We start from the raw sequence: 57,671 nt of genomic DNA, 5'->3' as shown, positions 1-57,671 counted from the left end.
ATAAAACTGCAATGATCCTTAAGGATCAGCAAATCAGTTACAGTCAGTTACTGAATAATGTAGCTTCATTTTCAAAACATCTTGAGGGTGAAGTTAATAAAGTTGCAATATTTTGTGAAAACAGGTTTGAATGGATTTATGCGTTCTATGCAAGTTGGTATAAAAATGCGATTGTTGTTCCTATTGATTTTATGTCCTCCGCTGATGATGTCTCTTTCATCTTAAACGATTGTAAACCCGAAGTAATAATTCATTCAAATCAAACTTCAGAGGTTTGCGGTAAAGCCTGTTCTGTTTTACAATACAATATCAAACAAATTAATGTTGATGAGATTCAAGCTGAAGAGCAAAATGTTAGTGTATCTTTTCCCATACCTGACAAAGACAAAGTTGCAGTAATAATTTACACTTCTGGTACAACTGGACTACCAAAAGGTGTAATGCTTTCATTTGATAATCTTCTTGTGAACATCGAAGCTGTTACAGAGGATGTGGTAGTATATGAACCAAACGATAGAGTTCTGGTTCTTCTTCCGTTACATCACATTTTTCCTTTGGTGGGAACAGTTGTTGCTCCACTTAAAATTGGTGCAACAATAGTGTTTTCTCCTTCTATGGCTGCTGAAGATTTAATGGAAACACTGCAAAAGAATAGAATTACGATGATAATCAGTGTTCCAAGATTTTATAGTATTATCAGAAAAGGAATCAAAGAAAAAATTGAAAAGAATAAAATTGCAAAATTTCTTTTTGGTTTAGCTGAAAAGAAAAATTCGCTTACTTTTTCACGAAAAGTATTTAAATCAGTTCATAAGAAATTTGGTGGCAGTATCAAGTATATGGTTTCCGGTGGAGCGGCGCTTGATAAAGAAGTTGCAAAAGATTTACGAACACTTGGATTTGAAGTACTCGAAGGATATGGAATGACTGAATGTGCGCCGATGATAACATTCACGAGGCCCGGTAATGTTGTTATTGGCAGTGCAGGGCAACCTCTAAAAACAAATGAAGTGAAAATTGTTGATGGTGAAATTGTTAATCGTGGAAGAAATGTTATGCTGGGCTACTATAACAGACCTGAAGAAACAGAAGCAGTGATAAAAGATGGCTGGCTTTATACCGGAGATCTTGGTTATCTCGATGAAGAAAAAAGATTGTTTATTACCGGAAGAAAAAAAGAAATCATTATTCTTTCAAACGGAAAAAATATTAATCCTGAAGAGATTGAGAACAAATTAGCATCAATGTCTGATGTAATTAATGAAGTTGGAGTATTTGAAAAAGCGGATATGCTACACGCGTTAATTTACTGCGATGATGTGAAAGTTAAACAAGCTGGTATTGATAATGTTGAAGACTATCTTAAATGGAATGTTATTGATAAGTACAATCAAGCAGTTACTCCATATAAAAAAGTTATGAAGTTTTCAGTTGTCAATGAACCATTACCAAGAACAAGATTAAGCAAACTGAAAAGGTTTTTACTTCCTCAGCTAGAGGCAAAAGACAAATCTCAGCAAGAAAAAATTCCCGAGCCGGTTTTTCAGGAGTACATTCTGATAAAAGAATTCATTCAGCAGCAAAAAGAAATAACAGTTCATCCTTATGATCATCTTGAAATAGATTTAGGACTTGATTCATTGGATAAAGTAAATCTTGAGGTTTTCCTTGAACAAACCTTCGGCGTAAAGATGAATGAGAAAGAAATTTTGAGTTATCCTAATGTTTTGAAGCTTGCTGAAAGTATTCAGGAGCATAAAACAAAACTTGCTGTTGAAGCAATTGATTGGGGAAAAATTTTGCGAGAGGAATTAAATGTCAAACTGCCTGAAAGCTGGTTTACACATAACCTTATGAAACATGCAGCTAAAATATTTTTGAAAATGTATTTTCGTTTGAAGAGCGAAGGATTAGAGAATCTTCCTGAAGGTCCATTTATTCTCGCACCAAATCATCAAAGCTTTCTTGATGGACTTTTTGTTGCCGTCTTTTTGAAAAACAAAATCCTTAAGAAAACATATTTTTATGCTAAGGAAAAACATGTGCGAAATAAAATATTAAAATTCATTGCTGATAAAAGTAATGTGATTGTGATGGATTTAAGTGATTTGAAATCATCATTAAGAAAGCTTGCTGAAGTTCTAAGGAATGGAAGAAATCTGATTATCTTTCCGGAAGGAACAAGATCATTTACGGGTGAGTTGGGAGATTTCAAAAAAACATTTGCAATATTAAGTCGTGAGCTGAATGTTCCTGTTGTGCCAGTAGCAATTGAGGGAGCGAATAAGGCACTACCGCGTGGTAAGATATTTCCAAGACCATTCAAAGAAGTAAAAGTAAAATTTCTTAAACCAATTTTGCCCTCAGAACATTCTTATGAGTCTCTGCGTGATGCTGTATTCGAAAAAGTTTCGAGTCATCTTAATTTAAGTAAACCCAATTCAAAAAAATCTTAATGAAGAAAATCGGAATAATATTACTGCTTATAATCGTTCTTCCGATCGGATTTCTTATCTTCAACGAAATAGGAAAACTGAATGAAACTGAAAAAGTTCTTGAGGAAACTTACAACAATCAGTTACAGACAATTTTATTTTCAGTAAATCAATATTCGGATGATATATTAAACAGTTGGGCAAATAAAGTGAATGAACTGAATGAAGATGATCAACTTCTGAAAAATTTTATAAATGAAAATCTTGCAATCAAATCAATATTTTTACTTAATGATGAACAGATTGAATCAGCTAAATTTATTTTTGATGAAAAATTAATTTCATCATCTGATTCAATTAAGTCTGTGGTTAAATCAATTCTTGTTTCAAATAAAAATCTTATTTCAAGACTTGCAGATTATCAAAAAGCCGGATATCGGAAGCTCGAACCTTTACCGGTAAATAATGTAAGTGATTTAGCAGTAGTCGTATTTTCTAACCAGAATGATAATAAAGTTTATACGATAACAGGATTTGTTATTAATCCTCAAGAGTTTGTAAGAAAAATTTTATTGCCTCGACTTCAGCAAATATCGCAGGAGAATTTTATCATTTTGGTGAGAGATAATGAGAACAGAGTTATTGTCAGTTCGAATAACACTAATTATTCCGGACAAGTTGAATTTGAAAAACAAATGTGGTTAATACCTCACTACAAAATTGGAATAGTTTTAACCGGTGAAACTATTCAGGATTTAATTCGTAATCGTGCAACTAATAATATGATTCTGATTGCTATTCTTTTACTTGTATTGATTGCTGCTGTAATATTTGTTTATCGTGCAGTGAAAAAGGAGCTTGAACTTGCTCAGCTTAAAGCTGATTTCGTTTCGAATGTTTCTCACGAGCTACGAACACCATTAGCTTTAATAAGTATGTTTGCCGAAACTCTTGAGCTTGACCGCGTAAAGAATGATGAGAAGAAAAAAGAGTACTATTCAATAATAAGTCAGGAAGCAAATCGTCTCGGAAGAATTGTAAATTCTATTCTGAACTTTGCTAAAATGGAAGCAGGAAAAAGAAAATTTAACTTTGAGTCAATAAATCTTAACGATGTTGTTGAAAATATTTATCAAACTTACAGTTATCATCTTCAGAACAAAGGTTTTAAATTTGAAAAACAATTGACAGGAGATCTCCCTGAAGTAAAAGCAGATGCAGAAGCAATTTCAGAAGCAATAATTAATCTGATTGATAATGCAGTTAAATACAGTGCTGATTTAAAGGAAGTAACTCTTAAAACTATCTCAACCGGAAACAGCATTATAGTTGAAGTCACTGATAAAGGAATTGGTATTTCACCGGAAGATCAGAAAAAAGTATTTGATAAATTTTTCAGAGTATCATCAGGTCTAATTCATAATGTTAAGGGAACCGGAATTGGTCTTTCACTTGTAAAGCAAATTGTTGATGCTCATAAAGGAACAATTGAGTTAGTAAGTGAACCCGGAAAGGGAAGTACATTCAGAATTATCTTACCGATAGACTTAAATAATTAACGGAGAACTACGATGACGAAAATTCTTATTGTTGAAGATGAGCCAAATATGCGACTTGGACTAAAAGATAATCTCGAGTTCGAAGGTTACGAAGTTGATATTGCCGAAAATGGTGAAGAAGGTCTTACAAAGATTTTAGATAATAATTATGATCTGGTGATTATGGATGTTATGATGCCCAGGATGTCAGGATTTGATGTTTGTAAAAATGTAAGAAAGTCGGGAGACACAACTCCAATTATACTTCTTACTGCTAAAGGCGAAGAGATTGATAAAGTACTTGGACTTGAGCTTGGTGCTGATGATTATGTAACAAAACCATTTTCACTTCGTGAGTTACTTGCAAGAGTAAAAGCTATTCTCAGAAGAAGTGATAGCTTTTCTTCACTTGAAAATAAATCTGTTAAAATCGGAAAACTTGAAGTTGATTTTAATGGATACAAAGCTTCAAGTGGGAAAAAAGATATTCAGATGTCACATAAGGAATTTGAAATACTACACTTTTTGTGGAAGAAGAGAAACACAACAGTTAGTCGTGATGATTTGCTTACTGAAATCTGGGGCTACGATGAAACTCCAACTACAAGAACTGTTGATAATTTTATTTTAAAGCTGCGTCAAAAAATTGAAACTGACCCAAACCATCCAAAGATAATTTTAACCGTTCATGGAGTTGGATATAAAATGGTTTTGTGATTAATGAAATTCTCTCTGCACATCATGACATTTCTTTACAAATCTTGACTTGCCTTTGACACCTCTTACAAATGTTTGAGTTAGGTTTACACCAGAACTTAAACAATAATTTATTTCAAGGAGGTTCGATATGAAAACAACATTGAAACAGAATTCGAAGAACTTATTCTTTGGATTGGTAGCAGCTCTTGTTCTTTTAACTGGCTTTAATAGTCTTGCACAGGTAAATCGTCTTAAAGACTTTACTCAACACAAATTTGCATATGAAAATCTCGTCAATGCAATTAAATCAAATAACGACGGCGTTAGAGAAGATGCAATTTATCTTGTTGGAAAATACAAGCTTGCAGATTTCGAAAATGAATTGCTTAATCAATTGGATAAGGAAAAAAATTCTGGCATTAAAGTTCTTATCGGACTTGCTCTTTACAGATTAGAAAGTGAAAAAGGAATGCAGAAGATGTTAGAGCTTTCAACAAGAGACGAAAATGACAGAGTAAGAAGAATGAGTCTTGCAATTTATAATGAATACATTACCGGAAATTCAAATCGTACGGTTGCAAGATGATAGGAATTCAATAGTGGCTGTCTTCAAATTTTTATGACAGCCACTTTTATTTTTATTTCGCAGCAACTTCTTCAACTTTCTTCCAGACACGAATTAAATTCTCACCAAAAATTTTTCTGATATCAATTTCAGAATATCCTCGTTTCAATAGTTCATAAATTAGATTCGGATATTTTGAAGCATCTTCTAATCCAACAGGCAGGTGATCACCAACTCCGTTAAAGTCAGAACCAATTCCGACATAATCAACACCAACCAGCTTTACTATGTGATCAATATGATTTGCAACATCTTCTACTGTTGCTTTACCAACAGGATTTTCTTTCCAATATTGAGACTCATATTGCCACGCAGAATCAGTACCGGGAGAAATGTTAAAGTTTTTCAAATGTTCTTTTATTTCTTCTTCACCCTGAAGATATTTTTTATTTATATCTTCTCTCAAAAAAAATCCGGCAAAAGCAATCTGAATAACTCCACCGGTTTTTGCAAGTTCAGTAATCATTTCATCGCTTATGTTTCTTTCAAATCCCGGAGTAAAAAATCTGCAGCACGAATGAGAGGCAATTACAGGCGCTTTACTTAATTTAATTATATCATAAAAAGTGCTGTCGCTTATATGTGATACATCAATCATAATTCCCAAACGATTCATTTCTTTTACCACTTCTTCTCCGAAAGGACTTAAACCATTCCATTTTCTTTCCGGATCATTCGCCGAATCACAGATATGATTTGATTTATAGTGTGCTAAAGTTATGTATCTGATTCCTTTATTATAGTATGCTCGAAGATTGTCTAAATTTCCTTCGATAGGCGAGCCATTTTCCATCCCCATTGCCAACAGAATTTTATTCTCGTTTCTATATGATTCAATCTCAGATACACTTCTCACAATTTTGAATTTATTCTGCCATTGTTTTTCAAGCTCTTCAACAATATTTATCAGCGAGTCTGCTTTTAGCTTCGATTTTCCCTGAGCTTCCAATGAAGGCGAAGTATAAATTGACATAAAAGCAACATTCAATCCGCCATCTGTAGCTCTTTCAAAATCAAACTCTCCATAATTTGATTTTACGGAAACATCGAACCGCTCATCGTAAAGCCAATCAGGCAAATCAATATGAGTATCAACTATTAAATTCTTTTTTGCCAAATCAACGGCTTTTAACATTAAAGAAGAATCTATTGTATTGAATTCGTTTTGCGAATGGATATAAACAGAGAATAAAAGTGATAGAGCAATGCAATAAAACCTCATATACATCTCATATTATTTTTCTGGTTGAAAATAAGTAATGCTGAATTATGCTCAAATATTTTGATGATAATTTTTTACAAATAGTTACTTCAGAATGACAATTTTCTGCTTTTCAATTTTTACTTTTGCAGTGTATGAAAAGAGCAAATAAAATATTATTCAAAATTTTGCTTTTAACAGTAACATTGTTTTTTCTTCTGCTAGGTTGTGTTGAGAATACAAATAACGCAGAAATTCCCAAAAGACTAAACGAGAAAATTTTGATTGAACTGAAAGGCAAATGGAAATTTTCTTTAGGCGATTCTCCGGAAAGAAGTCAAGTTGATTTTAATGATGATAACTGGGAATTGATTGATGTTCCTTCGTCGTGGGAAAATCAAGGTTTTCATGGTTACGATGGATTTGCCTGGTACAGAAAAGATTTTACAGTTACTGATGATTTAAGTAAAGAAAATCTATATCTCATTTTAGGTTTTGTAGATGATGTTGATCAAACTTATCTCAATGGAAAATTAATCGGACTTTCAGGCGGATTTCCTCCCAACTACAATACAGCTTATAATGCTTACCGACGATATAAAATTCCAACTGATCTTTTGAAGAAAGGGAAGAATGTAATTGCAGTCCGTATTTATGATCAGGAACTTGAAGGCGGAATAATGAGTGGTGTGCCGGGAATCTATTCTGTGTTAGATGAACTTAATCCTGATTTTACTCTTGAAGGAATCTGGAAATTCAAAATTGGCGATGATAAAATTCGTGCAGATATAAATTATGATGATAGTGATTGGGATAGTTTATTCGTTCCTGCTCATTGGGAAATGCAGGGCTACAGAGATTATGACGGATTTGCCTGGTACAGAAAAAAATTTTCTATCAGTAAAGAATTAAGCAAAGAAAGATTGATTTTACTTATGGGAAAGATTGATGATATTGATCAGACTTATATAAATGGAGTCCAGATTGGTTCTACCGGATTGTGGAATTTTAATAAAGTACCGACTGACTTTAATACAAGAAATGAATGGGAACAAAAAAGAATTTACTCAATTCCGGATGGATTATTGAATTTTAATGGCGAAAATATAATTGCAGTAAGAGTTTATGATGGATTTCGTGATGGTGGAATTTATCAAGGTCCGATTGGAATAATTACAGAGAAAAAATTCAGGCAGAGTTCTTCTCGATAAACTATTTTCTGTTTAATTGCTCTTCGTATAAAAAATGTTTTGATATAACATAACTTGAAATCATAAACATACTTCCAAACAAAACATCGGATGCAAAATGAGCTCCGATAACAATTCTGCTAAAACAAACTAATAAAGCATATCCGATAATTATTGTTTTGATAGCAGTTCTTCTGAAAATTGATTTGTCTGCAAGCAGAATAAACAAACTGATCAAAATCCAACTCATTGCTGCGTGACCAGAAGGGAATGAATCATTACCATTAATTCCATTTGGAAGATACCAGGTTGTGAAGTTTGAAAAATCACCATTAAAATCTCTGAATCTGATTCTTCCCCACAAAAATTTTAATGGAAGAGTTGTTAGTAAAAATCCAAATGTCAGCATTCGTAATACAATTCTAGAAAATAAAAACTGCTTGAAAGAAAATTTTAATTTATTCTTTATGTAGATGAGAGCGAATAAATTGACTAAGGAACTTCCCGCAATCAGGATTATAATTTCAAGCGATGAATTAAACCTTACACCGAATGCATTGGAAATCACTAAGAAATTGGTGTATATAACTCCAACAGTTGATAGCAGCATAAGTAAAAAGTAAACAAGAATTTTCTTTGCATTTGAGGATAGTTTATTCGAGGTAAAGTAAATGTAAATTCCAATTAAACTGATTACCAATCCGGGAATTTCACCATACATCTCCAGAAATTTCGACCAGTTGCTTTTGGGATTATAAAAATAATTTGAAAGTAATAAATCACTTGACTCAAATAGAAATGCAAGTACTAACCAAAGTACAAACAAAAAATATATTGTTGTCTTCGTTTGATATTTTTTCAATTCTTAATCTGCTTTTACTGAAAATATTTAATTTGTGTTATGAATTTAATCAAAAGCATTTTAATTAAGATGAATATATTTGAGTAGATAATTTTAATGAATGAGGATAAAATGAAAACCTTCAACATTACCGGAAGTCTTGAGAATGCATACCAAAATGCAATTCAAAAATTAGTTGATGAAAAGATAATTGAGAGAATCTGGAAAAAAGATTTTACAGTTTGGAATAATGATCCTACTGAAATCTCAAACAGACTTGGCTGGCTTGATTGTACTTCGGTAACAAGAAAATCTTTTGAAGAAATTCATTCATTTGTGAACGAACTCAAGGCAGAAGGTATCAAAAATATTTTGTTGCTTGGTATGGGAGGTTCATCATTAGCGCCGGAAGTTTTTAGTCTTGTGTTCGGCAATAGTGGTGATATAAAATTATCTATACTCGACAGCACACATCCGATAGCTATTTTGGAGAAAACAAAAAATTTTAATCCGGAAAAAACTTTATATATCGTTTCAACAAAATCGGGAGGCACAGTTGAAACAATATCTTTCATGAAATTTTTCTACAATTTTGTTTTGGATAAGCTTGGAAAAGAAAAAGTCAACAGACACTTTGCAGCAATTACGGATCCGGGAAGCGGACTTGAACAGATGGCAAAAGACTTAAACTTCAGAAAAATATTTTTGAATGATCCGAATATTGGAGGAAGATTCTCAGCATTATCATTATTCGGTATTGTTCCTGCAGCACTTGTTGGTGTTGATATTGAAAAATTATTTATCAGAGCTGATAGCGAAGTGGTGTTATCAAAAAAATCAGGAATTGAAATTGACAGAAACAATTCTGCCATGTTTGGAGCTTTGATTGGAGTACTGGCAGAGCAAGGAAAAGATAAACTTACTTTAGTTACTTCAGAAAAAATTAATTCATTTGGTGCCTGGATTGAACAGCTTGTTGCGGAATCAACAGGAAAAAATAATAAAGGAATTTTACCTGTTGATTTGGAAGAAATATTAATCCCGGAATTTTATGGTGAAGATAGAGTTTTTGTTCATATCAAATTAAGAGGAGATAATAAGCATCAGTATAAAATTGATAAATTTATTGAAACAGGTTTTCCGGTAATTGAATTTGAACTCGATGATATTTATGATCTTTCTAAACAATTTTTTCTCTGGGAGTTTGCAACTTCCATCGCAGGTTGGTATTTGGGCATTCAACCTTTTGATCAACCAAATGTTGAGCAGGCAAAAGTTATCGCAAGAAAAATTTTGAAAGACTATCAGGAAAGCGGAAAACTTAATCTTCCTGAACCATCATTTTCCTCAAATGATTTAATAATATATTCTGAAGAAAAGATTGATAAACCAGAAGGTGCTTTAGAATTATTTTTATCAGGTTGTGAAAGCGGTAAAAATTATGTTTCGATTCAAGCTTATGTTAATCCCTCTTTGGAAAATTTCAATCCTCTTCAGAAACTCAGAACTGATATTCTGAAAAAGTATAAAGTTGCAACCACACTTGGATTTGGTCCTCGATTTCTTCATTCAACAGGACAATTGCACAAAGGCGATTCAGGAAATGGTTTGTTCATTCAGATTATTGATAATCCTAAAGAAGATGTTGCAATCCCTGATAATGCCTCGGAAAATAAATTCTCAATTTCATTTGGAGTCTTAATTAAAGCACAGGCGTTTGGTGACAGACAAGCATTGCTTGATAATAAGAGAAAAGTAATTACAATAGAGGTAAAAGATTCCTTAGAGACATTGTTAAATAAATTTCAGGTCTGATTAACCATCCCAAATCAATTTTTACCATTCATCAAAGCCATTATTGCCGGATAATTATTTTATCGTATATTTACGATAAACAATAGAGAAAATTATGGCTATCACAAAAAAAGATGAATTTACATCCGAAGAAATCTGGCTTTCGGATATTGCAAAAGCTTTATCTCATCCGGCGAGAATTAAAATTCTTAAAATCCTGAATGAAACTGATTCCTGCATTGTCGGAACGATTGTAGATAAACTGCCATTGGCGCAGGCAACAGTTTCGCAACATCTTAAGGAACTGAAACGTGTCGGTTTAATCGAAGGTGAAATTGACGGACCAAAAGTGTGTTACTGTCTGAATAATAAAACTCTTTCTAAAGCAAAATCAGCTTTGGATAAATTGTTTTCAAAAATTGGCTGTTGTTAATTAATAATCATAAAAAGGAGAACAGATGGAAAACTCAAATTCATTGAAAGAAATTGTTAAAAACAAATACTCTGAGATTGCAACTTCATCAGATGGAAATGGTTGCTGCGGACCTGTTTCAGGTTGCTGTGGCGATTCAGTAAATGTTGAATTTACAATGATTGGAGATGATTACAGGAATATTGAAGGTTATGTTCCAGAAGCTGATTTAGGACTTGGTTGTGGAGTTCCTACAGAGTTTGCCGGAATTAAACAAGGTGATATTGTGGTTGATCTTGGAAGTGGTGCAGGTAATGATGTTTTCATAGCAAGAAGATTAGTTGGTGATGAAGGAAAAGTTTTTGGTATTGATATGACTGAAACTATGATTGAAAAAGCGAATCTGAATAAATCAAAACTTGGTTATTCAAATGTAGAATTTAAATTGGGCGACATTGAAAATATTCCGCTTGATGATAACACTGCCGATGTTGTAATAAGTAATTGTGTTTTAAACCTTGTTCCGGATAAAAGGAAAGCATTTAGTGAGATTTACAGAATATTGAAACAAGGAGCGCATTTCTGTGTATCAGATGTTGTTGTGCAAGGCGAACTTCCGCAAGAATTTAAAAAATCTGCTGAGCTTTATGCAGGTTGTGTTTCTGGTGCTTTAAATCAGGAAGATTATCTTAACATAATTAGTGAAACTGGTTTTAAAAATATCGAAATCAAAAAATCAAGAAGAATAGATTTGCCTGAAGAATTGCTCAAAAAATTTCTTGACGAAAAGGCAATACTTGATTATAAAAATTCTCTTAAAGGAATTTTTAGTATCACGGTAATAGCATTCAAACAATAATTTGACTCTACTCAGTGGAGTATAATTTCTACTTAGAACTCTCTTTAGTTTTTGGAACAGGAATGTACTCCACTGATGGTCTAACCTGTGTTGACTGGGGATATAAAGCCATCAACTGATAAACTTCCTCTGGCATATCAGTACTAACATTTAGCCCTAATTGCTTTGCTTCTTCAACTGTAATTGGATAGTCATGCGTCCATTTACCAGATGCCAAAGTATCTGCAAGAGTTTCGGCTTTCTGTAAATCCATTTTGTCCTTCAATAGATTTACAATAAGACTTTTGATTTGATTAATTGCTTTTTTAGCAAGGTCTGCAAGAATTAAAGTATCATCACTGATTTTATCTATTGGTTTCTGTTCCAGAATTTTTAATACAGATGCTGCAGGTTTTTGTCCGAGCTGAGGATCAAGCGGACCAAGAACAGCGTTCTCATCCATTACTATTTCATCTGCTGCAAGTGCAATCAAAGTTCCACCTGACATTGCATAATGCGGAACAAATACAGTTACCTTTGCCGGATGCTTCTTCAATGCATTTGCAATTTGTTCTGATGCCAGAACTAAACCACCTGGTGTATGAAGAACGATATCAATCGGAATATTTTTATCAGTTAACTTAATTGCTCTTAAAATTTCTTCTGAATCATTTATGTCTATGTATCTCATTAAAGGGAAACCGAGGAAACTCATTGTTTCTTGTCTGTGAATAAATGCAATTACACGGCTGCTTCTTTTCTGTTCGATTCTTTCTAAAAGTTTTATTCGTGCGGATTCAAGCATTTTCTTCCTCAGTAATGGTTGAAGGGAAGACAGCATTATGAATATCCAGAACAATGACAAGAAATCCATTTGAAACCTCCTATTTACCAGGGATAATATTCATCAATATATTTTTTTCTTTTATATTTTTTTATGAGTAATAAAGGAAGTAAAACTATTCCAGCTACAAAACCACCAATGTGTGCCCAATATGCAACTCCGCCAAACGCCTGAGCATCTGCAACAATAGAAAGTACGCCACTGAAAAATTGAGTAATGAACCAAACTCCTGTATATACAATTGCAGGCAACTCAATTATATAAGGGAAAAACAAAATCGGGAATACTGTAATAACTTTTGCAGTCGGATAAAGTAAAAGATAAGCAGCCATTACACCACTGATTGCACCACTGGCTCCAATAGTCGGTATAAGTGAATTCTGATTAAGATAAATGTGAGTTAATGATGCAGCTACTCCTGTAAGAAGATAAAACAAGAGATATCTGAATGAGCCGAGTCTGTCCTCAACATTATCACCAAAGATATATAGTGCAAGCATATTACTGAATATATGAGCCCAACCACCGTGAAGAAACATTGACGAAAAAATTGTTCCCAATTCAAATGAATCAAAATCATTTAAAAATCTGTATGGAATTACTCCGAATAACTGAACAAATTCCTGTGCATCTTTTCCTAATGAAAGTGTGAAAAAGAAAATGAAAATATTCAGAACAATTATCGTCCAGTTTATAATTGGAAATCTTCGATGAGGAATGTTATCGGCTAAAGGAATCATTTATTACTAATTATTATTATCTTTTTTGTTGAATTGAATTTTTCAAAAATTTATTTTGTTACACAGTCAAACTAAAAAATGGAGATGATATATGAAAATCAAAGCAGCAGAAAATGGTCCTTATTTAATTGAGGTTACTGAAGCAAAGATAATAAAAGATGGGAAAGAAGAAGTACTTACCCAAAAAACTATTGCTCTTTGCAGATGTGGACAGTCTTCAAAAAAACCATTTTGCGATGGAACTCATAGAAAATGTGAATTCAGTGGTGAGGTTGTTGAAATTGAAGTAAAATAATATTTGCTTTAAAGACAAAAAGGGTGTTGATTTAACCAACACCCTTTTTAATTTGATTAGATCTTAGAAATAGAATCTTGCAGTTAACTGAGTAGAAGTCTTGAAGAATGTATCAGTCTCTTCTTTAGGAATGTCGCGTGACAATTTGATATCAGCACCAATTCTGTGTTTTACACCAAAGCTAAAATTCTTATCAATAAAGTATTCAGCACCTAAAACAAGATTAGCAAAAACTTCATTTCTTGCATCAGGTTCCTGAGCATAGAAACCACCTTCTTTCATATTCTGGAAAAGAACTTCAGCTCCTACATAAGGAGAAACTTTTCCAATCTGAAAATGATAAAGACCATCCAGACCAATTCTGAAAGCAGTGCCTGTTACTTTTGTTTGTCCGGTTGGAGCATCTCCACCAGGAGAATAAACATCAAAGCCAAGGACAAATTCTGTAGCGAATTGATCTGATACAAAATATTTTGCTAAAAGATTTGGTGATTCAACACCATCGATACCTAAACCGAATTTGCCTTTCTCCTGGGCAAACAAAGATGTTGATGCCATTAAAAAAGCAACTGTGAATAAATATGTTAATCGTTTCATAACTAACTCCTGTTTTGTTTATGATTATTGTTACTACATTACTCACTTAATTGTGAGTTTCGACAGTTCAAAAATATTTTTGATAAAAAAGTTTTGCTGTAAATACAATCACAATCGGCAGGGAACTGTAGTGGAAATCACTGCGTCAAAAAAAATTTTTGGTGATGTAAATGATTAATCTATGATAACAACTGGGGTGATAGAGAGCATCTATAATGAATTTAATTAGAGATGGATTCAGAATTAATATTATAATAAAAAATTTTCAGGTCACTTCACACACAAAACCCTTTAGATACAAACCTTCGGGAAAGCTTGATAATACAGGATGATCTGAAGATTGAGTAAGCTGTTTAATTATCTTAACAGTTCTACCTGAGTCGACTGCAGCATCGCTTACAATTTTACTGAACAGCTCCTGTGTAATATGACCTGAACAGGAAAAGGTGAATAAAACACCCCCAATATTCAGTAATTTCATTGCAAGAAGATTTATATCCTTATAACCTCTTGCTGCTTTTGAAACCTGAGAAACAGATTCAGCAAACTTTGGAGGATCTAAAATTATCACATCGAATTTTCTATCTTCATCACGAAACTTCCGGAGAACTTTAAAAACATCACCTTCGATATTTTCAATATTGTCAGTAGAAAAATTGTTTAGTTGAAAATTTTTAGTCAGAATTTTTAATGCATCTGAAGATGAATCTATGTTAGTGATTTGTTTAGCTTCAGCGCTTTTAGCGTATAGAGAGAATCCTCCCGTGTAACAGAAACAATTTAATACAGATTTATCTGATACAAATTCTTTTACCAAGTTTCTGTTATCCCGCTGATCAATATAAAATCCGGTTTTGTGTCCTGATTTAATATCCACTAAAAACTTAATATTATTTTCAACAACTTCGATTAGTGCTTCAGGAGAATCACCAAATAAAACACCGCTACTTTTTTCAATTTTTTCTTTGTTCAGCGTCTCGCTATCAGATCTTTCATAGATTCCTTTGGGTTTTAATAAATCAGCTAATAAATCTGTGATTTCTTTTTTCCAGTAAACTGTACCGGCAGAAAGAAACTGACAAACAACAAAATCGCCGTATAAATCAACAATTAAACCTGGCAGCAAATCATTTTCTGAATTTATAAGACGATAGACATTTGTGGAATTGCGGTCAACAATTTTTTTTCTTAATTCAAGTGCTGATAAAATTCTTCTTTCAAAAAAATGTTTATCAATTTTATCATCACAGTTGAATGACCAGATTCTTACAGAAATCTGAGAGTGAAGTGAGATAGCTCCAATTGCTAATGGATCACCTGAAGTAGATTTTACTAATACAGTTTCACCATTTTCTTTTACATCATCAATTTTATCAATAGCACCCGAGAAAATCCACGGGTGCTTTGACTGAATAATTTTTTCTTTACCTTTCTTAAGAGTAACAGATCCCATAATTCTTTATTCTTGAGGAGACCAGCTGAAATAAAATATAACACCAGCGTGAACTGTGATTAAATCAGTTTTAGATCTGCTTACATCATAAGAAACCTGTCCGTTTTGAATTTTTACTGAACCTTGTTTTAAGTACTCTGCTTCCGAGCCAAAAAGATATCTGCCTTTTAAATCCAGATAAATTGTATTCTGATCAGTATTTGGATCGCCTGATAACAGAATTGCAAATCCACCACCAGCGCCGTAGCTCCAAGCCCAATCATCAAAATTTGTGCTCGACGCAAACTCTTCACCAGTTCCCTGACTCTTTACAGAAGTTGTTGTGTAAATGTATGAGCCACCGAAAAGTCCCTCTATATAAGGTCTTATTCTTCCTGTTGGAAGTCCGACAGTGAAAAGCAAATGGAAATTAAGTAAACTGTTCGTACGATCTATGTTTACAAAAACATCAGGAATAGTGGTGCTTAAAGGTTCTCTTCTTGATTCCGAACCGTAGACAATGTAACCTAAATTCAATCCAACACCGAAAGGGGATTTAGGTTTTGGCGAAATGAAATTAATATTACCACTTAATCCGAAACCTAGATTGTCAACCTTCTCTTTGAATTCTCCTGATGGAATTGCCAGAGTAAGATTTAGTCCTGCTGATTGAGCAAGCGAAAAATTTAACGGTATAATTGATAGCATAATTGCGGCGAATAAATATTTTTTCATAGTTGTCCTTATGATTATTATTTGATAAATACTTGCCAACTCCAGGCATCAAGCTTAGTCTTAAACGATTGTTCTAAATTAACCTTTTCTTTTGTAAAGAAATTTGTGAAGGTTCCCGAAAGTCGATTATCGTTTAGGAAAACTTCAGAAGGAGTTTCCGAAAGATTAAAAACTGCGAATAAAATTTTATCTTCCTTTACACGAGCGAGCGCTAGAATGTTTTTCTGGTTATTATTTGGGATGAATTCAATTTTTCCTCCCTTAATTCCACAATGTAAAAGTTCATTTGATTTTATCAGTTCAATCAAAGATTTGTACAATGCAAAAAATTTATGTTCTTTCCAATCAATAGGATCTTTTTCAAAGAAGGATAATCTTTTATTTAAGCCAGCTTCCTGACCACTGTAAATCAATGGCATATCAGGAATCAGAAAAGTAAGAACTGCAAAACATTCTGCTGCATCATTAAGTCTTTCAAACACAGTTCCGTTCCAGGAATTTTCATCATGGTTATCTGTGAACTGCATCCGGAAAGCATAAGATGGATAGTTTTCCCGATCTTTTTGAATATGATTAATTATTTCATCAGCACTTTTCTTTCCCTTAGCAACTTCGTTCATGGTTTTGTGCATATTCCAATCGTAAGTCATATCAAAAGCAAAATGCATTTCCGGAGTGTCCCATTCAGCAAGCATAAAAACTGGTTTTATTTTGTCGAGCTGTTCTCTTGCTTCAATCCAGAATTCGATTGGTACCATTCCTGCAACATCACAACGATAACCATCAATGTCACATTCGGTAACCCAGAATTTCAATGCGTTAATCATTTCACTCCAGAGTGCTTTATTGTCATAATTCAAATCAATAACATCACTCCAATCATCTCACAGGGGGAATAAAATTTCCTTTATCGTCTCTATTATAAAAATCCGGATGAGTTTTGGTCCATTGATGATCCCAGGCAGTATGATTGGCAACCCAATCAATAATAACATACATTCCAAGTGAATGAATTTCTTTAACAAGTTCTTTAAAGTCATCTATTGTTCCGAATTCAGGATTAACATCGAGATAATCCTTTACTGAGTAATAACTTCCTAAACTACCTTTTCTGTTTAATTCACCGATTGGATGAATTGGCATAAACCAAAGTATTCCAACTCCAAGTTCTTTCAATCGCGGAAGATGTTTCCTGAATCCATCAAAATTTCCTTCTTCAGAAAACTGACGAAGATTTACTTCATAAATTGTTTTATTAAAAGCCCATTCGGGAGTTTTAGTTTGCGGAAAAATAAAAGTGCACACTGATATAAATAGAATAAAAACTTTTCGGAAGGTTATCATTGCTACCTCAAAGAATGGAGTGAATAAAGAAAAAATTAAAGTTTATAAATTTTCTTGTTATCTGTTTCGCTGTGTTTATCTTCAGAAGACTGACCGTTAATTGATTTTTTAGCGAGCGATTCCTGCCTGTTCTTCAGAATGCTTTGCTCAATTTTAAGCTTCTCCCTGATTTTCTGGTAACGCTGAAGCACTTTCTGATTTTTAGCAATTTCTTCCTGAAGTTTTTTCTTCATTGAAGCAAGTTTCATAACATTTCCGCGATGTTCTTCGTGCTCAACTTTAATCATGCTGATTGAGGTTTGAAGTTCCACGAGTTCATCCATTGAATCAGAAATTTTTGAATTCATCTCTTCAAGTCTTGCTTCTGCTTCCTGTAATTCGCGTAGAATGTGTGTTCGTTTTTCTTTAGCTTCTGTTAAACGCTGATTCATTGAGCTAAGTATTTCCTGCAAACCTTGCTCAATTGAAATTTTCTTTTTTATCAGCAAATCATTTTCAAGCTTAAGATCATTATTCGTATTCTTTCTTTCAGCGGCTTCCTGATCAAGTTTCAATAACTCATTCTGAAGTAGGTCTTTTTTCTCCTCAATTGTTTTGAGAAGTTGTTCGAATGAATCAATTTCAGTCTGACGCATATTCAGAATTCGTTCACTCTCTTCAAGTGCAGCAACCTTCTCAAGGATTTGCTTATCCTTCTCTTCAATTTCTTTTTCTTTCTGAGAAACAATCTGTTCAAGCACAGTTCGCTTTGTTGTAATATCATTCAATTCAGCATTATACTTCTGAAACATTTTTGCAAAACGATTTTCAAGTTCGTAATTGCCTCTTTCAATTTCGTCTCTTCTTCGTTCAAGAAGTGGTATAAGTTCTTTTGCTCTTTCTTTTTCAAGTTGAATACGATCAAATTCTTCCTGCTCAAGTAATAACTTTTTATGAAATTCATTTTTCATTTCTTCATATCGTTTAGCATCTTCCTGCAAAGCATTAACTCTTGCTTCAAGTTCAGTTACTTCACTATTTAATTTTGCAAGGCGCTTTGATTTAATCGCAAGAGATTCCTCAATTGCAAAAAGTTCTTTCTGTTTCTGTTCAATCTTTTCAAAAATCTTTTGATGCTGAAGATTTGTTTCATTCATCTCTTTGGTTTTTTCAGCAATAATCTGCTCGATTGATTCAATCTCGCTCTTTCTTGAATTAAGCGACTGGTCAATGCTGTTAAGCTCATTGGTTTTTTCCGTAATCAGATTAACAAGTTCATCAACTTTTGCTCTGGTACTTTGCTCTGCTTGTCTTAGTTCTGAAAGTAAAGTTCTAAGCTGTTCTGCTTCGATATTTTTCTGTTCAATTTCATTTCTAAGTGCATTTATCGTCTGAGTTGAAGAATCTTCTTCCTGCTTCAATTTCATCACACGACTTGTAATAAGTTCTATTTCATCTTCTTTCTGTTTAACCTGATTAAGAATTTCCGTTAGTCGAACATTAGCAGATTCTTCTTCAGCTTTAAGTTGTTCGAGATGATTTGTGATGCCTGAAATTTCTTCTGCTTTTCTTGTAGCACGATTTGCAAGGTCGGTCAGTACATTGTTAATCTTTTCTTCTTCTTCACGAAGTTGCATCAGTCTTGTATTAGCAAGATTAACTTCTTCTTCTTTTGACTTAGCATTATTCAGAAGTTCAGATAAATCTGTATGAATTCTTTTTTCTTCTTCTTTCAGATAGTTTAATCTTTGCTCAAGAGTTAATGCTTCGTTTTCTTTGTTAGATAATTCGTGTTGAAGAACCGAAAGTTTTTCCTGAGTTTTATCTTCAAGTTCGTGGAGATATTGGATTCGTTGCTCAATAGTTTTAGCTTCGTTTTCTTTATCAAGCAGTTCCTCTTTAAGTGAGGAAATATTCTGCTGTGTTTTCTGCTCTTCTTCTTTTAATTCGAGCAATCTTCTGTTTATCTCGGTAACTTCAATTTCTTTCTGATGAATATCATTTATTATCTGAAGTTGTGCATCGCTGAGTTCAGCAATTTTTCTTTCAATCGATTTAACTTCCTGATTTGAGAGCTGAATATGTTTTTCTTCAAGTTCTTCAAGTTCCTGTTTTCTTTGAAATATTCTGGATTGAATTTCTGCTTCTTCATTCTCAAGTTCTTTAAGCTTGTTTGCTGTAATTTCAATTTTAAGTCTTACCTGGTCATACTCAAATTTAAGATTCTGAAGTTCGCTTGTATCAAGCACCAATGCCTTTTGCTCTTCAATAAGGTCTGTTAATTTCTGTTCAGCGGCTCTGATTTCATTTTTCAATCTTATATAATTATCCTGAAGATTTTTATAAGCATCTGAATCTGTCAGATATTGTTTTTCCAACTCTTTCAAATCCTCAATACGATTTTCAGCAGCTTTGATATTTTGTTTTAATTGTTCGTAATTGTTTAACTGATTTTCATAGTCAGCAATGATATCAAGTATCTGTCTTTCGCGCTGATGAAGCTCATTAAGTTTTTCTTCAGAATTTGAAATTTCTTCCTGAAGGTTTTCATACTTTCTAAGTTTGGTTTCATAATCCGAAATTGAATCCTGAAGCTCTTTTTCTTTCTCTGATAATTCAGAAATTCTTTGCTCGGCTTTTCTGATTTGACTTAATATGATTTCATAATCTTCGGTGCTTTGTTTTAACTTGTCTTCTTTATAACGCAATTCATCGAGTCGGCTTTGAGCTTCTTTAATTTCCTCTTTTAGCGAATCATATTCTTTTCTGATTGCAATAAGTTCATTGCGGTCAATGGTTAATTCTTCATTTAACGCTGAACGAAAGTCCGGATTATCCTGAGCATTACGGATATATTCATCAAGTTCCTGAATTTGCTTTGTGTAAGATAGCAGAGTTGATTGCTCCTCGAATTTCATTTCGCGAAGATGAGCAATTTCTTTATCGAGGTTTTCAAGCTCCGAAGTCTTTTTTCTTTTCTCATCACGAAGTTGTTCAAGCTCAGTAGAGATTGCGAGTTTCTTTTCATTTAATTCTGCAACTTCAAGTCGCATTTTTTTAAGAACTTCATTGAGATGGCGAATATTTTCTTCGCGTTCGTAAAGATTGTTTAGTTGTTCTTTTAATTTGTCGCGTTCAAGTTCGAGCTCTTTAATCCGCTTTGACTCAAATAAACCCATATTGGTTTACTCCGGAGTGATTAGTTTAAAAACTTCTTAAATATTTGCTCTGAAGTTAGCTAATGAGCGATAAATATTCAATTAGAGAAAATTTTACAATATGTAAATATTACTTAGAAAGATAATCAATAATTGCTTTACAGAAGTCAGGCAAATCACCCGGTCTGCGGCTCGAAATCATATTTCTGTCAACAACAACAGGTTCATCAATCCAAATAGCGCCAGCGTTTGTTAAATCGTCTTTAATTCCCGGTGTTGAAGTACATTTGAATCCTTTCATAATACCTGCAGAAATCGGAATCCAGCCGGCGTGACAAATATGAGCAACAAGTTTACCGGAGTTAAAAATGTTTCTTGTAAGTTTTAGAACATTTTCTTCTCTTCTTAATTTATCAGGAGCAAATCCGCCCGGAATAATCAAAGCATCAAAGTCTTTATCGTTTAATTCATCGAAAGAGGCATAAGCTCTGCAGGGATAAGTGTGTTTGCCTGAATAAACTTTACCTTTTTCTTTACCCGCAACAACAACATTGGCACCTTCCTCAATCATTCGAAGCTTTGGATACCAGAGTTCAAGATCTTCGTAAAGATCATCAACAAACATTAAAATATTTTTACCTGATAGTTTACCTTTCATAATTTCCCCTCACGGTATTGTTTACGAAACTGAATTTTCTGAAGCTGTCTTTCAATAATCATATCAGCAAGTTTTTCCGGTATGTTTTCTCTGTTTTTGCCACCAAATAATTCAGCAAGTTTTTGTTCGCTGATATCAATTCTGTAAAGAGTATTAACCAGTAAATTAAAGTTATTATCAATCATATCAGTTAGTTTTTCAATCAGATACTTTTTGAATTCCTCAAGCTTTTCAAAATCGTTGTTTGGGATTAGCGAAGTATCATCATCTTTAACAAAATCTTTCGAAATAAATTTTTGTAATGATTTAATATCGTTACTGTTTATTAAGTTTTTCATTGTCTTGTTCTAGTTTCATTTAAATACTCTCTGGAAAATAAATAAAATTTAAGTTGAATACATGAAATATTATTCTGCTATTTCATATCAATGGATCTCTTTCACCGGTCATAGTTCTCACCATTTTTGTCGTAAAATATTTTTGCACCTCTTTAATTTTTACTTGTAATCTTTACTTACATTTTGATGTTAATAATCACTGACTTCAAAAATTTTTTCTAATCGAAGAAAATCTGAAGGAATAAAATTTGAAATATTTAGAGTTAAGTGGAGCAGTCTATGCGATTAACTACCAATTTTGTCGTAATATTAAAGCACAGCATAAAATTCTGTTTTGTGTCTTTTAGCTTCAGTAGTCATCTGCAGCAAAATAACATTTTAGTCTCGAAAACAATTACCCCCCCCCCCATCAATTAACGATTGACAACTTAGCTTATTACATTTCAGTCCCTTTTTACACATCTGGTTTTGTTTAATTGAAAAGCTTAATTTAGAACCAAATAAATATCAGTCAGGATTGTAAGATGAAATCAAAAACCTATATGCCATTGTTAATACTGATTATACAACTACTATTGTTTGCAACTTCCTGCAAGCAAACCACAGAACCAAAGCTTGAGGCAGAGCTTAAACTTGAACTTGAAGATGTAAGCTGCACAGAAGCTTGGATAAAACTTACAACCACCAATTTACAACTTCCTGCAACAGTAAATCTGTTAAGAGATGGAACAAAAGCACAGACAATCAATCTGTTGGTTGCAGACACGGTATTATATGTTGACTCACTACTACCAAACCAAACATACAAATTCCAGGCATCCATTCAACCATTCAATCATTCAGGTTTACCTGCCGAAGGCAGGCATTCAAGCAATGAGCTTACGGTAACTACGATGGACACCACAAGCCACAACTTTACCTGGCAGAGCTGGGAGTTTGGGCAGCACAGCAGCAGCACACTTTACGATGTAGCGATAATAGATGAGAACAACATCTGGGCAGTGGGAGAGATATATATGCTTGACTCACTCGGCAGACCTGACCCAAACGCATATAATGCAGTCCATTGGGATGGAACTAAGTGGGAGTTGAAGAGGATATATACGTATAGCAATTGCAGTTCAATTGATTATGCTCCTTTGAGATCAATTTATGCTTTTGCATCAAATAAAATTGTTGTTACATCAGGTGGAGGAATGTGGTGGTTTGACGGAAATAGATGGATTGCTGAATGTAGCATAAATCCTTTGCTTACTGGTGCCATCAACAAACTCTGGGGCAGCAGTAGTGAGGATTTATATGCGGTAGGCAACAATGGCAACATAGCCCACTGGGATGGAGTGAGGTGGAGGAAGATAGAAAGTGGGACTACGCTAAATATAAATGATATATGGGGAGATTACAATAGTGCCGAATCAGATTATGAAATAATATTTATTGCTGCACAACAATTTGTTGGACCTGAAAGGAATATTTACCGAATCGTAGATAAATCAGTTGAAAAGCTTTCAACATTGAATATCAATCAAGGAAGCATTCATGGAATCTGGTTTAAGACCGGAAGAAAGTATTATGTTGTAGGAAACGGGATTTATACCACAAACAATGTTAATTACGGAAGTTTTTGGGACGCTTCATTAATTAATTTGACGCCTTATTATACTTATGCAATTAGAGGTTCAGCGTTAAATAATGTTTTAATTTGTGGGTCATTTGGTGAACTCTTGCATTACAATGGTTTTACTTGGCAAAGCTTTCAAAATATGCTGGGATTCTTCAATGCTGATTTTTTTAATATTGATGTAAAGGAAAATGTAACGGCTGTGGTTGGCCAAAAGTTTAATTCAGGAATTATTGTAATAGGAAAAACCGGTTTATAGTTTTTCTCAAGAAAATACAATAGTGGAGATTATTATGAATGGTAAATCAATTCTTATAATAATATTAGCAATCACTTGTGAAGTGTATTCACAAACTAATTTAGCTTATGATTCAAATAATACAATAACAGAAAGGTTGTTAAGCAGCTACTTTACAGTCGGTGTTGGGAGAACCAGTAAATATCTAAATTTTGGTGCGGGACTTTTCTTCCCTCTTGAGAAAAGCATTCTAATTGGACTAAGGGCAAATATAAACACCGAATTGGATGCATTCCCTGGTAAAGTACCTTTAGAAAATATCTGGGATATAAATCTTACAGTAGAGTATGTTCCATTAATATCTGAGAGAATTATACTTTTAGTCGGGGGAGGTGCGGGCTACAGCCGGGCAGCTAAAAGAGGAGACTTTATTGGATATAAGCTTGTTACAGCTGAATATGAAGAAATATACTCATCATCTATTTCATTCCTTGGGGAGATGGAATTTAGTTTATTAATTACAGAAAATTTGGGTATCAATATAATTGGTTACACACTTTATGCAGATAATCGAACATTTTTGAATTATCAACTCGGTATCTTCCTTTGTAAGATACTTGAATTGCAATAAATAATGGAGTATTAAAATGGTGAGGTTCAGGGATTCTCCCTATTAAAAAGTAGCGGCAGTGATTGCGCCACTGCCGCCTAATGCAAACAAAAATGGCTAGTCTTATTACCTGTGTAGGGTAAAGGACTTTTTTATTTGCAAGTCAATTATATCAATATTTTTATAACAATTAAAGTCAGAGGTGTATAATGAAAAAAATTATGTTGCTAATAGTAATTTTGTGCTGTTCCTCCCTATTAGCCCAAAGAACAGTTAGTATGAATTTCGACTTATATCAAAATGCTGCGAACAATATTATCGCAACTGAAGGAAATTTTCCGTTGATATATTCTGGTAATGTTGGAGGAAATTCATACTATTTTGAACTGGAGCAACCAACAGTAGAGTTTAATCAAAATTATATGAAAATGGTTGCGATACTTAAGATCAATACAACAGTTACGGGGTATTTTGAAATTGAAATACAACCGTCAATCTATGTTAACTATGAACTCTCAACTGATGATATTACTGCCTTTTTAGAAAATTTTCCCACTTATATTAACACTAACTTTCCTCAAATACCACAATGGGTTAGAGATAAAATAATAGAACATTATAATTCTCTTCAATTAACTATGTATCCTGCTAAGATTTTAGATTATGCAGAGTCTTATGTGCCTGATTTTATTGATGTTGAAGTGTCCAATATTATTTTTTCAGTCCAATCTCAACCTTCCAAACTTCATATAGCTATAAGTTTTGTTGTCACAGGAATTTCACCCGATTATAAAGCTTATACTTACAATAGGAGTTATGCTAAAATTACTTCGAATGTTCGAGTTGACATTAAAAGATTAATATTATTAAGTGTTTTGGGCGATATATATTATGAGTTTAATGGAACCATGCCAATACAGAAGGATGGTGAAGCGGTCTTTAACGTTTATAATTCTAATAACAACGTTAATTTCCAAAGTGGAAGGAGACTAATAGTTGTATTTCAATCTGATATTAGAGGTACTTTTTTAAGAGTTTATACCGCTGAATATATGCCGATTAACAATCAGTGGGAAGGCCCCAAAAATATGATGGTGTCATTTGATTAATTTATATTAAAGGAGATTAATAAAATGAAGAAGATATTATTAACAATCTTATTACTGACTTTTAGTCTTTATCTGAAAGCTCAGGATGTTCAATTGATTGTCCCGAAACTCTCAATTGAGAATACACTTAAAACCTTGCTTGATGCAAGAGCAGCTAGTTTTAGCAGTTATACTCCTGGTTATGGAGTTGATATGTATAATATAAAATTGATATACGGAGATTCACATCCCCTTGTTGTTACATTAATTCCACCAGATAGGTTTAAAATACAGTGCGGTATAATCGCAAGAGCGAATTTAAACGTTGATGTCTTAAGTTTTGAAATAAATGGAGAAGGAAATATTATAATTGAAGGTAAAATGAAGGTTGAGGGTTCGCAAGGGCAACTTACGCTAATCGGTTCAGCCGATGCAGTAATTGATGTTTCTGGTGTCCCTGGATTTGTTCTTAATATTATTAATGCCAATCAATTTACGGTTAAATTACCTCCATTTGAGCTGGCATCCTTTTTATTTACTTTACCAACAATTCCATTGAATTATTTTACCACTAACTATCCAACCATTAGCATTACTAACGATAATGTAATTTTAGGTTTACAAACTCCAAGTAACTTTTTAATTGTTGACCAAAAAGATCAAAATGGAAGTAGAATCTCAAATAGTTTAATTGGTCATTGGGAAAATAACAATTTTGTTAATTACACTGTCCCTGCTATCTTCTCAAATCTACCGGTTAATTCATGGCAAACATTCAAAGGAGACCAAAACTTTCAGTTATCGCCGTTTCAAAAATACAACAACTGGAATAATCTTGGGGAAGTAGAAAACCATAAAAAGTTCTATCTGGATGGTTCTTTGTCTAGGTTAAATAGTAATTTCAGGCAAACCCATTCAGGCATAAAAATTAAGAACTTTCTGGAAAGTTCTTCAGCCGATGGTGGTAATATTCACTTCAAAGACCCGTGGCTTATAGATTATCCTGATCCGCTATACGGAAATACCTTGCGTAACCGTGGAATGGATGCACCATTCAAACAAAGACCATCACCATTCTATCCCGATTACACAACAAGCTACGACGGCGATGTTTACAAAGGCGTCTTCTTAAATCAAGATTATCGTGTGCCAGGACAACCCTACTACTCCGTAAAAGCAGATGCGGTTCAGGATATACAATTTCAGCAAACGGGCAGGACACACCGGTTTTATTTTCAGAACTGGAGTGCAAGTCCACAGGGCAGTGCAGAGTTTAAATACGCCGATTCACTTCAAACACCGGTGGTATTCAAGCAGGATGGAGCAACAGTACAGGCAAACCTTAAAGGCACGCAGCTTAGCAACAACTCAAATGCTTACTTAAAGAGCAACCAGCGTAAGTTTATCAAAACGCCAGATGGGGTATTACACGCAGTTTATGAATCATTAAACAAAGTATGGTATGAGAGAAGTACGGATAATGGTTCAACTTGGATAATAGTCAATAATGGGCAACCTCTAAGCAACAATGATTCAAAAAATCCATCAATCACATTTTATGGAAATGAAATTTATATTGTCTGGCAAGAGAAATTTGGTAACAATTTTAAGATACAACTGGCAGTATTCGGTAACAATAATTACAACACACAATTATTAAGTACAATTGCAGAGGAAACAAATCTATCCTATTCTATCGATGCAACTCCTTTGATTGCGAAGGGTTACAATGGAAGGACATTAGTTGTATGGAAAGGTTTTGATTCTAATTGTTCTCCTTTTGGCGAGGTTGCTTTGAGGTATGCAAAAGGATATGCTTCACTAAATGGGATATCTTTTAGTCAATACTGTAAGATTGACAATTCTGATATAAATTCTAGCAATCCCTCCTTAGCTACTGATTATACATATCAAAATTTTCCAGTAAACTTTCACATAGCTTGGGAGCAACAAAACACAATCAAATATTGTAAACTTGTTGAAGACGGTAATGGAAACATCTCACAGACTAATTATTCAACTATATCAAACGGTAGCAGTTATATGTTTCACACTTCACCGTCTATAATAGCATTGGGTACGGGTGCAAGAGTTTGCTGGTTGGGGTACAACGATGAAGATCCGCCCGTTGGTTCAGTTGTTTTTAAAGACCCGGCAAACAGCCGCTTCTGGTCATTTGGAAATAATGTATCAAAACCGAATATCAATAAATCAAATGATAATACTTACTATGCATTTGCCTGGAGTCAGAACAACTCAACTGTAAAATTTGCTGATAACAGGCTGAACAGTGTCTATGAGATTATAAACATAGCTGGAAAGGATGTACAAATAAGCAACGGCAACGGAAAGACAAATATGTATGCCAATATATTCAAGGCAACAAGTCAGCCGTACTTTTTCACAATGTCTTATAATCTGAATCACTATTATTCAATTCAGAAATCAAATGGATTGGTTGTATCAAACGGAAGAACGGGAGTGTTGAGAAAAAACGGTGGAGAGATATATTTTGCATTGGGCGATATAACAATAGATGATCAGAAAGTAGGATTTATCGAATGTTCACCTGAGGTAGATATATCAAATGTAAACCTTCTTAATCAGTATCTTGAAACAGAGCCGTTTGAAGTAACCGATAACAGCGGCTTAGAGTACACTGTTCAATATGGTATAGTGGACAGCAGTACAATATCGGGAATGTTTTCTCAGGGAGAACAGGTAAGATTTAAGGTAGAGTTGGTTGATAATAATACAGGACAAGTACTCGGAGTATTTGACGATGTGGTTTATGATCAGAACAATCTTACCGACTTTGAGAATATATTGTATCAGGTCAACACACAGGGAATCGGTCAAAGGACAGTAAAGCTGAGACTAAGAATAGAAGAAACCATAACACCGGAAGTTTCGATGGTTGACAGGATTGATAATGGAAGTGCATTGGCAAAAGGAAAGAAAAAAGAATTGAATTATCAGGGAGAAACAATTCCGAAAGAATTCGCATTGAATCAGAATTATCCAAATCCGTTTAATCCTACGACAGTAATCAGTTGGCAGTCTCCGGTCGCCAGTCATCAAACACTAAAAGTGTACGACATACTTGGCAACGAAGTAGTTACTTTAGTAAATGAATACCGAGAAGCCGGAAGATATAAAGTTGAGTTTGATGCAAGCAGTCTTGCAAGTGGGGTTTATATTTACAAGTTAACTGCGGGCTCATTTAATTCAAGTAAAAAGATGATGGTGGTTAAATAAATGCCTCACCCTAAATCCCTTCTTCCGTTAGGAATGGCTATGCCATCCCAGGGAGAAGGGACTTTTAGATATTATTTGTAGGGAACGAACTCCTGTTCGTTCCTGATGTGTTGAATTTTTGCGGTTCGGACAGAGTCCGAACCCTACAATGAAGATTCTAATAGTCTCTTCTTATACCATATATCTTTATCATTCTTTAGAAGACACAAGTAATGATAAACCCACTATCACGAAAAGAGCATATATTTTTAATAAAAATGTTAAGACTGAAAAAACTCTGAATGGGTGAAATATTCAATTAATTGCTTTCTTAAAGAACTGTATAGCAAGTTTCAAAATTGAATAGCTTGCATAAGTAAAAATCAGAGCTGCAAAAACATCAATTGAATAATGAACATGTTGCAGTAAAACACTTATAGCAACACCAATTGTGCTAAGAAGAAAAATTCTTTTAAGGACTTTTTCATCAGTTGATAAAAACAATATGAACAAAGTTGCCGTATGACCTGAAAAGAATAAATCTTTTGTTAATGTTTTTCCTGTCCCAAAAAATTCAACAAACGGATCAACGAGTATTATCATTTTTTCGGGTGGATTTAATGGCAGAAGCCACATTGCAATCATTCTTACAACAACCATTAAAGTATAAAGCTGAATAGTAAAAAATAGTTTTTCAGGTTTGGGAATAAGATAAATCAAAGCTGCGATTAATGAACCATAAATTAATGTGAAAGTTAACCAGGTTAAGTCTATTGGTTCAAAAAGAGCTAGAATTGGATCATAAAATGAAACTCCATTTCGGGATTCAACATAGACAAGAAATTTTGTCAAAACGAAAAGAACAACTGCTAATGCAATCAATGTTATTAGCATTTCATTCTTGTTTCGTCTGACTGACAGAAACTCTTTCCAGGTCATTATTCCCCTTAAACAGCTTAATTAAAATTTAATGAAATCCAGAAAGTACGGCAGCATTTTTCTCCAGGTCGGCCAATCGTGTGGCATATCGTAACCCCATAAATCAAGCCAGTGACGAACGCCTTTTGCATTAAGAATATCAGACAATCTTTTTGAAGCATCGGGATCCTCATAAGCACCCTGACCGGTTGCGATAATTATTTTTCCTTTCCGCATCTGATTTAACATATATTCATCATTCCAGTGAGGAAGATAATCCACCGGTGAATTGAAATAAACATTATCATCATAATAACCTTTTGTATAGCTTTTCAAATCATAGCTCCCACTCATTGCAATTGTTCCGGAAAAAATATCAGGACGACGGAAAAAATTATTTGCTGCGTGAAGTGCACCGAGTGATGCACCAGTTGTAATTATCGGAACAAGTCCTTTGCAGTGTGCATGAATAAATGGAACAACTTCTTCAACAATATATCTGTTATATTGCTGATGACGAATAGCTTTTTGAGCCGGATGCATTGAGTTGTTCAGCCAGCTTTCGCTGTTAATACTGTTAATTGAAAAAGCTTTTAATCTTCCTTGTGCAAGAAACGGAGATATACTGTCAATTAAATGAAATCTTTCATATTCCAGAAAATCTGCAGCTGCCGTTGGAAACATAAGCAAAGCATAACCGTAAGTTCCGTAAACAACTATTTCCATGTCTTTATTAAGATTTGGGCTGTACCATCGGTGGATTTCTCTGCTCATTTAATCCCTCTTTGTGCTTGTGGAAATTTTTAAATTCTATAAGTGAAAGTAAATAATTGAGAAAAAAATTAAAACTGTTTTACACCTTATTTTATGGTGAAATTATCTCTTTATTTATCTTGCATAAGTAAAAATTCAGAAAACTAAACCTGGTAAGAATATGACTGAAGAAAAAAAGAATATTAACATTTTCAAATCCTTTTCACTCAATTACTGGATTGTAATAATGATGGAATTTTTTGAAAGAGGTTCATACTACGGAATGATGAGCATACTTTCTGTTTATATGACAGATCAATTAAACTTTTCTAAAGAAAGTGTAGGAGTAATTAAAAGTACAATTCAGCCATTACTTTATATTCTTCCTATTCTTGCCGGTGCAGTTGGTGATAGATTTGGATACAAGAGAACTTTAACCTTCGCTTTTATTTTTCTCGGACTTGGATATTTCTTAACCAGTCAGACGACAGATTATGCATTGGTATTTGGAAGTCTTGTAATAATGGGAATTGGCGCGGGCGCTTTCAAGCCAATGATTTCAGGAACAATTGCCCGCGAAACAAATGAAAGTAACAGCACACTTGGATTTGGAATCTATTATTGGTCAATAAATCTCGGAGCATTTTTATTTCCGCTGATACTTGTTCCTTACATAAAAAATACTTTCGGCTGGAATTATGTGATGATTGCATCGGCAATCTGCACTACTGCGATGCTTATTCCAACATTCTTCATTTACAAAGAACCAAAAAAACCTGAAAGTCAGAAAACACTTGCAGAAGTTCTAAAAGGCGCTGTACTTGTTCTTACAGATTTCAAATTTATCGGCTTGATTTTGATTTATTCCGGATTCTGGATTTTATATTTTCAGATGTTTGATTCCGTACTATGGTATGTTCAGAAATATGTTGATGCAACTTCGCTCAACAATTTTGTGAACGGAATATTTAATGCTGTTGGAATTAATTTCAACTGGAAATTTGATGTTGAGCATGTTACTGTAATAAATGCCGGAACTATAATTCTTCTTCAAATAATTGTTTCTAACATTGTTAAACATACCAAAGCACTCCCGACAATGATTACAGGAATTGCAATGGGAACAATCGGAATGGCAATTCTTGCAATCAATACGAATATCTGGGTGTTTATGATTGGAATAATAATTTTTTCAATCGGTGAAATGACAGCACATCCTAAGTTCATCAGTTATGTTGGTTTGATTGCACCCGAAGATAAAAAAGCTCTTTATCTCGGTTATTCATTTTTATACGGCGTATTTGGAAGTTTTGTCGGTGGCATTTTAGGTGCAAATCTTTATGTTCATTTTGTTGATAAATTAAATCAACCTTCAACATTGTGGATAATATTTAGTCTTATTGGTGTTGCTACAATTATTGGATTGGCACTTTACAATAAATTTGTTTCGCATCAAAAGCGGGACTAATTGCTAAAAGGTAAATAAGTAGAGATTTAATATTGCTTTTGATATAGTTATCTTTAAATAGCGCATCTAAAAATTTTGTTGCGCCTCTTCAACAAACATTGAGGTATGTGTGAATGAGGCGTCTATTAAACAAAAAATTATACTGGTAGTTGATTCTCTACTTTTCCTGCTATGTATAATTGGTGTCTACCAGATTTCCGAGAAAGCAAAACTACCTTTCGAAATCGATACAAAGGGAAGCGCTTTATTTATCAAATCTGAGCCAAACTCATCTTATCATTTCCTTAACAATTCAGAATTAGTAACGATTGATAATATTGCTGTCAGTTCTTCGGAAGCAACTGAACTGATTACCGATACTAAAAATATTGGTGAAACAGTTTTAGTAGAAGTTCGTCTTGATACTTCATTAGAGAAAATAAAAGTTGCGCTTACCAATTTTTATTCAAACTGGTATCTGTTAAGCATTTCTATTACTTCGCTTCTGTTTTTCCTGACCGCTGTATTTATTATTGTCCGAAAACCAAACGATGTTGCAGCAAATATTTTTCATTGGGCTTCTGTTGGAATTGCCTGCATGATTGATCTAACCTGGGCAAATATCAATAAGTCCTTTGTTGTTCCATACTTCATCTCAAGAATTCCATTTCATTTTTCATATTCAATTGTGCCTCTACTTTTTGCTCATTTTACTTTTGTTTTTCCAAATAAACGCCAAAAGTTTTTTGAATACATAATTATTCCGGGATATCTGATAGCTTTTGCTCTCGGCATTTTCAATTTCATTTATTATAAATCGTATCTCTCTGAAGTGAACACGGCGAATCTTAATGATTACCTTACTGCATTCAATACATCAAGAATATTTCTGATTGCCTGCATAATTTTTTCCATACTTAATTTTCTCTTCAGCTACTTTAATGAAAAAGAGATTTCATCTAGAAAAAAACTTAAATGGGTTTTATATGGATTTTTAATTGGTCCGCTTGGATTTGCAATTCTCTGGACATTACCAATTTTAACTTTAGGTAAACCTTTTGTTCCTGAGGAATTTATTTTACTATTGATGTGCGCCGTTCCGATATCATTTACAATCGCAATAGTTAAATATCATCTGCTTGATATTGACTATCTGATAAACCGAAGTATTGTTTACACTATCGTTATTTCAATTCTTATTATTCTTTATGTATCCATTCTAAGCTTAATTATTTCAAACTTCACAATCACAAATCAAACTACGGTTTCAATTGTTTCAGCGGTTTTAATTGCATTACTGCTTCAACCACTAAAAAATCAAGTTCAAAAGTATGTTGATAAATTGTTCTTTCGGGTACAATATAATTTTAACGAAGAGTTAAGTCGGTTTCTCACTGAAATAAAACAATACAACGACACAGATGAGCTATCAGAATTTCTGATCAGGAAAATTGATAGTCTGATGCCAGTCGAGAAAATTGCTTTTTGTTTCTTCGAGAATGATAAAAAGCAGCTTCGATTAACTAAGCATAAAAATTTTGATTCGATTGCAGGTAAAAGTTTATTTATAAAAGAAGAAACATTGAAAAAAGAATTTTTCAGAATTGCAGCAGAAAGGAGTAGTGTTGAAGCAGAAGCGCAGGTCTCAACAATTTATCAAAATACATTGCTTAGATGGAAAATCAGTCTTGTTCTTCCAATTATATCGGAAGAAGGTGAATTGTATGGTGTTATTTTACTCGGGAAGAAAAAATCAGCAACGAAGTTTTCAATTGAAGATATTGAGATTCTTAAAAATATTGGTTACGAAGCAGCAGCAACAATACGGAGGATAAATCTTCAAAAGCAATTAATTCTCGAAAAGCTTGAAGCACAAAAATTACAGGAACTAAATATTCAGAAATCATTGTTCGTCTCGTCAGTATCTCACGATTTGAAAACTCCGCTAACTTCAATCAAATTATTTGTGAATAAAATCCTTGAAGAAGAACCAGATATTTCAAAAATCACCAAACGAAATCTTGAAATAATTGATGGCGAAGCTGACAGATTATCAAGATTAATAAATAATGTACTTGACTTCGCTAAAATTGAAAAAGGACTTAAAACTTATTCACTCAAAGAAAATCATTTAAATAAAATTGTTCTGAAAGTTGTTGATTTAATGAAGTACACTTTATCGATTAATAAATTTGATTTAAAGATTGCTTTGTCTGAGTTTGATGACTTAATCTGTGCTGATGAGGATGCTCTGATTGAAGCTTTTCAGAACATAATTTCAAATTCAATTAAGTTCTCAACTGATGAAAAGCAAATAACCATTAAAACTTTTTATGAAAATGGCAATGCCTGCGTTTCGTTCGCAGATAAAGGAATCGGAATCCGACAATCAGAGATTGATAAAATATTTGAACCTTTTTATCAATCATCAAGAGGAAGAAATTCTGATAGCACCGGACTTGGCCTGACGATAGTCAAAAATATCATTGATGCTCATCAAGGAAAAATCATTATCAATAGCAGAGAAAATATCGGAACTGAATTAAGAATTTATTTACCCCATAAAAATCAGGCAGAGGAATGATTATGAACAGAATACTTTTAATTGAAGATGATCCGGCAATACGATTGGCCGTAGCAGAAAGTTTAGCAAAAGAGAAATTTAATGTGACAGAATCCGAAAATGGGGAGAAAGGTATATCGTTTGCCTTAAAAGGAAATTTTGACCTGATAATTCTTGATCTGATATTGCCTGATATTGATGGAATTGAAGTTTGTAAATCTCTCAGAGCAAATGCAGTAAGAACTCCAATCATAATGCTTACAAGCAGGAAGGATGACATTGATAAAATATTAGGACTAGAAATCGGTGCCGATGATTATATAACAAAACCGTTTAGTATGAGAGAATTAATCGCAAGAATCAGAGCATTACTAAGAAGGGTAAGCTTTGACACCGGTGATTTTGATACTTATTCATTCGGAAATGTAAATGTTGATTTCAAAAAATTTGAAGTAACCAAAAATGGAAAGCCATTAAAGCTATCAGCAACTGAGTTCAGAATTCTGCATTACTTTGTGCAACACGAAGGTGAAGTAATTAGTCGTGATAAATTTTTGGATGATGTTTGGGGATATGATTCTTACCCTACTACAAGAACTGTTGATAATTTCATTCTTTCCTTACGAAAAAAAATTGAAGATAATCCTGCAGAACCAGAACATCTGATTACTGTGCACAAAATCGGATATAAATTTATTAAAGAAATTCAGACTTAATTTTTACAAATTCCTGACATTTAGTTCTTTGATTTGAATTAGTTTTCTCTCGGAAAAAGAGAGGTAAAAATGAAACCGTTGATTTTCTTTTTGTATTTGTTGATTGGTGTTTTTATAATTTCTATGTCGGGCTGTTATCGGACATACGAAGCTGTTAAATTAAATATTGACACACTCCCATCTTCGCAAACTTTTACGGATCAATTCAAAGTATATCTGAAGAATGATAACATTCTGATTTACAAAAATGGATTTACTCGTAATGATAATGCTCTAATAGGTTATTATGAAGCCTATAATTATGATGGTACTATATTAAAAGTAGATTCAATAATTTCTCTTGACAGTATCTCTGCGATTACTCAATATGTTGAAACCACATCAGGCGGAATGTATTTCGCAAGTGCGATGAATTTATTTTTTGGTGTACCACTTACATTTATGGCAGTTTATTGTTTGGCTTGTCCGAAATGTTGTTTTGGTTCCTGTCCCACAATTTATGTTCCTTCAGATAATGAATGCATTCTTGAAGCAGAACTTTTTTCAAAATGTATTTCCCGTCAGTTAGAAGATAATGATTTGGATATGATTAAATATGATATTCCATCCGATGGTATAATTAAATTAAAAATTACAAATGAAGCACTTGAAACACACTACATAAATAAATTCAATTTAATTGCTGTAACACATCCATCTGATTCAAAAGTACTTCAAACAAATGATGATAGAATAACCGTAATCAAAGAACTTATTCCTGCTAATGATGCTACTTCAAGTTCAGGTAAAAATATTGCTGAATTGCTTAAATCCGATGATGAAATTTATTTCAGAAGTGAAGAAGGTAAAATTTTAGAGTTAAGAGATAAACCAGTAAAAGACTTTATCGAAATTACATCGGATGTTAAGCCACCAAAAGACAAGGTTAAAATGCTGATCAAATACAGGAATACTTTATTGACAACAACTTTACTCTATGATGTGGTTATTGGCTCGCAGGGAATTAACGCTCTTGATTGGACAAAGAAAATGAATAATGATTACACTTATGCGATGCAGTTTAAAGCTGTATATAATTTGTTCTCAGGGATTTCAATACAATGTTATGAAAATAATCACTGGATTGAAACTGGTAAATTTCAGGACGCAGGACCTATCAACTGGAAATATTCAGTTACTGAAATTCCTGTAAGTGATGACGGAAAAATTCAGGTTAGGTTGAACTTTGTTCCGGATAATTTTATGATTGACTACATCGCTTTCGATACCACTGAATCTGAAAATAATTTCTCCATTGAAAAACTAAATCCATTTCTGATTACTGATTATAATAAACAGATAAGAAATGAAATTTCTGATTTTATCAGCTCGGATGATAATCATTATCTCATTACAAATCCCGGATACAGTTATCTCTTGACTTATAAAATTCAAAAGCCCTCAAAAGAAAAAGTCTCATTGTTCATTGAATCAAAAGGATATTACAATGAATGGATAAGAGGTAATTGGATAAATAATCAAAATGTCAATTACACTTTTAATCTGTTTGATATTCAAGGAACACTTAATCAGCTGGTTACAAGCTGGATTGATAATAAAGATTTATTGGAAGAGGAATTCTTCAATGCTAAAATTCCTCTTAAGGAGGCAAAATGAAAAATCTGATTTGTGCTTTACTGATTCTGATGATCTGTTATTCCTGCGGTAGCAGTGAATTTATTGTTAGCCCGAATGGTGATAAAGTGGAAATTGTGCTGATTTCAAGAAATCATTATGAAGGTGAACTAATTGCAATTACTGATGAAGAAATGATAATAAATTTAGATGCCCAAAGAGATATGAAAGGGAAATTAACAGGAAATAAAATAGCTTCTGCTAAGCTTAATAAAATTGAAAATGTTACAGTTGAAGAATATTCAGATAGCTGGGCAACAGGAGTACTTTTTATGCAGATTATTCCTGCTTTTGCCTTGGGAGTTGTGGGTTCGTCATACAGTGGTAGCTCTTCAGGTTTTATCTTTGGTTTAATGCTAATGATTCCCGGAGCTATTACTTCTCTGGTATTTGATTCTGCTTCTCCCGATCACCATCCTGGAACAAAGATTTTGGATTAGAAGAAATTAAGAAGTTAAAGATTTATGCAAGAATGCCTAACGGAATCAATAAGGAACAACTATCTGAATTATTGACATTAAATAAACAAACAGAACTACTTGTACTTAAATAAATTTTTATAATGAAAAATCGGATAAGAAATATTTTAACTGTCTTGCTGATAGCACTTAATGTTGCAGCCATTAGTCAGACAGACTCGGCGAGAGCTAAATTTGAAGCGCTGCCAATCGTAAGCTATGATTCCGATGTTGGTTTGGGTTATGGAGCTAAAATATTTTTCTTTGATCAATTGAAATTAAAAGAAAGTTTTGACCTTATTTTATTTAACAGCACTAAAGGAGAACGATGGTATAAATTGGTATATTCAATTCCAGACTTTGAAGCCAGACAGGGAACAAAGTACCCAATCGCTCTGGACCTTGTATTTGAATATGATAAGTTCACTAAATACAAATATTATCATAATTGGAATCCCTTCATTGGTTTTCCCTATACAGATGAGAAAATCGAAGATAAGGATATAGGTACTTATGAAAAGGTAAATGCTGGAATTTTCTTGTCCAGAGCTTTTCTTAAAGACTTTACAGCAACTTTAGCACTCCAGCTCAAGAGTTTCAGTTTATACAATTTTGCTTACGATCCGGATTTTAATTTGGGCATCTTCAATTTTAACAATAAATCTGAGTCAGCAATATTTTTTTCAGCATTATTAAATATGAAGTGGGATACACGGAACAGTTTCATTAATCCAAAATCCGGAATAGTTACAAAGCTGGAAATTGAATATTCAAAAAATCTGAACTTAAATGATATGGCTTACTTGCGCACTTTATTTTCTTACAGTTTTTATAAAGAAATTTTTTCAAAGGATTTAATTTTTGCTTTCAGAGGGTCTATTGAATCAGTTACAGCATTTAAGGAGTCATCATACTTCTCATTAATTCACATTGGCGGCAATAATACAGTAAGAGGCATTCCAATGGATAAATATTGTTTTAATTCTGCATTGTTGTTCAATAGCGAATTAAGGTTTCCAATCTGGTGGAGATTCGGTGGAATTGTAGGTATTGACCTGGCAACAGGAAAAAATGAAACTTTTGGATATTTGAACAGAGATGCTGGTTGGTTATTCGGAGCAGTTGCTGGACTCAGATTCTACATGGATAATTTTATTGTAAGAGCAGATTTTGGAATTAGTGAGAATTCTTCAGGACTTTATCTGAATTTCGGTCATATGTTCTGATTTTTTTTACAATTTTTTGACAACTTGAATCATTTTCTTCAACAAATTCAGGTTGTAATTAACAAACAAATTATAAAGGAGTGACAAAATGAAAAATTTAATTTACAAAGTGATTTTTGTGCTTCTTTATTCTTCACTGATTTTCTCCCAGCCAGATACAATTACTGTTTTTCATGTGAATGACTCCCATTCAACACTTGAGGCAATAGGTCCTCGTGATAATAATTATCAGGGAACTTTGGGTGGTATTTCCCGAATAGCTACTCTTATTGGGCTTACAAGAATGACTGAACCAAATGTTTTGTTTCTTCACGCAGGTGATATTTCTATTGGTGATGTATTCTTTAACAAAAATTTTCATGTTCCCGAATTACAATTACTGAACTCACTTGGACTTGATGCAATGACACTTGGTAATCATGAGTTTGACTTAGGTCCCGGTGTATTGCTCGGTTCATTGCAATATGCATTCCCAAATCCTTCAGATGCATTCCCGTTACTTTCTGCAAACACTGACTTTTCTGATCCTTCAATCAGCGATTTGCAAAATTATGTTTATCCTTATGTTGTAAAGCAGTTTGGTAACACTAAAGTTGGAATCTTCGGACTTACAACTCCTGCAACAAATCTTATTTCAAATCCATCTCCTGCAATCATAAGTGACGATGTAGCAACAATTGCATTAAACACAGTTCAGGCATTAAGAAATACAGAATTTTGTGATATAATCATTTTACTATCACATCTTGGAGTTGCTATCGATCAGCAGATAGCAATGAATGTTCCCGGTATTGATTTAATTGTCGGAGGACATGATCATTACAAATTTGAAACACCAATCACAGTTACAAATTCATATGGTGGCACTACCTGGATTGTTCAGGCGAGATCAAATTATATGTATGCAGGAAAGATAAAATTAGTAAACACAGGAACTTCAGTTGAGATGATTGACTATCAATTGATTCCGGTTGATATGAATATTCAAAAAGATTTAACTGTTCAGGCAGTAGTTGATGCAATGATAACTGATATTGAAAATTTCTACGGTATTCCATTTTACACACAACCAATGGGATATGCTGTCGCATATTTTGAAGAAGAAGCAACAGATCTGTTAAGTCTCGGACCACACGATACACCAGCCGGAAATTTTGTTGCTGAAGCTTTCAAATCATACACAGGAACTGACATTGCAATTCAGGCAGGTGGTTCAATTGCACTTCCTTTGTGGGAAGGAGTTTTTACTCCCGGTGATATTTTCAGATTAAACGGATATGGATTTAACACTATCAACTCGCTCGGTTTTCAACTTGTTACTTTCAATATGTCAGGTGCTGCATTAATTGCCGGGCTTGAATTTGGTTTATCTGAAATTGAATTGAGTGATGAGTTTATGCTCCAATGTGCAGGTATTGAATACACCTATGACGGAACAAAGCCACAGGGTTCAAGGGTAGTTTCAGTTAAAATCAATAATCAGCCATTAAATCCTGCTGCGGTTTATTCAATCACAGCTAACGAAATGGTGATAGGAATTCTTAACTATCTTCAAATTCCTTACTCTGATTTGAATGTACTATCCGGTATCACCGAATTTCAGGCAGTTAGTCAATATGTGATGAATTCGGGAAATGTATTGATGCCAAAAGAAATCGGAAGAGTAATGAATGTTGGAGACAGAGTTAGTAAATCATCAATCTTTGGAATCGGTTTGATGAATGTTACTGTTCCCACACAATCATCTCTTCAGATGCAAAATGCAAAATTGTTTTTTGAATTTCATGGCTGGGATAAAGGATTGAACTTTAATCCTTGTGGCAGAGTAAATCTTTCAATTCCAAGATTAGGAATGTTATTCAGAAGCAGCAATATTGATTGGCTTTTAGTTGAAAATAATAATGCTGTGCTCAGAGGTTCCGGCAAAATTAACTTTCAGGGAAATTACGGTTACTTGCTTTTGGCTAATAATAATCCTGATAAGTTAAGAGTAATAATCTGGGACAAAAATGATAATGACAAACTAGTATTTGATAATATGAGTTTGCAATCAGTGAATGGAACAATTTCATTTGCTAACAATTTACTTTTTGCTAAAGAGGAAACCGGAGAAGATGAAATTGTTAATGAGTTTGTACTTTATCAGAACTATCCGAATCCATTCAATCCGAGCACAAGAATCAGTTGGCAAGTGCCATTTGATAGTTGGCAGACCTTAAAGATTTATGATGTACTTGGTAATGAAGTTGTCACATTAGTGAATGAATATAAACCGGCTGGAAGATATGAGATTGAATTTGATGCTTCAAAATATTATGTTCCAAGCGGTGTTTACTTCTATCAGCTTCAGGCGGGCGATAAGATTCAAACTAAAAAGTTAGTATTAACGAAATAAAAATTTAATTTTCCAGGAGGTAAGCATGAAAAAATTTATTTCACTTCTTTCTATTATGTCAATTATCTTATTGACTGGTTGCACAATTAAAGATGCTTACCTCCTGCATGCTGATGTCGAATCTCCATTTGTTCAACCGCCACTTCATTTATCTGATGGAAATCAGGATGAAAGTGTAAAACTTAATGTTAACTTCTCAGGCTTAACAAAACATACCAGTGAAGGAATTATCAGCAAGTATAATGATAACAGATACACTGATAGTTTATACAATGGTAAAAATTTTAAATGGAAATCTTCTTCTTTAAATGCCGGACTTGATGTTGATATAAAAATTTCCCGAACATTTTCATTCTTTGGCGGTTTGAGTTATGCTGGTGATGATGAATCTGATGGAGTCGGAGGTAACTTCGGAATTGGTTTTAGTGGTGGCGATTCAACTTCACATTTTCGTTTAGATCTTGGTGCTAATTTCCAATCAACTTATTATTCTGCCTTTTATTATGCTGATGCTGAGTTTCTTCCGTGGGCTTTGGATTTTAACTTTGTAGCACTTGAAGAAAATAAAAAGACAAATGTAAATCCATTTGCATCTCTTACTTTTAATACATCACGCAATGATTGGTTTGCAAATCCATTTATTCAGGTTTCATATCTTCAACAGAATTTGTTCAAAGTAAAAGTCGGTGGCGGATTGGCACTCAATGATGTTTATCTTGAAAGTGATATTTCTATCCTGAACATTAAACCCGGCTTATCTTTTGCGCTTGGAAACAATTATTTTCTTTCTGCCGGTGCTTCAATGCAATTTCTGTTGGGAGTGAAAGATTCTAATAAAGATCTTTTTATCACTCCTTTTGTTCAGATGAATTTTGGTTTATAAAATATTGAGTTTGTGTCTAACACTTCGACTTGTCTGACTACAGTCAGACAGGCTCAGTATAACACAAAAAAGTCGGTCTTCGAATTTCGTTAGTCAAAAAACTGATTGACAATTTATTTCTTAAATACAGCTTCACTTTATCAAGCCCTGAGACTTAAGCAGTGATAGTTATAATTCTTTTACAAGTCCGGAGTATTTCCTTTCAATCTTAAATCCAAAACGATAAAAATATTCCGGACGGAAAAATCCCGTTGTAACATATTTGATATTTTTTGCTTTCATTCTGTTAAACAGTTCATTCATTAGTCCTTCACTAATTCCTTTTCTTCGGTAGCGGTTAGCTACAACAATCTTTTCCATCTGAACTGTGTCTTCACTTGTTCTGTAATAAAATAAGCCGCCAATAATAAAACCACGATCTGAAACAGCTACCAGATAATTGTGCTCAGGTCTGAATGTAACAATCAGATTCGCTTCGATAAAAAGCTTGTGAAGTTTTGATATTTCTTTTGGATTAATTGGAGAACGAACAAGATATGGATTGCCATCGCTGTCGTTAAGTTGTACTACAAGTCCTGAAGCAAAAGCAGAGTCACCTTTAACTTTAAGAAATGTTGCCGAGTCAGTCGGTTTAAGATGAGGATAACTTAATCTTGTTAAAAAGAAATTTTCTTTCTCACTTAACTCAAATTCAAAGCTAAGATTGCTGATAAGATTTATAGTCTCATCCTTAGTAAGTTTTTTTTGTCTTTGCTTTTTAATGATTTCCCGAAGAACCGCCTTGAATTTTTCAGATGAATCCTTCAACACAGTTTCAATAAAAAATCTTGTTCTTACTGCAGGATAATCTTCTTCCAGATCGAACAAACGATAAGTTTCATATATATCATAAATAGTTTCCGCTTGAGCAGTAAGTGATGCTTCTTTATTAAGCTCATTCCATCTGTTAAATCGTTTTATTGCAAAGTAAAGTTGCTTTGGTAAAAATCCGAAATGCTTAACATTCTGAATAAATAAATCAGCTTCGTGAAGTAATTCATTTATGTTCGGAAAATTTCCTTTGGTAATCAGTTCTCTTCTTAACCTTTGGATAATTTCCAATCCCTTTTCTGCACCTTCTACTTCACATATTGCTGATAATATGCTGCTTAATGCCAAATCATTTTTAAGAACAGGATATTCTTCTTCCGATTTTAAAATGAATTTGTTGTAGAAGTTTAATATGAATTGATAGTACGATACAGAGTTTTCTCTTTTGTAAAATGAAGTTATGTAAGAACCAGTCTGATAATCGTGTGGCGGAAGGATTATATTCTCCGGTGCCGGATTTCCTAATTCAATTTTATCATTTGTTATCTTTCTGAATTTTAAATATGCTGCAAAAGCACTCCAGACAAAAAATCTCCATAGCCATTTTATTCTATCACTACCGGATTCAGTAGTTCGCTTGATTTCTCTTCTTAAGAATTTTGCAACTGACTCTCCAGCAATATATTCTTCTGTCCACATTGAATATTCTTCCCAAAGTCCACCAAACTGAGCAGCAATCCGTTCACCGCGAATCTGTTTGCCAGCCATAATTATCCATTTTATTTCTTCTTCAAGTTCTTCTTTAAAGATTGTTTTATTCACATGAAGAATAAATTCAAATGAACCCTGAAAACGGGTCTGTACTGTTATGCGATAAACATTTCTTAGTTCTGAGGAATTTAAAAAACTTATCCACACACCTGAAGGCAGAATGCTGTTTAGATCAATCAATATTCCGTTAGAGAATAAAAACACGGCTTCGCGAATTACCGGCTGCTCAATCAATGCTTCTGAAATAATAAACTTATCTGCAATGTCAACATCTTCCTCAAATACCAGAACATCTTCCCACGAATATTCTTCACCTGTTTCCGGATCAATTGCATTTTTCTGATTTTCACCAAGCCATTTTCTTAAACCTTTTCTTAATTCAAGTCGATGTTTAAGTGCTAACTGACGCAATCTTTTTGATTTTGGATAAAGCTCATATTCAAGTAAAGCAATTCTTATAATCTTGTAAGTAATCGGATGTTTGCTTCCATAAGCTACAAGTAATTTGAAGTATGATGTAATTGGTAAAACAGAAAGCTGGGTTCCAGAACAATGCTTTTCGTAAAAACATTTCAGAGCATTTAGTATTTCATTTAAGTTATCAAATCCTTTGCTTATTGAACAAATGAATTCAATTACTTCATCGTTTAGTATTGCAGGATGGTTTTCAGAATAGTTTATCAGAATATTTCTGAATTTATCTTTTGAGGAAGATTGTAATAAAAGTAATAGAATTTCTTTCTTTAAACTGAATTCAAAAATTAGTTCAGGATTATAAAGAATTTCAGTAGTAATCGAAAGCAGATAATCGTATTTGTTCTTAAAAATTTTGTTAAAGAACAATAATAAATTTTCTTCTGTTGCTTTATCAGTTTCCTTCTGAATCAGACAAACTGCGAGATGAAGATTAAGAAGTGAAAAACCTCCTTTACCAACTGCTTCAGAGAATTTCTGAATTTCATTTGATTCACATCGGGATTTCTCAAAGGGTTTTATTAAAGTAATTCCGGAATCCTTCGTATCCTTTCTTTGCCATTGAAGTATTTCCTCACCTGTGAAGTCAACTAAGTACTTGTTACCAAGCCAGTAAATCGGATTAGTTAGTAAATCCTGAAGATCAATCAGCTTATTCTTAAACTGGTAAATAAATGAACCAATGCGAAAGAAATTATTTTCATCATCGACAACTTCTACAGGAAGATGTTTATTCAGTTTGGAAATAGAAATGCTTTTATCTTTCAAATGAATGTCGCGACTTAAAATTCCCATTTCTCTTAAAAACCAAGAGGGAATTTTTATCTTAAAATTATCTGCTCTTAGTTCGATATAGTTCTTCTCATACATAGAGTTAATAAGCTCTGCAAAATTCTTTTCGATTACTCGTCTCTTGAATGTACCTTTTGGAGTTAATTCTCCGTGTTCAAGTGAAAAAGGCCTGTCGGTTAACCTGAAATCAATTATTCTTTCGAATGGAGCGAGGAAGTTATTTACTGAAACAATCAGTGATGCAAAGTAATCCTGTCTTTGTTTATCATCTAATTTTTTAATGGGAGATGAGTCTGATTCATAATCAGGATAAATCAAAACAGTATTAAAAGGACGATGATCACCAACAAGAAAAACCTGTTTAACTGCTTCAAAGTCGCGGAAAAGATTTTCAATTTTTTGTGGAGCAATTGTTTCACCTTTAATGTTTTTGTAAATCTCTTTTTTACGATCTACAATTTCAATAAAACCATCTTCATCCATTGACATTAAATCTCCTGTGGGAAGCCAGCCATCAATAAAAGTATTTTCAGGATTTTCACCAAAATATCCCATCATTACATAAGCGCCTTTAATCATTAGCTCACCATCTTCAGCAACTTTAATTTCAATTCCCGGTAAAGCTCTTCCAAGCGAATCAGGTTTATATTTGTGAGGAGGAGTCATAGTTATTCCGCCTGTAGCTTCTGTCATTCCAAAACCACTCATCAGTTCAATTCCATATCTTTGAAAGAATTGAAAAATTTCAGCGGGAAGATAGCCTGCCGCTGAAAGTCCCCACTTGAGATTTCCGCCGGTTATATCATCAACTACTTCTTTAATGTTTTTATCTTCTTCAGACTCGATATCAACTTTTGAGATAATCGTTTCATATAGTTGCATCCATTTTTTAGGAATACTTATAAAAATTGATGGCTTCACCAATCTGAAGTTATTGATCATCGTTTCGATTGATGGATTTTCCATAAATACATATTCAGCACCCCAGAAAATTGCGCCGGTCATTTCGAGCCATCTCCCGAAAGTGTGATATAAAGGAAGATAGCTTAGAAATCTGTCTGCGTCACTGATTTCAGGTATTGCCATTGCTCTGCAAAATCTTTTGTAAACAATGTTAAGATGAGAAAACATTATTCCTTTCGGATCCCCTGTTGTCCCTGAAGTGTACATTATTGTTGCGAGTGAATTAGTATTTATATGCTTCTTAGTATTTACAGGGAATTCTTTTATTGCTGAATCAGAATTGAGAAACTCATTGAAAGGAATAACATAATCTTCTATTGAGGCACCTTTGAGTAATATAACTTTATTCAGATTTGATAAGTTGTTCTTCACCGATTTGATTTTTGAAAGCTGAATTTCATCATCAACAAAAATGTATTTTGCTTTTGTTTGATTAAGTATAAACTCAATGTGTTGAGGAACTGAATTGGCAGGAATCATTACATTAACTATTCCTGAAGTCAGACAAGCGAGATCGAGTAAAATCATTTCGAGCGAATTGTCAAGAAGAAAGGCGACAAAAGTCTCCTCATCATCTTCTGAAAGCAAAACTGAAAGCGATTTTCTAAACTCATCAACTTTTTTATTAATTGTATCCCACGAATAATCAATTGTTCTGTTGCCTTCAATAACTCTGAATAAATTTTTCTGACCGTATTGATTTACTCGCTGTTCAAATAGTCTATCGAAAGTAAAATTACTTTTTATTATAAGTTGAAGAATTAAATTTTCCCATCTTTTATCTTCATAAACTCTCTTAAGAAATTGAGAATATCTGAAAAGATTGAGGTAAGAATGAATGATTAAATGTATGAGTGAAAGATTGTTTGAATTATTGAATGATTGATTGGTTGTTTGAGTTGAATGAGCTGAATATAATAGGTTCTCTCCAACCGAATGAAATAATTCAACTGGAATTTCGGACATCATCTCTTTATCGAAACCACTGCCTATAAGTTTTTCAATCAGATAATGAAAATCAGAATCATCGATGCCTGATTGAGTATAAGCTTTGAAAAATTCTATCAACTCTGAGATTATTTCTTTCGATTCCTCTTTTTCAATTGCAGATTTCCCGGCAAGAAGAATTTCGGAAAGAGTTTTTAATTCATTGGGCATAGTTATAAAAAGTTTTGTGAGAGTTTAATTAAAATTAAATCAAAGGAAATCCAAATAAAAAATGCCTTAGCTATGTAAATCGCTAAGGCATCAAAACAATCTGAAATTTTCAAACAAATTTTTTATCAGTGCTTAAATTTTTGTTTTAGCTTTTCTTGAATTGTTAATTAAAATTCCAATTCCTCCAATTAAAATTCCAATCACTAATCCAAGAGCAATATTACGCAAAGCAGCTCCGAGTGCAACTCCTAAAGCAACACCGACGCCCATCGGAATTCCATTCTTCATTTTGGAATTCGAATTCTTTTCTTTTGATGTATCTGTCATTTTAATATCTTAAATTAATTTCCGCAGAGACTTGCTACAGGAAGTCTCTGCAAACTGAAAAAATTATTTTTTAATTCCGGCAGCTTCTTCCAGCATTTCTGTTGTAACTGATTTTGGTCTTTCAATCGGATAACCAAGTCCGCGATCCCAAATTATGTTAGCACAAACACCAAGAGCTCTGCCGACAGCAAATAATACAGTGTAGAAATCATATTCTCTCAAACCATAATACCACTGAATTACACCGGATTGCGCATCAACATTTGGCCAGGGGTTTTTTGCTTTACCTTGTTCAAGTAGAATCGGAGGAACAACTTTGTAAAGCAAATCAACATATTTGAACAATGGATCATCAGGTAAATGTTTAAGACAGAATTCTCTTTGTGCAGTGTAACGGGGATCAGTTTTTCTCAATACAGCATGACCAAATCCAGGTATAACCTGACCTGATTTCAAAGTGTCCCAAACAAATTGTTTCATTTCTTCTTCTGTTGGAACTTTGCCACCTTTCTTCTCATAAATTTCCTGAATCCATTTCAATACTTCCTGATTTGCCAAACCGTGTAGTGGACCGGCAAGACCATTAACCATTCCTGAAATGGAATAATAAATATCAGACAAAGCGGATGCAATTAAGTGTCCTGTGTGAGCACTTACATTTCCACTTTCGTGATCACTATGAAGTATGAAATACATCCTTGAAACATCATCATAAGGTTTTGGTATTCCCATCATATGAGCAAAGTTTCCACCCCAGTCAAGCTTTGGATCAGAAGGGATGATATCACCATTTTTATATTTCCACCTGTAGATGAATGAAGCAATGCGTGGAAGTTTTGCAAGCAGATTCAAGGAATCTTCATAAGTTGGATCCCAATAATCATTTTTATGAAGTTTTCCTTCTTCATACTCCTTAAAGAAAATAGATTCTCTTTGCATCGCAACAATAGCAGCGGAAAGCATTGCCATCGGATGTGAATCTTTCGGCAAAGCTTTAAGCATATCAAAAACATACTGAGGCACTTCCTGTCTTTTATTAAATTCATCAGCGACATCTTCAACATCTTTCATTGATGGAATATCACCTGTTAATAAGAAGTAGAAAAATCCTTCAACATAGGGCATTTCACCACCAGGAACTTTGGGAAGTTTTTCAAGAACTTCAGGAATTGTTAAACCTCTGAAACGAATTCCTTCGTATGGATCAAGATATGAAATGTCTGTTACAAGGCATTTAATATCGCGTGCACCACCAATTACCTGTCCGATTGTTACTTCATCAATTTTTACATTTCCAAATTCTTTTACTAATCGGGCAGTTCTTGGACGCCATCCTTCAATTTTTTCTTTGAGTTTGTTTTTGAGTACCTGAGACATGACTCCTCCTGATAAGTAGTTATAGGAATGTTCATTCTCAACAGAATGAAATTTATTTGTTTAAATATACGAAGATTATTTATTCAATATCATTTGTCTTTATAAAACTATTTCTTTCCCGCAAACAGCGACATAGACTTTAATTCCTGAAAAACTTTTTAATATCTCTTTTCCCATCCAGTTAATTGCTTCTTCATCACCGTGAACAAGAATTACATTATCTGGTTTAAGTTTTTTTACTATTGAAATAAGTTGCTCTCTTTTTGCGTGTGCGGAGAATCTGAAATTTTTTATTTCACATTTTACTTCAATTGGTTTATCTGAAATATCAATAAAAATTTTATCACCTCTCTTTGCTTTTGAAATAAGATAACCAGGAGTTCGTTCATCCATATAACCAACAGTAAAGATTGCAGAATTTTTTTGTTGGAGAAATCTCATTGCAAAATCATAAGAACTTGTCCCTTTAATCATCATTCCACTTGCTGCAAGCACAATCGATGGATTTTTGAAAAATTCATCCGGAGAACTTAGTTGTGTATAATCAATTTGCGGAATCATACTCAATTCAAATTCTTTATCAATGCGATTTACAACATATCTGTTGTAATCATACACTCGGTTTATTTTTGTCCCAATTCCACCAGTAAAAATATCCACCTGAGATAGTTTCCTTTTTTGCATTAACAACCAGATTGTCGCAAGCATTTCCTGAAGCTTTCCAAGTGCAAAAACCGGAATTAAGATAGAACCTCCTGCAGTAAGAATTTTATTTGCTTCTTTTGCAAACCGCTCTGCTTCTTTTTGCCAATCAAGTATCTCGCTTGAATCAGTTGCCCCATAAGTTGATTCAAGAATTAATGTATTGATTTTTGTGTTTGGTAAAATTGCTGCAGGTTGAATTGCCTGATTTGCAAGATTAATATCACCTGTATAAAATATTTTGTAACCATTGTTGTTTAGAAAAATTCCTGATGAGCCAAGAATATGTCCCGCATCAAAAAATGTTGCAATTAGATCTGCTTCTGTAATTTGATGATAAGATGAAAGCAAGAACTCCTTTTCATATTCGTAGTAATTAATCATCTTAATCAAAAGATCAACTTCATCATGAGTATAAAACTCAAACTGTTCATCAATGATTTCTTTTTTAAGAATAGAAACAGCATTGTGTAAAGTTAATTCAGCCAATGCACGCGTCTGAGGCGTTGTAATAATTTTAATGTAAGGAAATTTTTTTATTAGAAAGGGAAGCGCTGCTATGTGATCCTGATGTGCGTGTGAAATTAATGCATAGTCAATAGTTTTATTCTTGAGAAGTTCAAATTTTGGTAGAGATTCTATTCCTTCTTTTTGTGGATGAATACCGCAATCGAGTATTATTCCGTTTCCATTTATATTAAGATAAAAACAATTTGCACCAATCTCATTGCCACCTCCAACAGGAAGGAAACTTATCATTTGTTTTGCTGCCTCATTTGATTTTCAATATCATCGAGGTCAACTTCTGTTATTGTAACATCTTTGGGTGGTTCAAATTTTTCAGAAGGAATGCTCACATTAATTTCGATTTTTTTTGCAACACTGTTGATTTCTACTCCACCTGTTTTAGTAATCGTTTTCAAAGGAATCCATTTCCAAATCCAGATTTTTGTTCCAGCGTTTTTAATTTCATATATATCACAATCTTTGTCGAGAAATTCTTCTCTTCCGACTTTCATTGCACCACTCTTTAATAAAATCTGTTCACCAAATTCACCGAAACTTTTTTGATTTTGAAGTTCTGCAATAAGTTTTTTTACCGGATTTTTTGTCTTAGTCCCGGTTTTTCTGTCCAGATCAATTATATAGTTTGAATCATCTTTAATAATGTTAAGGAGATTAATGTTTTTGGAAAATCCTGCAATTTGCAAAACAGAATTTGTGTACTCAGCTTGCTTCATTCCCCAGTCTTCAAAATATAAAGTTTTAGTTCCGGACTGTGAACCTGTAATTGCATACTCAACAATTGCAGATTTAACTCCATATCTTTTTGAAAAATCAGTTGAAGTTGTTTTTGTCTCCGGAGAATCTTCATTTTTTGAATCACCGCAGCTTGAAATAAAAAAAAATGAGAAAGTGAAAAGTACTATGCAGGTTGCCTTGTAAAGATTATTCATTTTACTGCCCAGATTATGTCTGATAATGTTTTAAATTCTTTGTTTAATTGAAGTGAAAATAATTTATTTGATTCAAACTGCGAAACATAATTTTCAATTAATTCTTTCAGCCAAATAATTTCTGCTTTAAGTTTCCAATGTTCGCCATCAGAACTGAACAACACTATGAATAATCTGTTATGATAGTGTTTTCTTTTCTGTTTCGATTGATTAAGATATAACCATTCGATAAGACTTAATGGATTTTGTTTTGCTTGTTCAAAAGTGAGATTAAATCTGCGCGGAAATACTGTTGTCTTATGATCGAAAGTAATTCCGTTAATTGAAAAATCTTTTAATCTGTCGCGTTGATTAAAAACCGGTTTTACATTCGGAAGCGAGCAGAAAATCTTTTCAACTGCATAAGCAGACCAAAAGTTAAACCAGCGATTTAGTGAATAATCAAAATACATCTGAAAATTTTTATTCGACTTAAATTGTTTATCAACCTCAGCTAATAAATTTTCGAAAGTTTTTATCCGATAAATAAAATTCGTTTTGTTATCAAGAAAATCATTTTGTTTTCGATTCCATTGGTAGGGAATTGATAACCTTTTTTGTAATTCAGATTGTATTTGAAGTAATTCGTTTTTCAAAAAAGTTAATTTGTTTATTAATTGTAGCCGCAGGCTTCAGACTGCGGAATTAGATAATAAATTTTTCCCAATCCTTGAGTTCAAAAACAGTTGAACCTTTATAAGGATAAAGTAACCAGTCGTCCAAGATATTATTTTTAACAGGATTATACAGAATATATTTTATATACTCATTGAGATCTTCATTAAAAATTAAAAATGAGAATTTATCTTTTTTGAAATAAAAAAATGTATTCATGTTTGAAAATGTAAAATCCTCCAACCAACGCACGATATCTCCACAATTCTTTCTGATTTCTTTTTGCTGTTGTCTCTTCAAAGTTCTTTACGATTATTGATTTGAGTTTAAAATTCCTTTTCAATACTTCCTGCATTGTAAGAAAGCCCAGAGGTATCCATTCGCTGTTTGAATATTTATCTCCGATAACAACAGCAAGAAATCTTTTCTTTTCCAGAAAGGGGGAAATGTTATCCAGAACCTTTCCGAACATTCTCAAAAATTCCTCTGTTGTTGAAGCATTTGATAAATCTTTTTTATCACTTGTGAACTTTATAATATCCCAATAAGGAGGATGAAGGATTATAAACTGGAAGTTTTTAAAGTGATATGAGTTCAGATAATTTTTAATATCAATTTCTGAAGAGTCACCAAGTACAGTCTCAGTTGTTACTCCGAAAGGATTTTTCTCTTTCGAGAGATTTTCATTACATAATTTTATAGCTGCTTCAGAGATATCAATACCTAATGCATTTCTTCCGAGTCTTTTGCATTCAATCAAAGTTGTACCGCTTCCGGCAAATGGGTCAAGAACCCAATCACCTTTTTTGGTATATCTTCTTAATAACTGATTTGGAATCTGAGGAATAAAATTTCCCCAATAGCCGGCATTGTGTGCGCCGGATTTATCGCGTTTGTTAAAAATCCATAAACTATCCGTTATTAAATCGTCATATTCTTTCCAACGATTCAGATTAAGATCATTAATCTTTGAATGTTTCACTTCAGTGATGCTTTTAACAAGACGATTAACATAATATTTTGCCCGCTCAAAAGTTTGTGCTTCGATTATCTGAGTAATATCCTCAATTAAAATTTCTTTTTTTAATTCAGATTCAACTTCATTAAAAATTACTTTAATAGATGAACTTTTATTCTCCTTCTTAATTTTATTCAGAATTGAATTAAAACTTTCTATTAAACTTGAATGGTTGGAAAGTGAGCTTTTAATTACAGGAGTTAAATCTATTTTCATTCTAGTTCAGTTTGAAGTTTTTAATTATCATATCTGAAATTGTATCTCCTATACTTAATGAAGCAGTTGCGGCAGGAGATGGAGCATTCAGAACATGAATCATTTTGTCTGTTTGAATAATTCTGAAATCATCAAGTAATTTCCCGTCCCTGTCTAATGCCTGTGCTCTGACACCAGCTCCACCGGGAATAATATCATCTTCAGCTAATTCGGGAATTAATTTCTGAAGCGATTTAACAAAAAGTTTTTTACTGAAAGATCGTTTAAATTCTTCCCAGCCCATTTTGTAATGCTTCTTTGCCATTTTCCAGAACCCAGGATAAAGTAACATTTCAGTTATTTGCGAAATGTCGATATCAGATTTCTTATAGCCCGTTCTTTTGAATGCGAGTACTGCATTTGGTCCTGCTTCAACTCCACCGTGAATCATTCTTGTGAAATGTACTCCAAGAAAAGGAAATTGTGGATCAGGAACAGGGTAAATTAAATTTTTTACAAGATGTTGTTTGTCTTTTTTCAGTTCATAATATTCACCGCGAAATGGAATTATTTTTACATCGGGATTAACTCCACTCATCTTTGCAACTTTGTCAGAATATAATCCTCCACAGTTAACTAAATATTTACTTTTGAATTCATCCTCTTCAGTGCAAACAACAATCTGATTACAATTAACTTTTATACTAACAGCTTTAGATTTTAACTTTATCTCGCCACCATTTTTCATTATAAGTTTTGCATACTTATTTGTAACAGCCACATAATCTACAATTCCTGTTTGCGGAACATACAATGCTTCAATTCCATTTGAATAAGGTTCATATTCTTTAATTTCTTCTTTTGTTAATCTCTTAATTCCAACCAATCCATTTGCAATTCCTCGTTCTTCAAGCATCTTTAATTGTGGTAATTCTGATTCATCAGTCGCTACAACAATCTTTCCGCATCTTTCGTGAGGAATAGAATGCTCTTCACAAAATTGATAAAGCATTTCTCTTCCGCGAGTACAATTTAATGCTTTTAATGAACCGGGTTTGTAATAAAGTCCAGAATGAATAACTCCACTGTTATTTCCGGTTTGATGTTTTGCCAGAGTGTCTTCTGCTTCAATCAAAAGAATTCGGAGGTTCTTCTTTTCAAGAAGTTTCAGAGCAGAGGCAGTTCCGACAATTCCACCGCCAATAAAAATTATATCATATTGAGTTGACATTTAAGAATTCCCTCAAACAAAAGAGTGAATAAAATTGAACTTGACTTTAATGTTTGTGTGTTATAACATATAACAGTTAATTAAAAAATTGTCTCTTTTATGATTCAAATTTAACTATTAGCACTGAGCTATTAAACCTTTTATACACTTTAGAGGAAGCAATGAATAAAAATCAAAAGAGAGTTTTACTAATTGGAATTATTCTCATACTTGTTGTGTTAGCATATTGGTATAGTCAGGGAGGCGAAATCTTTACCAAAACACAGGTTCTCGTTGATAAAACTACTGAACTGGACAGAATGCTTGGAGTTGAGAATAAACAATATGAAGACAAATTTGTTCTCGGTCTCGATTATGCAGGAGCTATTTCAGCGGTAATTGCAGTTATAACAGGAGTTTTAATTTTCATATTCAAAAACAAAAGAAAGGAATCAAAATGAAAAAAATCTTGTCATCAGTTACATTATTAATTTTTCTGTTCACATCAATCTCATTTGCTCAGGGATTTAAAGTAAAGGCAAGTGGGGAACAGACTTTTAACTTTGCTGACAGAGGCGGAAGAAATCAGGCGTCGTTATTTAGCACAACTCCTCTTGAAGATATAAGAGGACTATCAAATGATGTTAAAGGCACTGCTACTTTTAATGTAAATGATATTAAATCGCTCAAAGGAAAGATTTCAGTTTCAACTGCATCCATAAAGACCGGAATAGATTTAAGAGATGAACATCTTAGAAGTGCTGACTGGTTAGATGCTGATAAATATCCTGAAATTACATTTACAATAAAAAGTGTAAAAGAAGTAAAACAAGTAACTGACAATCAACTTCAGATAAAAGTTGTTGGTGATTTCACATTAAAAGGAATAACTAAAGAAATAACAGCTGATGCTACATTAACTTATCTTGACGAAAGTGAGCAAACAAAGATGAGAGCTCCAGGTGATTTACTCGGTGTAAAAGCAACTTTTAATGTTAAACTTTCTGATTTTGGAGTTAAAAATAAAATCGTTGGACAGAAGGTTGCTGAAAGTATTGAAGTAAGCGTTAATATGGTCGGTTCAAATAAAACTAATTAATTTTTTAATCATATTTTTGAGTAAGGCGGACTTTATGTTCGCCTTTTTTATTGAATGGTCGGATGATTGATTTGATGGATAAATGATTGAATTATTCATAAGTTAACTTTTTAATTAGCTGACTATTTTATATTGCATTTTTATCTCCTCCTGTCAACCTTTAGATATTAAAACTAATCAGACTATTTTTGCACTAAAAAATATGGAAAGAACTATTACAATATTCGGAAGTGCAAAACCCAAACCTGGCGATGCACAATATGAGTTTGCCTACCAACTTGGATCAAGACTTGCAGAAGAAGGATTTAATATTTGTACAGGTGGTTATGCCGGAATAATGGAAGCTGCTTCAAAAGGAGCTTATGATAAAGGTGGTTTGGTCTATGCTGTTACAGTTGATAACTGGAATTCAAATCCAAATCCATACATAACAATTGAAGTTAGAGGTAAAACTCTTTTTGAAAGGATTGAAAAGCTGATTGAAATGGGTGATGCTTATGTAGTTCTTCAAGGTGGAACAGGTACTTTTCTTGAACTTGCTGCAATTTGGGAATACGCAAATAAAAAACTGCAACCACAAAAACCGATTGTTTGTCACTCAGAGATGTGGAAAACAATTATTGAAGTAATGGATAAACAAATGCAATTTGAGGGAAGAGAAACCGGAATAGTAAAACCTTGTGAAAGTATTGATGAAGTAGTTAGCTACCTGAAAAGCAAACTTAACATTACTTAAAAAGATTGATCTCTTCAATCATTGAACTAACTATTGTCAAAACATTTTCTACGGTTAGTTCATTAATACATTTAAACTTCACATCATCTCTTTTGCAGGTTAATGGTTTAGGAGAATAGAAGAAACAAGGTGCGCACTCAAGATTAAGAGAAGCAATTTTATATTTCGTTTTCCACGGATGAATGTAGTTTACATTTGTCGGACCAATAATCGCAACTACAGGTAAGCTTAATGACGAAGCAATATGCATTAACGCTGAATCATTTGTTATAAATAAATTACATCTTTTCATTATAGCAGAAGATTGACTCAAAGTATTTGTCTCTATAGAAATAACTCTATCAGATTGGATGTTTCTTTTTACCTCTTCTTTTAGCTTAGATTCATCAGGTCCGCCAAAAATTAAAATCTTGGCAGAATATTTTTTTATTAGCTCGTTTGATAGTTGTGAGAATTTTTCCGGTTCCCATCTTCGTTTAATATGATTTTTCAGAGTAGCACAACCAGGATGTATTCCGATAATAAAATCATTTTCAGAAATTTTATTTTCTTGCAAAAAACTTTTAGCATAATTCAAATCTTCCTGAGTTAGAAATAATTCAAGTTTGGGTTCTTCAGGAATTTTCTTATCAAGCAATTTTTCAATCATTCCGATATTCGTCTGAACATTATGCAAAGAATCATTCTCTTTAATTGTGATGTTATTCAGCCAGCCAAAATTCTTTTTGTTCATTCTAAGATATTCAACAGCAACCCTTCTCTTTGCACCAATCAGAAACGAAATCAGATTATATTCTTTACGGTTAGATGGATAAACATTAATTGTCACATCATATTTTTTTCTTAAGCTTAAAACAAATTTTAGAGATCTTATTGCCCCTTCATTCAGAAAGTTAAAGTGGATAAGTCTGTTCACATTAAGATTGTTTTTGAAAATATCTTTTGCTCCACCGAACATTACAAGCACATCAATTTCTGAGTTTGGTAATTCCTGCTTTAGAATTTTCAGAGCAGGAGTAAACATCAGAGCATCGCCAATTCCGGATAAAGCTATTACTAATATTTTCATATTTCTTTTTAAAATAGAAATGGCTGCAAAGATTTTGAATACTCAACCTATGCAGCCATTATTAAACTTTAATTTACTTTTGATGTGTCTTTATTCTGCAACAGCATTCTGTATCTTTCTACATTTGCTTTTACATTCGGATCGTTGGGATAAAGTGCTTCAATTCTTTTCCATAGTTCATATAGCTTATCATTTCTTTGCTGTGTTTCATAGATTTCCATTAAAATACGATATGGATTATAGAACGATTGTGCATCACTTGGATTCTCCTCAAGTTTTTTCAGAGCCAATTGCTCTACTTCCTGAGCAAGCTTATTGTATTGTTCCATCGCTCCGGCTCTCGCATAAAGATTTCCTAATTCAAACATCAATCCCATTTCGAGTGGAATTAATTTATTAGGCATCTTAGCTTCCATATCATCGAGTGTTTTAACTGCCAAATCATTTTGACCTTTGCTGAGATAATAAAGTGTCAATCTTATAAAAGCATTTCGATAATTTTGAATCATCCTCTTATGATTATCATCAAGGAAAATAGTTGAGTCATTTAATCCTCTGAATTTAAATCCTGGCTGATAGTCTTTACTATAACCCGGATTTTCTTTCAACTGAGCGGCAAGAATATCAGGTTCAACAAATTCAACGGTTGATGAACGCTTTTCCGGAACCAGACGGAAAGCCATTCCTTCCATTCTAAGATAATCATGTAATCCGATTTTACTATCATCAGAACATGTTACTGCAAAGTAGATTGGTCTTTCCCAATTGTTTGCTTCAACAATTTCTCTTACCATAATATCCTGAACACGAATACCGGTTACATTGCCAAAGTTCAGAGTTGGCTGCATTGTCCAGCTTAGCTTTCCTTCTTTCAGAATAGTTGAGTCTTTAATTCCATATTTCTGAACAAAATCGTTTGATATGCCTTGCTCAGATGAAGATTTTGGAAGCGGAATTGATAACTGAGTTGCATTCCATTGCATTGGTCTAAGTTGATTTATCTGATCATCAGAAAATCTTATTCTAACAGTTCCAACTCCATAAGGATCATTATTCTTCATCTGACGAATGTACCAATCTGTATTGAGCAAACTAAGATTTACAATTTTAACATCTCTCCGAACACCTTCAACATCCTGTAAATACCAAAGCGGGAAAGTATCATTATCACCATTAGTAAACAGAACTGAATTCGGTGCACAGGATTGAAGAAGGTTATATGAATAATCCCAAGGAACCCAGATTCTTGAACGATCGTGTGTGAAATAATTTGCACTGAACATTTTTATAGGAATAAGAACGATTCCCAGCACCATTATTCCAACAGCAGTTGCCTGAC

At 33.4% G+C, this 57,671-nt stretch carries 48 protein-coding genes (2 of these 48 only partly in view); 24 read left to right on the top strand and 24 right to left on the bottom strand.

Features of this window, described 5'->3' with window-relative positions; all coding sequences use genetic code 11:
* The 4 genes from Q0X14_RS08125 to Q0X14_RS08110 form a co-directional block, all read left to right on the top strand.
* On the top strand, positions 1-2,456 hold the 3' portion of the coding sequence (locus tag Q0X14_RS08125; protein WP_297836843.1) for an AMP-binding protein. 19 nt of this gene lie to the left of the window's left edge; the window shows 2,456 of its 2,475 coding nt (coding positions 20-2,475); the start codon falls outside the window, past its left edge; the stop codon is at positions 2,454-2,456.
* On the top strand, positions 2,456-3,994 hold the full coding sequence (locus Q0X14_RS08120; RefSeq protein WP_297836840.1) for a HAMP domain-containing sensor histidine kinase: 1,539 nt from the start codon (positions 2,456-2,458) through the stop codon (positions 3,992-3,994). The genes Q0X14_RS08125 and Q0X14_RS08120 overlap by 1 nt, the downstream gene beginning before the upstream one ends.
* A 12-nt stretch (positions 3,995-4,006) precedes the next feature.
* Positions 4,007-4,690: a response regulator transcription factor gene (locus Q0X14_RS08115; RefSeq protein ID WP_297836838.1), complete on the top strand. Its 684-nt coding sequence runs from the start codon at positions 4,007-4,009 to the stop codon at positions 4,688-4,690.
* Positions 4,691-4,820: 130 nt separating this feature from the next.
* Complete coding sequence (locus Q0X14_RS08110; protein WP_297836835.1) at positions 4,821-5,258, top strand: hypothetical protein; 438 nt, start codon at positions 4,821-4,823, stop codon at positions 5,256-5,258.
* A gap of 52 nt (positions 5,259-5,310) precedes the next feature.
* Here the strand turns inward: Q0X14_RS08110 and Q0X14_RS08105 are convergent, their stop codons facing one another.
* Positions 5,311-6,519, bottom strand: a complete 1,209-nt coding sequence (locus Q0X14_RS08105; protein ID WP_297836832.1) for a dipeptidase — start codon at positions 6,517-6,519, stop codon at positions 5,311-5,313.
* 134 nt (positions 6,520-6,653) lie between these two features.
* On the opposite strand from Q0X14_RS08105, the gene Q0X14_RS08100 reads away from it, so the two are divergent.
* Positions 6,654-7,709, top strand: coding sequence for a beta galactosidase jelly roll domain-containing protein (locus Q0X14_RS08100; RefSeq protein WP_297836829.1), 1,056 nt, complete (start codon positions 6,654-6,656; stop codon positions 7,707-7,709).
* Position 7,710: 1 nt separating this feature from the next.
* Here Q0X14_RS08100 and Q0X14_RS08095 read toward each other — a convergent pair whose 3' ends face one another.
* Positions 7,711-8,550 (bottom strand): phosphatase PAP2 family protein, encoded by an 840-nt coding sequence (locus Q0X14_RS08095; protein ID WP_297836827.1) that lies wholly within the window; start codon positions 8,548-8,550, stop codon positions 7,711-7,713.
* A 111-nt stretch (positions 8,551-8,661) separates the two neighbouring features.
* On the opposite strand from Q0X14_RS08095, the gene Q0X14_RS08090 reads away from it, so the two are divergent.
* The 3 genes from Q0X14_RS08090 to arsM all read left to right on the top strand — a co-directional run bounded on the left by Q0X14_RS08090 (position 8,662) and on the right by arsM (position 11,594).
* Complete coding sequence (locus Q0X14_RS08090) at positions 8,662-10,344, top strand: hypothetical protein (protein WP_297836824.1); 1,683 nt, start codon at positions 8,662-8,664, stop codon at positions 10,342-10,344.
* A 94-nt stretch (positions 10,345-10,438) separates the two neighbouring features.
* On the top strand, positions 10,439-10,756 hold the full coding sequence (locus tag Q0X14_RS08085; protein WP_297836822.1) for a metalloregulator ArsR/SmtB family transcription factor: 318 nt from the start codon (positions 10,439-10,441) through the stop codon (positions 10,754-10,756).
* 25 nt (positions 10,757-10,781) lie between these two features.
* Positions 10,782-11,594, top strand: a complete 813-nt coding sequence (gene arsM, locus Q0X14_RS08080) for an arsenite methyltransferase (RefSeq protein ID WP_297836819.1) — start codon at positions 10,782-10,784, stop codon at positions 11,592-11,594.
* A gap of 28 nt (positions 11,595-11,622) precedes the next feature.
* Here the strand turns inward: arsM and Q0X14_RS08075 are convergent, their stop codons facing one another.
* A complete protein-coding gene (locus Q0X14_RS08075; RefSeq protein WP_297836816.1) occupies positions 11,623-12,447 on the bottom strand; it encodes an ATP-dependent Clp protease proteolytic subunit in 825 nt (274 codons plus the stop codon).
* 14 nt (positions 12,448-12,461) lie between these two features.
* On the bottom strand, positions 12,462-13,157 hold the full coding sequence (locus Q0X14_RS08070) for a rhomboid family intramembrane serine protease (RefSeq protein ID WP_297836813.1): 696 nt from the start codon (positions 13,155-13,157) through the stop codon (positions 12,462-12,464).
* A 91-nt stretch (positions 13,158-13,248) separates the two neighbouring features.
* Between Q0X14_RS08070 and Q0X14_RS08065 the strand changes: the two genes are divergently transcribed.
* Entirely contained in the window at positions 13,249-13,452 is a 204-nt protein-coding gene (locus tag Q0X14_RS08065; protein ID WP_297836810.1) for a CDGSH iron-sulfur domain-containing protein, read from the top strand.
* 63 nt (positions 13,453-13,515) lie between these two features.
* On the opposite strand, the gene Q0X14_RS08060 is transcribed toward Q0X14_RS08065, so the two are convergent.
* From Q0X14_RS08060 to Q0X14_RS08025, 8 genes are all read right to left on the bottom strand, one after another.
* Positions 13,516-14,049, bottom strand: coding sequence for an outer membrane beta-barrel protein (locus Q0X14_RS08060; RefSeq protein WP_297836807.1), 534 nt, complete (start codon positions 14,047-14,049; stop codon positions 13,516-13,518).
* 265 nt (positions 14,050-14,314) lie between these two features.
* Entirely contained in the window at positions 14,315-15,505 is a 1,191-nt protein-coding gene (locus Q0X14_RS08055; RefSeq protein WP_366522803.1) for a class I SAM-dependent methyltransferase, read from the bottom strand.
* 3 nt (positions 15,506-15,508) lie between these two features.
* Entirely contained in the window at positions 15,509-16,216 is a 708-nt protein-coding gene (locus Q0X14_RS08050; RefSeq protein WP_297836801.1) for a hypothetical protein, read from the bottom strand.
* Between the two features lie 17 nt (positions 16,217-16,233).
* A complete protein-coding gene (locus tag Q0X14_RS08045) occupies positions 16,234-17,043 on the bottom strand; it encodes an alpha-amylase family glycosyl hydrolase (protein ID WP_297836799.1) in 810 nt (269 codons plus the stop codon).
* A gap of 52 nt (positions 17,044-17,095) precedes the next feature.
* On the bottom strand, positions 17,096-17,560 hold the full coding sequence (locus Q0X14_RS08040) for an alpha-amylase family glycosyl hydrolase (protein ID WP_297836796.1): 465 nt from the start codon (positions 17,558-17,560) through the stop codon (positions 17,096-17,098).
* A gap of 35 nt (positions 17,561-17,595) precedes the next feature.
* A complete protein-coding gene (locus Q0X14_RS08035; RefSeq protein WP_297836793.1) occupies positions 17,596-20,718 on the bottom strand; it encodes a hypothetical protein in 3,123 nt (1,040 codons plus the stop codon).
* Between the two features lie 109 nt (positions 20,719-20,827).
* Entirely contained in the window at positions 20,828-21,355 is a 528-nt protein-coding gene (locus Q0X14_RS08030) for a type 1 glutamine amidotransferase domain-containing protein (protein WP_297836790.1), read from the bottom strand.
* A complete protein-coding gene (locus tag Q0X14_RS08025; RefSeq protein ID WP_297836788.1) occupies positions 21,352-21,693 on the bottom strand; it encodes a hypothetical protein in 342 nt (113 codons plus the stop codon). Before Q0X14_RS08025 ends, Q0X14_RS08030 begins: the two co-directional genes overlap by 4 nt.
* 524 nt (positions 21,694-22,217) lie before the next feature.
* Here Q0X14_RS08025 and Q0X14_RS08020 point away from each other — a divergent pair.
* The 4 genes from Q0X14_RS08020 (at position 22,218) to Q0X14_RS08005 (ending at position 28,508) form a co-directional block, all read left to right on the top strand.
* Positions 22,218-23,573 (top strand): glucosyl transferase, encoded by a 1,356-nt coding sequence (locus Q0X14_RS08020; protein WP_297836785.1) that lies wholly within the window; start codon positions 22,218-22,220, stop codon positions 23,571-23,573.
* A 34-nt stretch (positions 23,574-23,607) separates the two neighbouring features.
* Positions 23,608-24,183: a hypothetical protein gene (locus tag Q0X14_RS08015; RefSeq protein WP_297836782.1), complete on the top strand. Its 576-nt coding sequence runs from the start codon at positions 23,608-23,610 to the stop codon at positions 24,181-24,183.
* Between the two features lie 188 nt (positions 24,184-24,371).
* Positions 24,372-25,271 (top strand): hypothetical protein, encoded by a 900-nt coding sequence (locus tag Q0X14_RS08010; protein ID WP_297836780.1) that lies wholly within the window; start codon positions 24,372-24,374, stop codon positions 25,269-25,271.
* Between the two features lie 24 nt (positions 25,272-25,295).
* Entirely contained in the window at positions 25,296-28,508 is a 3,213-nt protein-coding gene (locus Q0X14_RS08005; RefSeq protein WP_297836778.1) for a T9SS type A sorting domain-containing protein, read from the top strand.
* Between the two features lie 294 nt (positions 28,509-28,802).
* Here the strand turns inward: Q0X14_RS08005 and Q0X14_RS08000 are convergent, their stop codons facing one another.
* Both Q0X14_RS08000 and Q0X14_RS07995 read right to left on the bottom strand, forming a co-directional pair.
* Positions 28,803-29,426: a phosphatase PAP2-related protein gene (locus Q0X14_RS08000; RefSeq protein ID WP_297836775.1), complete on the bottom strand. Its 624-nt coding sequence runs from the start codon at positions 29,424-29,426 to the stop codon at positions 28,803-28,805.
* A gap of 21 nt (positions 29,427-29,447) precedes the next feature.
* Positions 29,448-30,179 (bottom strand): alpha/beta hydrolase-fold protein, encoded by a 732-nt coding sequence (locus Q0X14_RS07995; protein ID WP_297836773.1) that lies wholly within the window; start codon positions 30,177-30,179, stop codon positions 29,448-29,450.
* Positions 30,180-30,339: 160 nt separating this feature from the next.
* On the opposite strand from Q0X14_RS07995, the gene Q0X14_RS07990 reads away from it, so the two are divergent.
* From Q0X14_RS07990 to Q0X14_RS07955, 8 genes are all read left to right on the top strand, one after another.
* The gene (locus Q0X14_RS07990) at positions 30,340-31,626 is read left to right on the top strand and encodes an MFS transporter (protein ID WP_297836771.1); all 1,287 of its coding nucleotides are present in this window, start codon (positions 30,340-30,342) and stop codon (positions 31,624-31,626) included.
* A 109-nt stretch (positions 31,627-31,735) separates the two neighbouring features.
* Positions 31,736-34,189, top strand: a complete 2,454-nt coding sequence (locus Q0X14_RS07985) for a HAMP domain-containing sensor histidine kinase (RefSeq protein WP_297836768.1) — start codon at positions 31,736-31,738, stop codon at positions 34,187-34,189.
* Between the two features lie 2 nt (positions 34,190-34,191).
* Positions 34,192-34,884: a response regulator transcription factor gene (locus tag Q0X14_RS07980; protein ID WP_297836765.1), complete on the top strand. Its 693-nt coding sequence runs from the start codon at positions 34,192-34,194 to the stop codon at positions 34,882-34,884.
* A 69-nt stretch (positions 34,885-34,953) separates the two neighbouring features.
* Complete coding sequence (locus tag Q0X14_RS07975) at positions 34,954-36,540, top strand: hypothetical protein (RefSeq protein WP_297836763.1); 1,587 nt, start codon at positions 34,954-34,956, stop codon at positions 36,538-36,540.
* The gene (locus Q0X14_RS07970; protein ID WP_297836759.1) at positions 36,537-36,998 is read left to right on the top strand and encodes a hypothetical protein; all 462 of its coding nucleotides are present in this window, start codon (positions 36,537-36,539) and stop codon (positions 36,996-36,998) included. The genes Q0X14_RS07975 and Q0X14_RS07970 overlap by 4 nt, the downstream gene beginning before the upstream one ends.
* A gap of 122 nt (positions 36,999-37,120) precedes the next feature.
* Entirely contained in the window at positions 37,121-38,242 is a 1,122-nt protein-coding gene (locus tag Q0X14_RS07965) for a BamA/TamA family outer membrane protein (RefSeq protein WP_297836756.1), read from the top strand.
* An 88-nt stretch (positions 38,243-38,330) separates the two neighbouring features.
* Positions 38,331-40,637, top strand: coding sequence for a 5'-nucleotidase C-terminal domain-containing protein (locus tag Q0X14_RS07960; RefSeq protein ID WP_297836754.1), 2,307 nt, complete (start codon positions 38,331-38,333; stop codon positions 40,635-40,637).
* Positions 40,638-40,662: 25 nt separating this feature from the next.
* Positions 40,663-41,520, top strand: coding sequence for a hypothetical protein (locus Q0X14_RS07955; RefSeq protein ID WP_297836751.1), 858 nt, complete (start codon positions 40,663-40,665; stop codon positions 41,518-41,520).
* Between the two features lie 168 nt (positions 41,521-41,688).
* Here the strand turns inward: Q0X14_RS07955 and Q0X14_RS07950 are convergent, their stop codons facing one another.
* The 8 genes from Q0X14_RS07950 to lhgO all read right to left on the bottom strand — a co-directional run bounded on the left by Q0X14_RS07950 (position 41,689) and on the right by lhgO (position 53,449).
* Positions 41,689-46,488: a GNAT family N-acetyltransferase gene (locus Q0X14_RS07950; RefSeq protein ID WP_297836748.1), complete on the bottom strand. Its 4,800-nt coding sequence runs from the start codon at positions 46,486-46,488 to the stop codon at positions 41,689-41,691.
* Positions 46,489-46,620: 132 nt separating this feature from the next.
* Positions 46,621-46,815, bottom strand: a complete 195-nt coding sequence (locus Q0X14_RS07945) for a hypothetical protein (protein WP_297836746.1) — start codon at positions 46,813-46,815, stop codon at positions 46,621-46,623.
* A 63-nt stretch (positions 46,816-46,878) separates the two neighbouring features.
* Positions 46,879-48,192: a citrate (Si)-synthase gene (locus tag Q0X14_RS07940; protein ID WP_297836744.1), complete on the bottom strand. Its 1,314-nt coding sequence runs from the start codon at positions 48,190-48,192 to the stop codon at positions 46,879-46,881.
* 99 nt (positions 48,193-48,291) lie between these two features.
* Complete coding sequence (locus Q0X14_RS07935) at positions 48,292-49,653, bottom strand: MBL fold metallo-hydrolase (RefSeq protein WP_297836741.1); 1,362 nt, start codon at positions 49,651-49,653, stop codon at positions 48,292-48,294.
* Positions 49,650-50,351, bottom strand: a complete 702-nt coding sequence (locus Q0X14_RS07930) for a hypothetical protein (RefSeq protein WP_297836739.1) — start codon at positions 50,349-50,351, stop codon at positions 49,650-49,652. The genes Q0X14_RS07935 and Q0X14_RS07930 overlap by 4 nt, the downstream gene beginning before the upstream one ends.
* Complete coding sequence (locus Q0X14_RS07925) at positions 50,348-50,986, bottom strand: hypothetical protein (RefSeq protein WP_297836736.1); 639 nt, start codon at positions 50,984-50,986, stop codon at positions 50,348-50,350. Before Q0X14_RS07925 ends, Q0X14_RS07930 begins: the two co-directional genes overlap by 4 nt.
* Before the next feature lie 206 nt (positions 50,987-51,192).
* A complete protein-coding gene (locus Q0X14_RS07920) occupies positions 51,193-52,239 on the bottom strand; it encodes a DNA methyltransferase (RefSeq protein WP_297836733.1) in 1,047 nt (348 codons plus the stop codon).
* Position 52,240: 1 nt separating this feature from the next.
* The gene (lhgO, locus tag Q0X14_RS07915) at positions 52,241-53,449 is read right to left on the bottom strand and encodes an L-2-hydroxyglutarate oxidase (RefSeq protein WP_297836730.1); all 1,209 of its coding nucleotides are present in this window, start codon (positions 53,447-53,449) and stop codon (positions 52,241-52,243) included.
* Positions 53,450-53,610: 161 nt separating this feature from the next.
* Between lhgO and Q0X14_RS07910 the strand changes: the two genes are divergently transcribed.
* The 3 genes from Q0X14_RS07910 (at position 53,611) to Q0X14_RS07900 (ending at position 55,263) form a co-directional block, all read left to right on the top strand.
* Complete coding sequence (locus tag Q0X14_RS07910; protein WP_297836727.1) at positions 53,611-53,889, top strand: hypothetical protein; 279 nt, start codon at positions 53,611-53,613, stop codon at positions 53,887-53,889.
* Complete coding sequence (locus Q0X14_RS07905; protein ID WP_297836724.1) at positions 53,886-54,527, top strand: YceI family protein; 642 nt, start codon at positions 53,886-53,888, stop codon at positions 54,525-54,527. The genes Q0X14_RS07910 and Q0X14_RS07905 overlap by 4 nt, the downstream gene beginning before the upstream one ends.
* A gap of 202 nt (positions 54,528-54,729) precedes the next feature.
* A complete protein-coding gene (locus tag Q0X14_RS07900; RefSeq protein WP_297836722.1) occupies positions 54,730-55,263 on the top strand; it encodes an LOG family protein in 534 nt (177 codons plus the stop codon).
* Here Q0X14_RS07900 and Q0X14_RS07895 read toward each other — a convergent pair.
* Entirely contained in the window at positions 55,256-56,332 is a 1,077-nt protein-coding gene (locus Q0X14_RS07895) for a glycosyltransferase family 9 protein (protein ID WP_297836719.1), read from the bottom strand. The genes Q0X14_RS07900 and Q0X14_RS07895 overlap by 8 nt on opposite strands.
* 68 nt (positions 56,333-56,400) lie before the next feature.
* Positions 56,401-57,671, bottom strand: the final stretch of a protein-coding gene (locus Q0X14_RS07890) for a DUF2723 domain-containing protein (protein ID WP_297836717.1). The gene runs 1,702 nt beyond the window's last position; 1,271 of the gene's 2,973 nt are visible here — the last part of the coding sequence; its start codon lies beyond the right edge, outside the window; its stop codon occupies positions 56,401-56,403.

It is taken from the genome of Ignavibacterium sp. (assembly GCF_025998815.1).
Classification (GTDB): domain Bacteria; phylum Bacteroidota; class Ignavibacteria; order Ignavibacteriales; family Ignavibacteriaceae; genus Ignavibacterium.
This window is presented reverse-complemented; position numbering and strand designations above follow the sequence as displayed.

Excerpts from the sequence above, each read along its gene's own strand:
- Q0X14_RS08025 (WP_297836788.1), bottom strand. The coding sequence starts at position 21,693 with ATGAAAAACTTAATAAACAGTAACGATATTAAATCATTACAAAAATTT.
- Q0X14_RS08120 (WP_297836840.1), top strand. The coding sequence starts at position 2,456 with ATGAAGAAAATCGGAATAATATTACTGCTTATAATCGTTCTTCCGATC.
- Q0X14_RS07960 (WP_297836754.1), top strand. The coding sequence starts at position 38,331 with ATGAAAAATTTAATTTACAAAGTGATTTTTGTGCTTCTTTATTCTTCA.
- Q0X14_RS07905 (WP_297836724.1), top strand. The coding sequence starts at position 53,886 with ATGAAAAAAATCTTGTCATCAGTTACATTATTAATTTTTCTGTTCACA.
- Q0X14_RS07910 (WP_297836727.1), top strand. The coding sequence starts at position 53,611 with ATGAATAAAAATCAAAAGAGAGTTTTACTAATTGGAATTATTCTCATA.
- Q0X14_RS07950 (WP_297836748.1), bottom strand. The coding sequence starts at position 46,488 with ATGCCCAATGAATTAAAAACTCTTTCCGAAATTCTTCTTGCCGGGAAA.
- Q0X14_RS07935 (WP_297836741.1), bottom strand. The coding sequence starts at position 49,653 with ATGATAAGTTTCCTTCCTGTTGGAGGTGGCAATGAGATTGGTGCAAAT.
- Q0X14_RS07995 (WP_297836773.1), bottom strand. The coding sequence starts at position 30,179 with ATGAGCAGAGAAATCCACCGATGGTACAGCCCAAATCTTAATAAAGAC.
- Q0X14_RS08020 (WP_297836785.1), top strand. The coding sequence starts at position 22,218 with ATGAAATCAAAAACCTATATGCCATTGTTAATACTGATTATACAACTA.
- Q0X14_RS08045 (WP_297836799.1), bottom strand. The coding sequence starts at position 17,043 with ATGATTAACGCATTGAAATTCTGGGTTACCGAATGTGACATTGATGGT.
- Q0X14_RS08100 (WP_297836829.1), top strand. The coding sequence starts at position 6,654 with ATGAAAAGAGCAAATAAAATATTATTCAAAATTTTGCTTTTAACAGTA.
- Q0X14_RS08030 (WP_297836790.1), bottom strand. The coding sequence starts at position 21,355 with ATGAAAGGTAAACTATCAGGTAAAAATATTTTAATGTTTGTTGATGAT.
- Q0X14_RS07965 (WP_297836756.1), top strand. The coding sequence starts at position 37,121 with ATGAAAAATCGGATAAGAAATATTTTAACTGTCTTGCTGATAGCACTT.
- Q0X14_RS08090 (WP_297836824.1), top strand. The coding sequence starts at position 8,662 with ATGAAAACCTTCAACATTACCGGAAGTCTTGAGAATGCATACCAAAAT.
- Q0X14_RS08050 (WP_297836801.1), bottom strand. The coding sequence starts at position 16,216 with ATGAAAAAATATTTATTCGCCGCAATTATGCTATCAATTATACCGTTA.
- Q0X14_RS07975 (WP_297836763.1), top strand. The coding sequence starts at position 34,954 with ATGAAACCGTTGATTTTCTTTTTGTATTTGTTGATTGGTGTTTTTATA.
- Q0X14_RS08035 (WP_297836793.1), bottom strand. The coding sequence starts at position 20,718 with ATGGGTTTATTTGAGTCAAAGCGGATTAAAGAGCTCGAACTTGAACGC.
- arsM (WP_297836819.1), top strand. The coding sequence starts at position 10,782 with ATGGAAAACTCAAATTCATTGAAAGAAATTGTTAAAAACAAATACTCT.
- Q0X14_RS08015 (WP_297836782.1), top strand. The coding sequence starts at position 23,608 with ATGAATGGTAAATCAATTCTTATAATAATATTAGCAATCACTTGTGAA.
- Q0X14_RS07955 (WP_297836751.1), top strand. The coding sequence starts at position 40,663 with ATGAAAAAATTTATTTCACTTCTTTCTATTATGTCAATTATCTTATTG.
- Q0X14_RS08060 (WP_297836807.1), bottom strand. The coding sequence starts at position 14,049 with ATGAAACGATTAACATATTTATTCACAGTTGCTTTTTTAATGGCATCA.
- Q0X14_RS08000 (WP_297836775.1), bottom strand. The coding sequence starts at position 29,426 with ATGACCTGGAAAGAGTTTCTGTCAGTCAGACGAAACAAGAATGAAATG.
- Q0X14_RS07980 (WP_297836765.1), top strand. The coding sequence starts at position 34,192 with ATGAACAGAATACTTTTAATTGAAGATGATCCGGCAATACGATTGGCC.
- Q0X14_RS07945 (WP_297836746.1), bottom strand. The coding sequence starts at position 46,815 with ATGACAGATACATCAAAAGAAAAGAATTCGAATTCCAAAATGAAGAAT.
- Q0X14_RS08105 (WP_297836832.1), bottom strand. The coding sequence starts at position 6,519 with ATGAGGTTTTATTGCATTGCTCTATCACTTTTATTCTCTGTTTATATC.
- Q0X14_RS07930 (WP_297836739.1), bottom strand. The coding sequence starts at position 50,351 with ATGAATAATCTTTACAAGGCAACCTGCATAGTACTTTTCACTTTCTCA.
- Q0X14_RS08070 (WP_297836813.1), bottom strand. The coding sequence starts at position 13,157 with ATGATTCCTTTAGCCGATAACATTCCTCATCGAAGATTTCCAATTATA.
- Q0X14_RS07940 (WP_297836744.1), bottom strand. The coding sequence starts at position 48,192 with ATGTCTCAGGTACTCAAAAACAAACTCAAAGAAAAAATTGAAGGATGG.
- Q0X14_RS07990 (WP_297836771.1), top strand. The coding sequence starts at position 30,340 with ATGACTGAAGAAAAAAAGAATATTAACATTTTCAAATCCTTTTCACTC.
- Q0X14_RS08115 (WP_297836838.1), top strand. The coding sequence starts at position 4,007 with ATGACGAAAATTCTTATTGTTGAAGATGAGCCAAATATGCGACTTGGA.
- Q0X14_RS07920 (WP_297836733.1), bottom strand. The coding sequence starts at position 52,239 with ATGAAAATAGATTTAACTCCTGTAATTAAAAGCTCACTTTCCAACCAT.
- Q0X14_RS07970 (WP_297836759.1), top strand. The coding sequence starts at position 36,537 with ATGAAAAATCTGATTTGTGCTTTACTGATTCTGATGATCTGTTATTCC.
- Q0X14_RS08010 (WP_297836780.1), top strand. The coding sequence starts at position 24,372 with ATGAAAAAAATTATGTTGCTAATAGTAATTTTGTGCTGTTCCTCCCTA.
- Q0X14_RS08110 (WP_297836835.1), top strand. The coding sequence starts at position 4,821 with ATGAAAACAACATTGAAACAGAATTCGAAGAACTTATTCTTTGGATTG.
- Q0X14_RS07895 (WP_297836719.1), bottom strand. The coding sequence starts at position 56,332 with ATGAAAATATTAGTAATAGCTTTATCCGGAATTGGCGATGCTCTGATG.
- lhgO (WP_297836730.1), bottom strand. The coding sequence starts at position 53,449 with ATGTCAACTCAATATGATATAATTTTTATTGGCGGTGGAATTGTCGGA.
- Q0X14_RS07900 (WP_297836722.1), top strand. The coding sequence starts at position 54,730 with ATGGAAAGAACTATTACAATATTCGGAAGTGCAAAACCCAAACCTGGC.
- Q0X14_RS08005 (WP_297836778.1), top strand. The coding sequence starts at position 25,296 with ATGAAGAAGATATTATTAACAATCTTATTACTGACTTTTAGTCTTTAT.
- Q0X14_RS08040 (WP_297836796.1), bottom strand. The coding sequence starts at position 17,560 with ATGATAACCTTCCGAAAAGTTTTTATTCTATTTATATCAGTGTGCACT.
- Q0X14_RS08065 (WP_297836810.1), top strand. The coding sequence starts at position 13,249 with ATGAAAATCAAAGCAGCAGAAAATGGTCCTTATTTAATTGAGGTTACT.
- Q0X14_RS08075 (WP_297836816.1), bottom strand. The coding sequence starts at position 12,447 with ATGGATTTCTTGTCATTGTTCTGGATATTCATAATGCTGTCTTCCCTT.
- Q0X14_RS08085 (WP_297836822.1), top strand. The coding sequence starts at position 10,439 with ATGGCTATCACAAAAAAAGATGAATTTACATCCGAAGAAATCTGGCTT.